We start from the raw sequence: 56,698 nt of genomic DNA, 5'->3' as shown, positions 1-56,698 counted from the left end.
GCATGCGGTTCAGCGACCGCAGCACCGTCGACTTGCCACAACCGGACGGGCCGATGAAGGCGGTGACGTTGCGCGGGGGCACCGACAAGGTCACGTCGGACACGGCATGGAACTTGCCGTAGTAGATGTTGACGTCCTTGAGATCCAGACGCTTGGCCATTACCGGCTCCCTACTGGTGTATCGATGTCGAGTGAGTGCATGACGGCTACTTCGCGGTGCCGACCTGCGAGAAGCGGCCGATGAGCTTGGCGGCGATGTTCAGGACCGCGATGACCAGGATGAGGGTCAGGGCTGCACCCCAGATGCGCATCGATCCGGCCTCGGTGGGGTTGTTCATCTCGGCGACCATGACGCCGGGCAGTGAACCCATCTCCCCGCCGAACAGGTTGAAGTTGATGAACGGCGCGTAGCCGACCAGGATCAGCAGCGGCGCGGTCTCGCCCATGACGCGGGCGAGCGCGAGCATGATGCCGGTGATGATGCCGGGCAGCGCGGTGGGAAGAACGATGCGCGCGATCGTCTTCCACTTCGGAACGCCGAGCGCGTACGACGCCTCGCGCAGGTCCTGCGGCACGATGCGCAGCATCTCCTCGGTGTTGCGCACGACGACCGGGACCATGAGCAGCACCAGCGCCAGCGACACCGCGAACGCGGACTTCGGGAACCCGAACGTGGCGATCCACAACGCGTAGATGAACAGCGCGGCGACGATCGAGGGCACACCGCTGAGGATGTCGACCATGAACGTCGTGATCCGGGCGAGCTTCGAACCGCCGGCGTACTCGACGAGATAGATCGCGACGAACACGCCGAGCGGGATGGAGATGACCGCGCACACCAGGCCCTGCATCAGCGTTCCGATGAGCGCGTGGTAGATACCGCCACCCATCGACGACGCGGTCAGGCCGCTGAACGAATGGGTGAACCACGTCGACGAGAGCAGCGCGGTCATGCCCTTCGAGATCACCGTGATCAGCACCCATGCGAGCGGCACCAGCGCGACCAAGACGGAGAGCGTCACCAGGACGGTGGCCGTGTAGTCGGCCAGCCGGCGGCGGGTACCCACACCCCGGAAGGTCGGCCCCTTGACGGGCGAGTCGAGAACGGTCGTCGACATGGGTCAGTCCTTCTTTCCGGCGACCACCATGCGGGCCGCGGCATTGACCACGAAGGTGAGCACGAACAGGACCAGACCCGCGGCGATGTAGGCACCGGCCTGGATGTCGTTGTTGAACTCGGCGTATCCGAGAGCGATCTTCGACGCGATGGTGGCGCCACCGTCGAACAGCGACCACGAGAACGCCTGCGAGGTGGTGCGCAGGATCATGTACAGCGCCATGGTCTCGCCCAGCGCACGCCCGAGGCCGAGCATCGAACCGCTGATGTACCCGGACTTGCCGAACGGGATGACGGTGGTCCGCACGACTTCCCACCGGGTGGCGCCGAGCGCGAGCGCGGCCTCGATGTGCGCGACGGGGGTCTGCACGAACACTTCGCGGCTGACCGCGGCGATGGTCGGCAGGATCATCACGGCGAGCACGATGCCTGCGGTGAAGATGGTGCCGCCGCCGACGATGGAACCGGAGCCGTCGGCGAACAGCGGGAACCAGCCGAGGTTGTCGTTGAGCCACTGCGCGAACGGGCGGATGGCCGGTGCCAGCACCAGCAGGCCCCACAGGCCGTACACGATCGACGGCACCGCGGCGAGCAGATCGATGACGTACGCGAGCGGCTTCTTGATCCGGTCCGGGCAGTACGAGGTGAGGAAGATGGCGATGCCCAGCGCCACCGGCATCGCCAGGAGCAGCGCGAACAACGACACCAGCACCGTGACCTGGAACAGGTCGAGCACGCCGAAGGCCATCTTCTCGATGTCCTGGGTGACCCATTCACGGCTGGTGAGGAAGTTGACGGTGTTGCGTTGCAGCGCCGGAACCGCGCGCCACACCAGGAACACGGCGATGGCGCCGATGATCAGCGAGATGAACACGGCCGATCCGGTGGCCAGCGACCCGAAAATCCGGTCGCCGGGCCTGCTCACCGACTTCCGGGCGCCGTTGCGGGGATCTGTAATCGTGGCCTCCGGGGTGCTGCCGTGCGGACCGCCCGCCCCCACCCCCCCGGATGGGTGGGCGGGGGTGCGAGGTGCCGAAGTGGTGGGCGCGTCACTCATCTGCGCTCGCAATCTCTGTAGGCATGAATATAGTTCCGGGCGGTCGGCGCACTGCGGCGGATCAGCCGATGGCGTTGATCGACTCGGTCAGCTTGGTCTTGAAGGAGTCGGGCAGCGGGACGTAACCCTGCTCGGACAAGCCCTCCTGGCCCTCGTTGGCGGCGCTGGTGAGGAACGACTTGACCGCCGCGGAGGTGTCGGCGTCGTACCCGCCGGAGCAGACGATCTCGTAGGTGGCGAGGACCAGCGGGTAGGCCCCGGCTTCGGTGGTGCCGTAGATCGAGGACAGGTCGAGGGTGAGGTCGCCGCCGCCGGTGCTGGCGAACGCGGCGCCCTCGATGGCCTTGCCCGCGCTCTCCTCGGAGAGTTCGACCGGGCCGGAACCGGTGTCGATCTGCGCGACGTTCAGATTGTTCTGGGTGGCGAAGGAACTTTCGACGTAGGTCACCGACCCCGGGGTGCTCGCGACGGCCTGCGCCACACCGGCGGATCCCTTCGCGCCCTCGCCGATTCCACCGGTGAAGTCGGAGCCCGCACCGGTGGTCCACGCGCCGGCCGACGCGGTCTCGAGGTACTTCTGGAAGTTGTCGGTGGTGCCCGACGAGTCGGAGCGGACGATCGCGGCGATGGGCGTATCCGGCAGCGTCGCACCGCTGTTGAGCGCGGCAATGGCCGGATCGTTCCACTTGGTGATACCGCCGTTGAAGATCTTGGCGATGGTCTCGGCGTCGAGCACCAGGTTGTCGACACCGTCGACGTTGTAGGCGACCGCGACCGGACCGAACACGAGCGGCAGGTTCCACGCCGGGTTGCCCGCGCACCGCTCGGCGGCCTGGGCGGCCTGCTCGTCCTTGATCGCGGAGTCCGAGCCGGCGAAGTCGATCTGCTTTGCGATGAACTGGGTGCGGCCGTCACCGGAGCCGGACGGGTTGTACGCGACGTTGACGTTCGCGCCCTTGGCCGAGCACACCGCGATGTACGTGGACACGAACGTGTCCATGGCGTTCTTCTGCGCGGACGAGCCGGCAGCCGACAACGTCGGCTTACCCTCGCAGCTCGCGGTCGAGGCGGACGTGTCGACGTCGACCTCGGAGGCGTTGTTGTCGCTTCCGCATGCGGCCAGAGTGAGGGCACCCGCGGCCACCACGCCGAGCAGGGCGCCACTGCGCTTGAAGTTCACCTGTTCTCCTCCGGAGTTCGCGACCGTGCAGGTACCGGTCGATTCCGGTACCGGGCCGAAGGCTCGACCCGTAGCGAAAGTTAGAGGCGGACAGTGGCCGCTCAGGGGATCGTCGGTGAACGGAAGGTGAACCGACACCGAATACATGATGGGTGTATTACATCGGTCACAGTCCGTTCACTCGGCGTGGTGACGGCAATCACGCAGTACTCGCTCACGCGGTCCGGCCGGCCTCCCGAGCGTAGGCGACATCGACGTGGAACCGGTCGAAGCCGAGCCGGCCGTAGGTGTTCAGCGCGGCGGTGTTGTCGCCCTCCACGTACAGCAGCACCGTGCCGAGGCCCCGGTCGCGCAGGTGGTGCAGACCCGCCAGCGTGAGCAGCCTGCCCAGCCCACGACCCTGCGCCTCCGGGTCGATCCCCACCACGTACACCTCGCCGAGCGCCGGTTCGGTGTCGGTGGCGGCGTGCACCTTCGTCCAATGGAAGCCGAGCAGCCGTGCGGGGTCGTCGCGGTCGAACGCGAGGAACAACCCGGCCGGGTCGAACCAGGCTTCGGCGCGGCGCTCAGCGATGTCGGGCTCGGTCCAGCGGCCCTGCTCGGGGTGCCATGCGAACGCTGCCGCGTTGACGCGCAACAGTTCCGCGTCGTCCTCGGGGCCCCGATAGGTGCGCAGCAGCAGCTCGTCCGGCACCTCGACGTCGGGCAGCTTCGGGTCGGTGAGGGATCGGCGCATCTGCAGCAGCTCCCGCACGCCGGTCAGTCCGAGCCGCGCGGCGACCGCGCGCGCCGCGGGCAGGTCGCCGTGGGCCCACACCCGGGTGTCGTCGCCACCGGCCGACAGGGCGGCCTCGACGAGTTCCGTGCCGAGCCCGCGGCCGCGGCGCCCGGGATCGACGACGACCTCGGCCATCGCGCTGTGTTCACCGTGGCCGGGCACCAGGACCGCCCAGCCGGCGACTTCACCGTCGATGCTCGCCACGACATGCCGGGCGTCGTCGTCGCGGGCGAGCGAGTGCACGCCCTGTTCCGAGACGGGTGCGGTGCCGTCGGCGGCGGTCGCGCGATCGAGGACCGCGCGCACTGCGGCAGCCACGTCGGGGGTCGGTCGAGTGTCGAATTCCATCCCGCCGAGGTTAGTCCGCGAACTCGGTGTCGGGGTCCTCGAATTCGACCGTGGCGACGCCGCCCTTACCGGACTTGCTGGTGGGCCGGACCGCCTTGTACCCGACATTGCGGACCGTGCCGATCAGGGACTCGTACTCGGGGCCGAGCTTGGCGCGAAGCCGCCGGACGTGGACGTCGACGGTGCGGGTGCCACCGAAGAAGTCGTAACCCCACACCTCCTGCAGCAGCTGCGCCCGGGTGAACACCCGGCCGGCGTGCTGCGCGAGGTATTTGAGGAGCTCGAACTCCTTGTAGGTCAGGTCGAGCGGGCGACCGCGCAACCGCGCGGTGTAGGTGCCCTCGTCGATGGTGAGCTCACCGAGCGTGATCTTGCCGGTGTTCTCGGGTGCGACCGCGCCGCCGGTACGACCGAGGAGCAACCGCAGCCGCGCGTCGAGTTCGGCCGGGCCGGTCGTGGTGAGCAGGATGTCGTCGAGACCCCACTCCGGGTTGACCGCCACGAGCCCGCCCTCGGTGAGCACGGCGACGACGGGAACCGCCGAACCGGTGCTGCCGAGCAACCGGCACAGTCCTCGGGCCGCGGCCAGATCGGTGCGGGCGTCGACGATCGCGATGTCCGCCGAACTCGCCTCCAGCAGGGAGGACACTTCGGTCGGCGCAGGCCGGACGGAATGCGCCAGTAGCGACAGGGACGGCAACACCGCATCGGGGTTGGGGTCGGAGGTCAGCAGGAGCAGTTCCACCGGGCCTCCATTCTTGGTGTCACGAGCGCTTTTTTCGCTTATGAACGACGCGCTACAGATTAACGCCCCTTTTGTTACCACCGTGTAAGCACGCAAATGAGGCTCCTCGCCGCGTCGGTCACAATGGTGGGCGTGCGCAAACTGATCCTCGGCCTCGTCGTGTTGCTCGGACTCGCCCTGCTCGTCGATTTCGGCGCTGCCGCGTGGTCCGAGTACCGGGTCTCCCGGGCCCTGCGCGACGGCGGTGCCCTGACCTCCGATCCCGCGGTGACCATCCACGGCTTCCCGTTCCTGGTGCAGGCCCGCGACGGCCACTACGAGAACGTCGAGATCCGCGCCCAGGGCGTCCACAGCGACATGCTCGGCGACATCACCATCGAGGCGAACCTGATCGGCGCGCACGCCCCGGCCGCGGAACTGCTCGACGGGTCGATCCGGTCGGTGCCGGTGGACCTGCTCTTCGGGAGGGTCCGCATCGACGCGACCGAGCTCGGAAGGCTGTACAACATCCCCGACCTGCAGATTTCCGCACCGCCGGCCAACAAGTCGGACGGCACCGGCGGATCCGGAGGTTCGGGTCCGACCACCGCGGGCGGCGTCGTGCTCACCGGCACCGTCCCGGTCGGACCGGTCTCCGCTCAGGTGAGCGTCCAGGCCGACCTGGTGCTCGACGGCGACAGCATCCGCATCGTCGCGTCAGATCTGTATTTCGGACCCGAGGGCGAGGCCGACTACACGGTGCCCGAACCGCTGAAGCCGATCGTGCTGGGCCTGTTCACCACCACGATCGAACCTCAGGATCTGCCGTTCGGCGTGTACCCGACGTCGGTGGAGGCGCGCGGCTCCCAGATCGTCATCGAGGGCGAAGCCCGCGACACGGTCATCGACCTGGAGGCGGTGCAGCGACTGTGACCGGAATCATCGTTCTGCTCGTGGTGCTCGTTGCCGCCCTCGTGGTGGGCACGCTGATGCGGTCCCGATCCGGCACCGTGCGGGCGGTCGCCGCCGAACCCGGCGCAGCGGGGGTGGACCCGTTGCTCTCCGCGCTCGGCATCGGCGCCGGCCCCGAACCGACCGTTCTGCACTTCTCCGCTCCGTGGTGCGGACCGTGCAGCGCGGTGCGCCGCGTCGTCGCGCAGGTGATCGAGAATTTCGCCGCCGCGGGCGACGACCTGCCGCTCCCCCGGGACGTCGAGGTCGATCTCGACGAAAACCCGGAGCTGGCAAGGAAACTCGGAGTACTGTCGCTGCCGACGACGTTCCTGTTCGACGCGAGCGGCGCGGAGCGGTTCCGGGTTTCGGGAGTCCCGAACGCCGCGGACCTGACTTCTGCGCTGGTGCCGCTGCGCGGCCCTGGGGATTCTCTTTCCTGAGAACTTCGCTACACTTCGTGACGTGCACTTCCGCCAAGAGCTGATGCTCACCCGACGCCGCGCAGTCGATCTGTGCCGCCTCGGTGGCTGTTGTTGTTCCTGCTGATCACCTCGGCCCCGACGTCCACCACCCTTCGGTACGTCGCTTCAGACACAACGATGTGATCGCCTCGCGGTCCACCGACCGCTTCCGGCACCTCGATCCGCCATGCGCGCCCTCGATTCCCGCAGGAGCACCCTGATGTCCGTTTCAGTTTCCCGATCCGGCACCGTCGACCGGGTCGACGTCCGCGGCCCCCGGTTCGCCGCGTGGGTCACGACCGCAGTCCTCGTCGTCGTGCTGATCGTCGCGACGTTCTCCACCCTGGCAGCAGGCGTGCTGCTCGCGGTGCAGACCGTGGTGTTCGCACTCGGTGCGGCGTTCGGGCCGCGTCGCAGCCCCTACGGCCGGCTGTTCGCGGCGCTGGTGGCGCCGCGTCTCGGTGCGCCGGCCGAGACCGAACCGGTGCCGCCGCTGCGTTTCGCGCAGCTCGTCGGTTTCGTGTTCGCCGCCGTCGGTACCGTCGGCTTCCTCTCCGGCGCCGCGGTGATCGGGTCCGTCGCGGCCGGGTTCGCACTGTTCGCCGCGCTGCTCAACGCAGCCTTCGGCCTGTGCCTCGGTTGCCGGATCTATCCCCTGGTCACGCGTCTGCGTCCCGCGTCCACCTGACCGCTCCCCACGACTTCCTCAGTGTCATCACCGAAAGGAAAATCCATGGCTCGCTCCGACGTCCTGGTCTCTGCCGACTGGGCAGAGCAGAACCTCAATGCGCCGAAGACCGTCTTCATCGAGGTCGACGAGGACACCTCCGCGTACGACGGCGGCCACATCGCCGGCGCGATCCGCCTCGACTGGCGCAAGGACCTGCAGGACGGCGTCCGCCGCGACTTCCTGAACCAGGAGCAGTTCTCCGAGCTGCTGTCCGCCAAGGGCGTCGCCAACGACGACACCGTGGTCCTGTACGGCGGCAACAACAACTGGTTCGCGGCCTACGCCTACTGGTACTTCAAGCTGTACGGCCACCAGGACGTCAAGCTCATCGACGGCGGCCGCAAGAAGTGGGAGCTCGACGGCCGTGAGCTGTCGAAGGACACCGTCACCCGCCCCGCCACCGAGTACAAGGCCTCGGCCCCGGACACCTCGATCCGCGCGTTCCGCGACGACGTGATCGCTGCGATCGGCAAGGCCAACCTGGTCGACGTGCGCTCCCCCGACGAGTACTCCGGCAAGATCCTCGCTCCGGCGCACCTCCCCCAGGAGCAGGCGCAGCAGCGCGGCCACGTCCCCGGCGCCATCAACATCCCGTGGAGCACCACCGCCAACGAGGACGGCACCTTCAAGTCCGACGAGGACCTCGCGAAGCTGTACGCGGACAAGGGTTTCGACGACTCCAAGGAGACCATCGCCTACTGCCGCATCGGCGAGCGCTCGAGCCACACCTGGTTCGTGCTGCAGGAGATCCTCGGTAAGCAGAACGTCAAGAACTACGACGGCAGCTGGGTCGAATACGGCTCGCTGGTCGGCGCACCGATCGAGTTGGGAGCGTAAGAAACATGTGTGGAGCACCCGTTCAGAGCCAGAGCCTGCCTGCCGGCGTCGACGTCGAGAAGGAGACGGTCATCACCGGCCGCGTCCTCGATGCCGACGGACAGCCCGTCGGTGGTGCCTTCGTGCGCCTGCTCGACGGCACCGGTGAATTCACCGCCGAGGTCGTCGCGTCCGCGACCGGCGACTTCCGCTTCTTCGCCGCGCCCGGCGACTGGAAGGTCCGTGCACTCTCGAGCGCCGGCAACGGCGACTCCACCGTCAGCCCGAGCGCTGCCGGTGTGCACAACGTCGACGTGACCGTCGCGAAGTAGCAGCGACCGCATCCACGCGGAGGGCCCCGTTCCGGTTCGGAACGGGGCCCTCCGCGATGTCGTCTCAGTTGCCGGCGGAATTCCGCGCCCGCTCCTCCTGGGCGAGCACGCCGATCCAGTCCACGATCTTCTCGCTCTCCCAATACCAGGGATCGTGCGGATTGTTGTTCCAGTACGCGATGTGCTGGATGAACGCGAGGAAGATGTACGGCTTCAGGACGAGCTCGACCAGGCCGCTGTTGTCCTCGACGAAACCGGCCCCCTCGGCGCGCAGTTTCTCCTGAACGACCGGCATGCCCGGGCCCACCGCCCAGTCGAGGAGTTCCCGGAGCCGGTCGGGGCCGAGGTCCGCGTCCGGCACCGGACGCGTTCGGTCCGCCACCGCCCGCAGGACGTCGAGCACGGATTCGTCGGACTCCCACCACTCGTCGTCGGAGACGATGTGCGCGGCGGCACGGGCCGCCATCGTGGACACCACCCGCTGGGCGTCGGTGATCGTCTGGAGGGGATTCGCCAGGGTGAACCGCATCTGCCCGAGAACACCGAGTGCCAGTTCGAGGACCGCGATCTCCTCGGGTGCGTCGCACGCGATGTCGTAGGGCCGGCAGGCGTGCCGGACGCGGTCCGCGAGGGCACCGTAGTCGGCGGGTTCGGACGACATGAAACCGCCGCCGGAGGGGCCCGGAGTATCGAGCGAATCGACCCCGGCCGGCCGGTAGGGGTCACCGATCAGCACGACCCCGGCGACGTCGTCGGGGCTCACGTGGGCGTCGGCGGGGCGATGGCCGAGTTCCCGGGCGACCCGCTCGACGACCTCCCCGCCCACGCTGTAGCCGACGAGCGCGAACCGCGTGCGGTCCCCGCAGCGGGTCTTCTGTTCGTCGAGGATGCGGTTCGTCGAGGCGACCCCGGCCGCCACCGAATCCTGGTAGGTCGGCACGTCCTCGAACAACCCGAGCCCGTAGGTGGCGGGATAGGGCACGTACATCCACCCCACCGAACCGGGATACCTGCTGTTCGCCTCGCCGGCGGGCACGGTGACGTTGCCGACCCAGTTGGACCACACCTGCCGCGTCTCCTCCTCGACCGGATTCCGGTCGGCGGTCGAGTCGGTGGCACCGGAGACGGCGACGATCAGCAGGTCCGGGCAGTCGAGCGCCGCGTTGTCGGGGTGGACGAGCGGCCCGGACCCGGGCAGCGACGATCCGCTGCCCGGTACCGCGGCGGCAACCGGTACGGACAGGGACAGGGCAGCGAGCACCGCTGCAGCGAGAACTGTGGTGCGAAACGGGCGCACGCGACCTCCGGAGATGCGTGAGGGCCGGCCGAGGCGACCGGATCGGACGAACAGTAATCGCTGCGGCCGTCGACCTCGTTGCACCGATCCCGACCGTCGATTTTCGTGCCCTCCGGACGCGGTCTAAGATGTGCCCGTGGTCATTTTCTTCGAGGTCCTTCTCGTCCTGGCAGCGCTGCTCATCACGTGGTTCACGCTGTACACCATCTACCGCCTGGTCGCCGACGAGTCGTGACGGCCGAACACGGTGACAACCCCGGTGTCGTTCGCGGCAGCGGGGACAAGGCCGTCGCCGACGCCATCGAGCGCGCCAAGGCGACCGCGGACCTGAACATTCCCGTCCTGCCGGGGCTCCCGCTGCCCGAGGACACCGCCAACCTGCGGTTGGGACCGGATCTGCACCCCGCGTTGCTGGCGCTGCTGCCCATGGTCGGCGTGTGGCGCGGTGAGGGCGAGGGCAACGATCCCGAGACCGGCGACTACCGGTTCGGTCAGCAGATCGTCGTCTCGCACGACGGCGGCGACTATCTGGTGTGGGAATCGCGGTCCTGGCGGCTCGACGAGAACGGCGGCTACACCGCGCCCGATCGCCGCGAGAGCGGCTTCTGGCGGGTGGCCGGCCAGGACACCGCCGGCAGCGAAGACCCCGAAACGCTCGAGCTGCTGATCAGCCACAGCTCCGGTGTCGTCGAGCTCTACTACGGAACGGCCCTGACCCAGTCGTCGTGGGAGATCGCGACGGACGTGGTGATTCGCAGCCAGTCCGGTGAGGTCGTCGGCGGTGCGAAGCGTCTCTACGGGATCATCGAAGGCGGCGACCTCGCGTACGTCGAGGAACGCGTCGCCGCGGACGGCGATCTGAAGCCGCGCCTCTCGGCGCGGTTGTCGCGGCACATGGGCTGAATCGGCAGGTAGACCGAACCACCTGTGGAACCGCGCCGCCCGTGGACGGCAAGCGGCCCCCGAGCCGTACCGGCGAGGGCGGACGCATCCACTCCCTCACGGGTCCCGGCCGGACGGACCGGGGGCTCGGGGGCCGGGTGACTACCTGGGATTCGCCAGCCGCGCGCGCGGTCGGTGAATACCGTCGTCGGCGACAGCGGCTAGCCGGCAGCCACCTCACGTGTCCGACATTCACTCATTGTCCAGACCACCTCCTTCCTCGTGTACGGACGAAGGTACGCCGGGCTCAGCGGGCGGGCAACGGATTATTTCCGGGGACGTCCTCCGAGGCCTCGAGGACCTCGACGACCCGGTCCGCGGCGGTGCCGGCGGGCAGCTGGTGGGTGACGACGACGACCGTCCGGTCGGACGCGACCAGACCGGCGTCGCGGTCCAGCAGCAGACGCTGCAGGTGGCCCCCGTCGTCGGCATCGAGATGCTCGGTCGGTTCGTCGAGCAGCAGCACCCGCGCCGGGGACAGCAGCGCCCGCGCCAGCAGCAGCCGTCGGCGCTGACCACCCGACAGCGCACGCGCACCGCCTTCGAGGATCGTGTGCAGTCCGTCCGGCAGGCCCGACACCCAGTCCGCCAGTCCCACCGACGCGAGTGCGGTGGCGGCGGCGGTCTCGTCGATGTCGCCGCGCGCCACGCGCAGGTTCTCGAGCACCGACGTCTCGAAGACGTGGGCGTCCTCGGCGAAGAACCCGACATGGTGACGCAGCTCGGCCGGGTCCAGGTCGGCGAGCGCGACACCGTCGAGAGCGACGGTCCCCGCGACCGGGGGAAGCAGGCCGGCGAGCGTCATGATCGTGCTGGTCTTGCCGCTGCCGCTGGCACCCACGATCGCCACGCGCGCGCCGGGAGGCAGGTCCACGTCGAGCGGTGCCGACGCGCGGCCGTTCGGCCATCCGCTGCGCAGGCCCGTGGCCTTCAGGTGGCCCCGGCCGACCGGGTGTGTCCCGTGGGGGACGGGCCGGGCGGCGCGGTCGAGCAGGTCGGTGACCCGGCCTGCCGCGATCCGGGCACGGGTCAGAGTCAGTGCCGCGGCGGGCAGCGTCCCGGCCGCTTCGAACGCGGCCAGCGGAAGCAACACGAGGATGCCGAGCGACATCGGGCTCATCGCGGGATCCGACGCGAACGCGGTGATGCCCACGAGCAGTGATCCGAGCACGCTCGCGCCGATCGCCAGGGGTGTGGCCGCCTCCGCGAACGCAGCGGGGGCCGCGGCACGGTCGGTCGCCGCGACCAGCGCATCGTTCTCCGCGTAGGCCCGCGCGGTGGTCGCGTCGAGCCGGCCCGCGACTCTCAGTTCGGCCGCGTGGTCGAGCACGGTGACCGCGTCCTGCGCGAACCGGGCGCGTGCTTCGGCGCCGTCGGCCTCCGCGCGGGTAGCGGCACGCGCGGACAGCCACGGGGCGAGCACCCCGGCGACCAGCAGCGCGATCGCGAGGATCGCGGCGGCGGGCGGGGAGATCAGCGCGAGCGTCACCACTGCGGCGACGGACAGCACGATCGCAACGGCGATGGGGACGAGCGCACGGACCACCACGTCGCCGAGGGCATCGACGTCGGCGCCGGTCCGGGTGAGCAGTTCGCCGCGGCGCAGGCCCGCGGACGCGGCCGGGTCGCCCGCGGCGAGTCGCCGGTAGAGCCCGGCGCGGGCGGCGGTGGTGCCGCGCAGGGCGACGTCGTGGGTTGCCAGGCGTTCGCAGTAGCGGAACAGGCCCCGCGAGATACCGAGGGCGCGGACGGCCACGACCGCGACGGTGAGGTCGAGGACCGGGGGCATCTGCCATGCGCGGATGATGAGCCACGCGGACAGCCCCGACAGGAACAGCGCGGCACCGAGGGTCGCGACCCCGGCCGCGACGGCGACGGCGACGCGGCGGGGTTCGAGTTCGAGCAGCGTCATGGCCCGGCGCAGGTCGCCCCTGCGGCGTCGACGCCGGCCATGCCGTCCTTCTCCGAGCCGACCGACTCCGGGGCGATCGCTTCGGCGTGGCGTGGTCATCCTGCGGTCACCTCCACGACGCTGTCGGCGGCGGCCAGGAGGGCGGGGCGGTGCGCGACGATCACGACCGTCGCGCCGCGGTCGGCACGTTCGCGCAGTGCCGCCAGGACCGTCGCCTCGGTGTCGCTGTCGAGGTGCGCGGTGGGTTCGTCGAGCAGCAGCACGGGACGGGGCGACGCGAGGGTGCGGGTCAGCGCGAGCCGCTGTCGCTGGCCGAGGGACAGGCCGGTTCCGCCGGCACCGACCTCGGTGTCCCACCCCCGGGGCAGTTCGTTCAGGACTTCGTCGAAACCTGTTGCTGCACAGACATTTCCGAGTTCCGGATCGGCGGCGTCGACGCCCGTGAGCGCGAGATTGCCGGCCAGGGTCCCGGGCAGCAGAACGGGCCGCTGCGGCAACCACGCGACCTGCGACCACCACGCGTCGGTGCCGCGCACTTCGTCGGCGCCGATCAGGACACGCCCGCTCGCGAGTCCGGTGAGGCCGAGGATCGCGAGCAACGCGGTGGATTTTCCGGCACCGTTCGCGCCGGTGAGCGCGGTGATCGTGCCGGGGCGGCACACGGCCGCGAGACCGTGCGGGGCGTACCCGTCGCGACCGGCGACGGAGATGCCGTCGAGCACGAGGTCGCGACCGCGAGCATCGAGCGACGCGGTGGTCGCGGTCGCGGTCGCGGCCGGAGGCGCGGCATCGAGGATCGCGAAAGCTCTTTCCGCCGCGGCCATTCCGTCCTCCGCGGCGTGGAACTTGGCGCCGACGGTGCGCAGCGGCAGATACGCCTCGGGCGCGAGTATCAACGCGACGATCCCGGCTTCGAGGGGCATCCCGCCGACGACCAGACGCAGACCGATGCCGACGGCGACGAGCGCCACCGAGAGGGTCGCGAGGAACTCGAGCACGGATCCGGACAGGAACGCGATCCGCAGCGCCGACATGGTGGCGTGGCGGTGGTCGTCGCCGAGGTCGCGGACGCGTCCCGCAGGTCCCTGTTCGCGGCCGAGTGCGCGCAGGGTCGGCAGGCCCGCGAGCAGATCCAGCAGTTGCGCGGACAGCGTGGTCATCGTGCGCAGGCTGCGGTCGGCACGACCCTTGGTGAGCAGGCCGATGAGGATCATGAACACCGGGATCAGCGGCAGCGTGACGGCGACGACGATCGCCGACGTGATGTCCTGGGTCGCGATCGCGACGAGCACGATCGGGGTGGAGACGACCGCGAGCAGCAGGGCCGGCACGTAGCCGGTGAGGTATTCGGTGAGGCCGCCGAGACCGCGGGTGAGCACGGTGGCGATCTCGTCGCGGCGCGGGTCCAGTTCCCGGGGTGGCGATGCCGCCGCGGCGGCGAGCACCTCGTGTTCGAGTTCGGCGACGACGCGACTCGCCGAACGGTGCGCGTAACGGCTGCGCACCCAGGATGTGGTGACGCGCATCGTGATCGCGGCGGCGAGGACGAGCAGGTCGGTGCGCCAGTCACCGAGGGTGCGCGCATCGGTGGTGATCACGCCCGCCAGAATCCGGCCGATCATCAACGCGGACACCACGATCGCGGCCACGTCGATCAGCGCGGCGAGGACGGACAGGACGAGATATCCGCGCGCGGACTGCGAGTATCGCCACAGCCGCGGATCGATCGGGCGACGGCGCCCCCGCGCACCGGATTCCGCGGAATCGGGCCGGTTCGCGGGGGTGACGTCGGCGGTGGTCACGACCGGCCCGCTCCGAGCGGCAGCCCGATCGATTTCGGGATGTGCTGGGTCGAAATGCGCTGGCGGAACACCCAGTACGTCCATCCCTGGTAGACCAGGACCACGGGGGTGACGATCACCGCGGCCCACGTCATGATCTTCAGGGTGTACGGGCTCGACGACGCGTTCTGGATCGTCAGCGACCACGCGTCGTTCAGCGTCGACGGCATGACGTTCGGGAACAGCGACCCGAACAGCAGAACGACGGTGCCGACGATCGCGAAGGTCGTGAACACGAACGCCCAGCCTTCACGCTCGACCCGGGTGAGCGCGACGACCGCGAGCAACGCGGCCGCGGCGGCACCCACGAGGATCCAGGTCCAGTTCTTGCCGTATGCCAGCTGCGTCCACAGCACGAACACGCCTGCGACCAGAACCGTGGGGATCGACAGGCGGTGGGCGAGCTTCACCGCGTCGCCGCGGACCTCGTCACCGGTCTTGAGCGCGAGGAACACCGCGCCGTGCAACGCGAACACGAGTGCGGTGGTGGCACCACCGAGCAGCGCGTACGGGTTGAGCAGGGCGAAGAACCCGCCGACGTACTGCTTGTCCGCGTCGATCGCGACGCCGCGGACGATGTTCGCGAACGCCACGCCCCACAGGACCGCGGGCACCCAGGAACCGACGATGATGCCGAGATCCCAGCGGCGGCGCCAGGTGGGATCGTCGATCTTGCCGCGGTATTCGATCGCGCAGACCCGCACGATGAGGGCGAGCAGGATCAGCAGCAGCGGCAGGTAGAAGCCGGAGAACAACGTGGCGTACCACTCGGGGAAGGCCGCGAACAACGCGCCGCCCGCGGTGAGCAGCCACACCTCGTTGCCGTCCCAGACCGGACCGATCGTGTTGAGCAGCACCCGGCGCCGGGTGTCGGCGACGGCGTCCCTGCCCCGGCCGAGGACGGGCATGAGCATGCCGACGCCGAAATCGAAGCCCTCGAGCACGAAGTACCCGGTGAACAGCACCGCGATGAGGACGAACCAGAGTTCTTGAAGTCCCATGATCGTGCTCTCCTAGTACGCGAAGGACAGTTGCTTGGGCCGGCCGTCGTCGTCAGGCTCGTCGTGCTCGCCCGGCGGGTGTGCGTCGTGCGGCAGAGGTCCTTCGATCGTGTAGCGGCGGATCAGCCAGAACCACACCACACCCAGCGCCGCGTACACGAGGGTGAACGCGACCAGCGAGGTGATCACCGTGGCGCTGGAGTGATCGGAGACGCCCTGGTCGACGGTCAGCCGGATCATGTCGACGCCGGTCGGGTTGGGGTGCACGACCCAGGGCTGGCGACCCATCTCGGTGAAGATCCAGCCGGCACTGTTGGCCAGGAAGGGTGTCGGGATGGCGATGAGCGCGAGCCGGCCGAACCATTTCTGATCGGGAACGCGTCCGCCGCGAGTGACCCACAGTCCGGCGAGGGCGAGCGCCAGCGAGCCGGCGCCGAGGCCGATCATGGCCCGGAACGACCAGTACGTCACGAACAGGTTGGGCCGGTAGTTGCCGGGACCGAACTGCTCCTCGTACTGCGCCTGCAGGTCCTCCACACCCTGCAGTTCGACACCGGTGAACTGCCCCTCGGCGAGGTAGGGCAGGATGAACGGAACCTCGATGAGGTGGATGACACCGTCGCAGTCGTTGTGGGTCCCGATCGTGAGGATCGAGAAGTCCGGGTCGACTTCGGTGTGGCACAGGGATTCCGCGGACGCCATCTTCATGGGCTGCTGCTGGAACATGAGCTTGGCCTGGATGTCGCCGGTGAAGATCACGGCGACGCCGGCGATCATCATCACGAGCAGGCCGAGGCGGGTACCGGGCCGGAACACCGTCCGGGCTTCGCTTTCGAAGCGCTCGGCCTCGGCCGTGTCGGTCGCCTCCTTCGCACGCCGCATGTTGCGGACCATCCACCAGCCGCCGATACCCGCGACGAACGTGCCCGCGGTGAGGAAGGCACCTGCGACGGCGTGCGGGAACGCGGCCAGGGCCGTGTTGTTGGTGAGCAGTGTCCAGATGCTGGTGAGTTCGGCACGCCCGGTGTCGGGGTTGTAGACCGCGCCGACGGGATGCTGCATGAACGAGTTCGCGGCGATGATGAAGAACGCCGAGGCGTTCACGCCGATCGCGACCAGCCAGATCGTCGCGAGATGGAGCAGTTTCGGAAGCCGGGTCCAGCCGAAGATCCACAGGCCGAGGAACGTGGATTCGAGGAAGAACGCGACGAGGCCTTCGAGGGCCAGAGGTGCGCCGAAGACGTCACCGACGAACCGGGAGTACTCGCTCCAGTTCATACCGAACTGGAATTCCTGGACGATGCCGGTGGCGACGCCCAGCGCGAAGTTGATGAGGAACAGCTTCCCGAAGAACTTCGTGAGGCGATACCAGTGGTCCTTCTTGGTGACCACCCACATCGTCTGCATGATCGCGATCATCGGCGCCAGGCCGATGGTCAGCGGGACGAGAATGAAGTGATAGACGGTGGTGATGCCGAACTGCCACCGGGACAGGTCCAACACATCCATGGCAACTCCGTGGTGACGCCCAGGAACAATCGCCGAATCCGGGTCGTGGGCAGGCACACCCGAATCCTGTGCACAACGTAGCGACCACGCGGGGCACGCGCGGACGATCCGGTGTTACTACAAAATGTAGTAGATAATTCCCGCAGGATGCGGACTCGGTGTCCACAAACACAGTCCGGGTCGGGCGGTCGACGAATCACTCACCGGAACCGCGCGGCCCGCTCCCCTACTCGACGGTGTCGACCGCCAGGTCGACGAGCTCCTCGACCTCACCGACCAGGGTCCGCCCGTTCAGCGGATGCCCGTCGAGCGTGTGCACCCGCGCCGCGAGCGCGACACTCGACACCAGCCACACACCGTCGGCGACGATCAGATCGGCCGGCCGCAACGTCTCGTACCGCGCGGTGAAATCACGCTGCTCGGCGACCTCGAACAGCGCCTGCTGCGTGGTTCCCGGCAGGATCCCGTGCGCCGGAGGCGGTGTCAGCAGCGTCCGGCCCCGGGCGATCACCACCGTCGAACGCGGACCCTCGAGCACGCATCCCTCGCTGCTGAGGAAGATCACGTCGTCCGCACCGAGCGACTCCGCGTGCCGCAGCGCCGCCATGTTCGTCGCGTACGACAGTGTCTTCGCGCCGAGAAGCTGCCAGGGCGCCTTCGCCGCCAGATCCACCGAGAAGCCGCGTTCGAGGGTCACCACGGACACACCGTCGCGCCGTGCCACGCCGACCCGCTCCGCAACCGGGGTGACCAGCAGGAACGCGGTCGGATCGCTACCCGCCTCGCGCCCTCGGGTGTACACCAGCCGCAGCGCACCCTCGCGGTCCGCACCCCAGTGCTCGACGGCCATCTCGATCGCCAGCCGCCAGTCGTCGCGATCGGGTTCGGGCAGACCCGCGGCCTCGGCGGAGGCGGCCATCCGGCCCAGATGCAGTTCGACCGTCCGTGCCCGCCCGTCCCGCACCAGCAACGTCTCGAACACGCCGTCCCCGCGCAGCACCCCGAAATCGTCGGCGTGGAGCAGTGGCGCCTCCGCGTCCCGCACCTCGCCGTCCAGCGTCACCAGCACCCGATCAGCCATGGCGCCCACAATATCCATTGGCGGTGCAGGACCGGCTTCCCCATAGACTGGTGTCGTGGCCGAGTTTCCGAACGTGACCGAAAGCCCACTTCTCGCGCTCCCCGACGCCGTTGCCGCACCTCCGGGCACACCCGATGCCGGACTGCCCTGGCACCACGGCGATCCCCTCGGTGAACAGCGCGCCGCGACGCTCGGAGTCGCGGTGATCGACCGGTCGACGCGGTTCATCGTCGCGATCTCCGGCAAGGAACGGCTCTCGTGGCTGCACACGATCTCGAGTCAGCACGTCGCGGCACTGCCCGACGGCACCTCGGCCGAGAACCTCAGCCTGGACGCCAACGGGCGCATCGAGCACCACTTCGTGCAGACCGACCTCGACGGCGTCACCTGGATCGACACCGAACCCGCGCGCGGACCGGACCTGCTGGCGTTCCTCACCAAGATGGTGTTCTGGGCCGCGGCCGAACCGCGCGACGGGAACGAAATGGCGATGCTGAGCCTGCTGGGCCCGCAGTCCGGCGACCCCCGCATCCTCGCGGCTCTCGGGCTCGACGCGCTGCCGTCCGAGCCGTACGCCGCGGTCGCGCTGCCCGGCGGCGGTTTCGTGCGACGCATGCCGTGGCCGACCGCCCATTCGTACGACCTGCTGGTACCGCGGGAGAAGCTCACCGACGTGTTCGGGGCTCTCACCGCCGCCGGCGCCCGCCCCGCAGGCACGTGGGCCTTCGAGGCCCTGCGCGTCGAGGCCGTGCGACCCCGCATCGGACTCGACACCGACGAGCGCACCATCCCGCACGAGGCGCGCTGGATCGGCGCTCCCGACCGTTTCGGCGCCGTGCACCTCGACAAGGGCTGCTATCGCGGCCAGGAGACGGTCGCCCGGGTGGAGAACCTCGGGAAGCCGCCGCGGCAGCTGGTGCTGTTGCACCTCGACGGTTCCGCCGACGGCCGCCCCGAACCCGGAGATCCGGTGACCGCGGACGGCCGGACCGTGGGCCGTCTGGGCACCGTCGTCGACCACCACGAGCTCGGACCGATCGCGCTCGCCCTGATCAAACGCAACGTTCCCGCCGGAACGGCGTTGGTCGCGGGGCCGTGCGCCGCCGCGATCGACGCCGATTCCGTGCCGGACGACAGCGGAATCCAGGCGGGCCGCCTGGCCGTCGAGCGGCTGCGCGGCCGGTGACCGCGCCGGACACCGCCCGGCTCGGCCGGGTGGACGCGGTGTGCGTGGTCCACGCGATCCGGGACAGCGGCACCCGCCGGGTTCCGCGCACGGCCATCGACAAGCGTCCGGTGACCGGCCCGGTGCACGTGCACGCTCTCGGCCTCACCGGCGACCGCCAGTGCGACACCGAGTACCACGGTGGCCGTCACAAGGCCGTCTACGTCTACGGCGAGGACGAGGCGCAGCGCTGGGCGGCCGAGCTCGGCCGGGACCTGTCCAGCGGCTGGTTCGGCGAGAACCTGCGGTTGAGCGGCATCCGGACGACGGACGCGGTGATCGGTGAGCGGTGGCGGATCGGCACCGCGGGTCTGGTGCTCGAGGTGACCGAGCCCCGCACCCCGTGCGGCACCTTCGGGGTGTGGGCGGCCGAGCCGGGCTGGGTCAAGCGCTTCACCGAGCGCGGTGACACCGGCGCGTACCTGAAGGTCGTCACCGAGGGCCCGATCGCCGAGGGCGACGAGATCCGGGTGGTGTCGGTTCCCGAGCACGGCGTCACCGTCCGGGATATGTTCACCGGGCGCGACCCGGACCGGCTCGCGCTGCTGCTCGAACAGCAGGACGATCTGTCGCCGACCGTCGTCGAGAAGGTTCGCCGGCGGCTCGCGAAACGACAGGTGCAGGGGGCGAAGTGAGCGTCGAACTGGTGGAGGTGGTGCGATCGGGGTTCCGCGAGTGCGTGCACCGCGGCTCCCTGATAGTCCTGGATCCGCGCGGCGAGGTCCTGATCTCGCTGGGTGAGGTCCACACCCCCGTCTACCCGCGATCGTCGAACAAGCCGTTGCAGGCGACCGCGCTGCTGCGGCACGGCTTCGTCCCCCGCACGACCGCCGAGCTGGCCATCGCGACGGCGTCGCACGAAGGCGAGTCCGAGCACGTCGAGCTCGTCGAGGATCTGCTCGACGAGTACGGCTTCGACGAGACCGATCTGCAGTGCCCGGCGGACCTGCCCGGCAACGAGCTGGCCCGCGCGGAGGTCCTGGCATCGGGGCGGCCGCCGCGCACGGTGTACATGAACTGCTCCGGCAAGCACGCCGCGATGCTCGCCGCGTGCGCCGCCAACGACTGGGACACGCGCAGCTACCTCGACCCCGCCCATCCGCTGCAGCAGGCCGTCGTCGACACCGTCCTGGACCTGGCCGGCGACGTCGAGGACGCCGAGCTCGGTATCGACGGCTGCGGCCTGCCGATCGTGCCGCTGCCCTTGTTCAACCTCGCGACCGCGTACTCGCGGCTCGTCACCGCCGCCCCCGACACCCCGGAGCGGGCGGTCGCCGACGCCCTGCGTGCCCACCCGTTCCTCGTCTCCGGGACCGGCAAGGACGACGATCGGCTGATGACCGCGGTCCCGGGCCTGATGTGCAAGGCCGGCGCCGACGGCATCCACGCGGGTGCGCTGCCGGACGGGACCGCCTTCGCGTTCAAGATCGACGACGGTCACGAACGTGCCCGGTTGCCGCTGACCGCGGCCCTGCTGCACCGGCTCGGCGTCGACTGGTCCGAGGAACACGCGACCCTCGCATCGCAGCCGGTGCTCGGCGGAGGTGTGCGGGTCGGCACGGTTCGCGCGATCCCGGGGGTGTTCTGACCGCCGAACCACCCGACGAACACCGTCATCGGTGCAGGTCGTGTCCGGATGAGACGCATCGGACACGGCCTCGGCGGGGTGTGTGGAGGCGGAACGAACTTTTCCACGCTAGAGTGGAGCGCAGGAAAATACTCACATCACCGGGGCCGCCAAATTCCCCAGGCCGCCCCGTCAAAGCGCGAGGGGGTTAGCCATGGGCCGCGGCCGGGCTAAGGCAAAGCAGACCAAGGTTGCACGGCAACTCAAGTACAGCTCGCCGTCCACCGACTTCGAGAGCCTCCAGCGAGAGTTGTCTGGTGGTGAACCCATCTCGCACCGGGACGAAGTCTTCGCAGACCAACGCTCCGGTTGGGACGACGACTCGGACGACGACTGGCGTCGCTGACCCAGAGTAATCCCACGCACGGACTGGGGGGAGCCGGCAACACCGGCTCCCCTTTACTGGCGTAGAACGCATCCCGGCCGGGGTGCGTTCTCCGGGTTTCCGCGCCGCGACGGCACGGATGCCCCCGGCCCGGGATCTCAGCACGCACCGAAGCACGAAGCACTGTGCCCGGGCCCGGGCACAGTGCTTCGTGCAGATCCGGTTCGAACTAGAACCGCGGGTGGTCGCCGAGCAGCACGGCGCGCGTGTCGTCCTGGTCCTGCGCCTTGCGGACCGTTCCGAGGGTCCAGCAGTCGATGTGGCGTGCCGTGAGCACTGCCAGGGCCCGGTCGACGTCCTCGGGCGCGACGATCGCGACCATGCCGACGCCCATGTTGAACGTCTTCTCCATCTCGGCGCGCTCCACGCGACCGCGCTGGGCGATCAGGCCGAACACCGGAGCGGGGCTCCACGTCGTACGGTCCAGCTCGGCGACGAGACCCTTCGGCATGACGCGCGCGAGGTTCGCGGCCAGGCCACCACCGGTGACGTGGCAGAACGTGCGGACCTCGGTTTCGGCAGCGAGCGCGAGGCAGTCCTTGGCGTAGATGCGGGTCGGCTCGAGCAGTTCCTCGCCGAGGGTGCGGCTGAACTCGTCGACGTGCGCCGTCAGGCTCATCTTGCCGATGTCGAGCAGCACCTTGCGGGCGAGCGAGTAACCGTTGGAATGCAGGCCCGAGGCACCCATGGCGATCACCACGTCGCCGGGGCGGACCCGGTCGGGGCCGAGCAGCTTGTCGGCTTCGACGACACCCACACCCGTCGCGGACAGATCGTAATCGCCGTCCGCCATGACACCGGGATGCTCGGCCGTCTCGCCGCCGAGCAGCGCGCAGCCGGCCTGGATGCAGCCCTCGGCGATACCGCCGACGATCTCCGCGACCCGCTCGGGAACGACCCGGCCCACCGCGATGTAGTCCTGGAGGAACAGCGGTTCGGCGCCGCACACGACCAGGTCGTCGACGACCATCGCGACCAGGTCGAGGCCGACGGTGTCGTGCTTGTCGAGTGCCTGGGCGACGGCGAGCTTCGTGCCGACGCCGTCGGTGGACGCGGCCAGCAACGGCTCCTTGTAGTCACCCTTGAGCGCGAACAGGCCCGCGAATCCACCGAGGCCGCCGAGCACCTCCGGTCGGGTCGCCTTCTTCGCGAGCGGCGCGAACAGTTCGACGGCTCGGTCGCCTGCCTCGATGTCCACGCCCGCCGCTGCGTAGGAAGCTCCGGGGGTTGTGTCCTCGGTCATGGGTTGTCGGCTCCAGCCTCGAGTTGTGATGAACAGGTGTGCCGGCACCGTCATCCGGGCGCGCGTGTGCACGCCGAAAGCAGCCGGCCGCGCACCTACGGTACCGGACCGGCCGGGACCGTCGGTGCGCGAGGAGAGAAAAGCTCGGGCCTCAGGGACGGCTCAACGCGTCTGCGTTGTCGTTGTCGAGGACCGTGGGGGTCGGGGAGGCGACGTCGACGACACCTTCGAGGATGTCCTTGCCGACGGCGTGCTCCTTGGGCAGCCCGATCGGGTAGTGACCGTCGAAACAGGCCGCGCACAGTCGCGATGCCGGCTGCTCGGTCGCGCCGATCATCCCGTCGATCGAGATGTAGCCGAGCGAGTCGGCGCCGATGGACCGGCGCACCATCTCGACCATCTCGTCGAAGTCGTGCCCGGCGGCGGGAGAGGCGTCGTCACGGGTGCCGCTGCCGTTGGCGATCAGCTCCGCCGGGGAGGCGAAGTCGATGCCGTAGAAGCACGGCCACTTGACCGGCGGCGACGCGATGCGCACGTGGATCTCGAGCGCCCCGGCCTCACGCAGCATCCGGATCAGGGCCCGCTGGGTGTTGCCGCGGACGATCGAATCGTCCACGACCACCAGGCGCTTGCCGCGGATGACCTCGCGCAGCGGGTTGAGCTTGAGCCGGATGCCGAGCTGGCGGATCGTCTGGCTGGGCTGGATGAACGTGCGGCCCACGTACGCGTTCTTCATCAGGCCCTGGCCGTAGGGCAGGCCCGAGCCCTGCGCGTAGCCGACCGCGGCGGGCGTGCCGGACTCGGGCACCGGGATCACCAGGTCCGCGTCGATCGGGTGTTCCTTCGCGAGGCGACGGCCGATCTCGACGCGGGTCGCGTGCACCGACCGGCCGGCGATCGTGGAGTCGGGGCGGGCGAGGTAGACGTACTCGAAGACGCAGCCCTTGGGCTCCGGGTTCGCGAACCGCGACGACCGGACACCGTCGGCGTCGATCGCGAGCAGTTCACCGGGCTCGATGTCACGGACGAACGACGCACCGACGATGTCGAGGGCGGCGGTCTCGCTGGCCACGACCCAGCCGCGGTCGAGGCGGCCCAGGCACAGCGGCCGGATGCCCCACGGATCGCGCGCCGCGTACAGGGTGTGCTCGTCCATGAACGTCAGGCAGAACGCGCCGCGCAGCTTCGGGAACAGCTCGAGCGCGGCCTGCTCGAGCGTGCCGTCGGCGACGGCGTGCGCGAGCAGCGCGCCGACGATGTCGGAGTCCGAGGTCGCTGCACCGGGCCGGGCCGGATCGATGATGCCCAGCTCACGGGCGCGTGCGGCGAGCTCCGCGGTGTTGACGAGGTTGCCGTTGTGGCCGAGTGCGACACCGGTACCGGTCGCGGTGGTGCGGAAGATCGGCTGCGCGTTCTCCCAGGTCGTCGACCCGGTGGTGGAGTAGCGGCAGTGGCCGACGGCGATGTGGCCGGGCATCGCGGCGAGCGTCTGCTCGTCGAACACCTGGCTCACCAGGCCGAGATCCTTGAATACGAGCACCTGCGAGCCGTCGGCGACGGCGATGCCGGCCGCTTCCTGCCCGCGATGCTGCAGCGCGTAGAGGCCGTAGTACGTGAGCTTCGCCACGTCTTCACCGGGCGCCCAGACTCCGAAGACGCCGCACTCCTCGCGGGGCTCGTTTTCGGGTTCGTCGGAGGCGAGAAGATTACGAGTGTGAACCGACAGATCGGCACTGGTCACCGGGGTGCTCCCTGGGGCTGGACAAGGGCGGGGCACACCCATTCTACGAGCAGGTTCCGGTAACCCCTATCGGGGATCGGTCACACGACCCGCATCAGCGGCAGCCAGTGCGCGATCTCCACGGCCCGGCTGCCGGACGCGTCGAGCTTCCCGGACGCGACCGCGTCGTCGTATCCGAGCAGGCCGGTCGCGAGCAGCAGCCACGTGCGCGGCTCCGTTTCGACGACGTTCGGGGGTGTGCCACGGGTGTGCCGCAGTCCCTCGATGCACTGCACCGCCACGAACGGCGGCACCCGCACCTCGACGCTCGAACCCGGCGCCACCTGCTCGAGCGTGCGTGCGCTGAGCCGCACCGCCGCCGCGAGGTCCGCCCGGGCAGGCGGGTCGTCGACGTCGCCGCGCAGCCACGGCTCGACCCGCAGCAGGGCGTCTCGGAGTTCGGCGGGATCGACGGGTTTGCGTGGGGCCACGGCCAGCCAGCCTATCCGCGCCGCGACGTCGCCAGACGCACCGCGGCCGCTCCCCCGGCGTTGATCGCCAGGTGCGCCAGCGCGGGCGCGAGAACGCTGCCGCTGCGACGGCGCAGCCAGTCGAATCCGAGCCCGGACAGGCCCGTCACCGCAACCGTTCCCGCAACATTGTCCCCGGCGATCATCGCCGGACGCACGTGCCACAGCCCGAACGCGGTCGCGTGGACGGCAGAACCCGCGAGCGGCGTCAGCACCCCGCGGAACAGCAGTTCCTCCGCGAGCACCGTCCCCACCGGGATGTGCAGGGTGATCCAGGTCCAGAAGTCGTCGCGCCCGGCTCCGGCCGAGACCGCGATCCGGTCGCGCACCGCGGGCACGGTCAGGGCGATCGCGTAACCACCGAGGACGGCACCCGCGGCCACCGCACCCCAGCGCAACCCGGACGGGATGCGGGCGGGATCAAGTCCCAGCTCGGCGCGGTTCATGCCCGACGCACGAGCCGCGACGACCGCGCACACCCCCAGACCTGCCGACGCCCATGTGCGCCCGTGCGCCCCGAGCGGCGCCGACGGCAGCGTCGCGCTCCACAGGACCGCTGCCGCCGCGACGGCCGGGCCCGCGACACCGAACCGGGTCACTTCTCCGGCCCCTGACTCCCGGCGAGCACCCCGAGCGCGAATCGCACCCGTTCGGTGTCGGTGGCGGTCCAGCCCTCCGGCTGGGTGACCGCGATCCACCCGTCGAGGACCTCGGTGCCGTAGTTGTGCCCGTGCCCGTCGGGCACGCCGGCCGCGTTCGTCAGATCCGCCGAGACCTGCCAGAACGTGACGAACGGGAACCAGCGCATCTGCGGCAGGCGATCCGGTCCCGGTGCTTCGGACAGCCAATCGGGCCGCGAGAACAGCAGATCCGGCGACCACCACACCACCGGATCCGACGCGTGCTGGATGTACAGCACACGCGGATTCAGCCACGGTGTCGGCGGAGTGCCGATGTCGGAGACGTCGTCGGTGAACCGCACGACCATGCCGTCGGCGTAGACCGGCTGCACCTCGGGGGTACCGGGGTCGCGACGGTCGACGAGCTGGCGCCACAGCCGGTTGGCATTCGGCGGCCCGACCCACAGGACTCCGTTCACGGTTGCACGGATTTCGGCGAGGCTGTCGAAAGCTCCCTCCCCCGACTGGGTTCCGAGGCTTTCGCCGTAGACGTACAGCTGCGGGCGCCGGTCCGGCGGCCGGGCAAGCCAGCGTTCGTGGACCCGGTCGACGAGGATCCGGCCGGCTTCGGCGGCCTTGTCGCGGTCCGCGAGGAACGAGATCCAGCTCGGCAGGAACGAGTACTGCCACGCGACCATCGCGAGGTCTCCGTTGTGGACCAGTTCCATGGCCTGGGCGGCGGTCGGGTTCACCCAGCCCGTGCCGGTCGTGGGGATGATCACGAGCACCTTGCGGTCGAACGCGCCGGTGCGTTCGAGTTCGTCGATCACCAGATCCGCCCGCTTCTCGGCGGTGTCGGCGGTGCCGAGACCGACGTAGACGCGGATCGGTTCCTTCGCGGGGGTGCCGTTGATGGCACCGAGTTCGGCGGCGTCGAGGCCGCGGGAGACGAAGTTGCGGCCCTCGAATCCGAGCGTGTCCCACGGCGCGAGCGAATCGGGGCTGCCGGACTTCTCGGGCGCGATCGGCTGCACCGCGCCGGGGCGGGTCTCGCCGTCCTGGATGCTGAACGCGGAGTTGACGAACGCGTAGGTTCCCCGGATCAGCACGCCGTCGATGAGCATGAACGTCACCAGCACGACCACCAGCACCCCGAGGGTTCGTGCCAGACCGGCAGGAAGATGACGCCGGATCAGCTGCCGCGCGATCCATCTGCCGATGTCGCGCAGACCGCGCCACGCGGAGACGAGTAGACCGGCGACCGCCAGAGCCAGCGCCAGCGTGCGCAGGTAACCGCTGGTGGTGGTGCCCTCGGCGCCCATCAGCGCCGCGAGCTGACGTTGCTGGGTCGCAGCGAGCACCAGCGCCACCACCGACGCGACGATCGCGGCGACCGGCACCGCGACCTTGATCGCCCGCAGCACCGGGATCGGTGGTGGCCACCACCGCAACCGCGACATCACGAACCGGTCGGCGAGCCAGCCCGCGACGCAGCCGACGCCGTAGCCGACCGCGGCGTTGATACCGCCGATGAGTCCCTGGAACAGCCAGTCGCGCGGCAGCAGCGACGGTGACAGCGACCAGCAGAAGAACAACGCCGCGAAGGCGATGCCGGTGAAATCCAGGCTCAGCCACCCCCACACCCGCGCGGTGAGGGGGTGCCGGTCACCGAAATCGGTGACCGCGGCGATGACCTGGCCCTGCCGGGCTTCGATCAACGCCAGCCGATCGACCTGGGTGCCGGCCATGGCTACCCGAACAAGGCGGGGAGGGTGCCCTCGTAGACCTCTCGCAGCTCGGCCAGGGTCACCGAGAACCGGCCCTGCACCTCGACGGAATCGGACCCCTCGTCGACGACACCGATCCGCACCCACGGCAGGTCGCGCGCCGAGCACATGCCCGTGAAACGGGACTCCTCGGTGCGCGGCACCGCGACCAGCACCCGGCCGGCGGATTCGGAGAACAGCGTCACGAACGGGTCCGCATCCTCGGGAAGCAGGATCCGGCAACCGGTCTCGCCCGCGAGTGCGGCCTCGACGACGGCCTGCGCGAGGCCGCCCTCGGACAGGTCGTGGGCCGCCGAGATCAGCCCGTCGCGCGAACCGGCGACGAGGATCTCCGAGATGAGCCGCTCACGCTCGAGGTCGACCTTCGGGGGCACACCACCGAGGTGATCGTGCTCCACCTGCGCCCAGATCGAACCGTCGAACTCGTCGCGGGTCTCGCCGAGCAGGATGAGCGTCTCACCGGGCTCGAGACCGATACCGGTGGGGATACGGCGGTGCACGTCGTCGATGACGCCGAGCACCGCGACCACCGGAGTCGGCAGGATGGCCGTCGAACCGGTCTGGTTGTAGAAGCTGACGTTGCCGCCGGTCACCGGGATGCCGAGCTGCGCGCATCCGTCGGCGAGGCCGCGCACCGCCTGCTGGAACTGCCACATCACGGCCGGATCCTCCGGCGAACCGAAGTTGAGGCAGTTGGACACGGCCTTGGGGGTCGCGCCCGTGGTGGCGACGTTGCGGTATGCCTCGGCGAGCGCGAGCTGCGCGCCGGCGTACGGATCGAGCTGGGTGTAGCGGCCCGATGCGTCGGTGGCCAGGGCGATGCCGCGGCCGGTCTCCTCGTCGATGCGGACAACCCCGGAGTCGGCGTTCTCGGCCAGGACGGTGTTGCCGCGCACGTACCGGTCGTACTGCTCGGTGATCCACTTGCGGCTGCACAGCGCAGGCGACGCGAGCATCTTCAGCAGCGTGGCCTTCAGTTCGTCGTCCGTCTCCGGGCGCTTCAGGCCGGCGGTGGTGTTCGCGACCAGCGCGTCCTGCGAGTCCGGGCGCTGCACGGGACGCTCGTAGACCGGGCCCTCGTGCGCGACCGTACGCGGCGGCACGTCCACGACGGTCTCGCCGTGCCACGTGATGACCAGCCGCTCACCGTCGGTGACCTCACCGATGTCGGTGGCCAGCACATCCCACTTCTTGCACACGGCCATGAACGCGTCGACGTTCTCCGGCGCGACGACCGCGCACATGCGTTCCTGCGACTCCGAGGACAGCACCTCCGCGGGGGTCATGCCCTTCGCGCGGGTCGGGACCCGGTCGAGGTAGATGTGCATGCCGCCGTCACCGGCAGCGGCGAGCTCGGACGTCGCGCAGGACAGGCCGGCACCGCCGAGGTCCTGGATGCCGACGACCAGCTTCTCGCGGTACAGGTCGAGGCAGCACTCGATGAGCACCTTCTCGGTGAACGGATCGCCGACCTGGACGCTCGGCAGCTTCTTCGGGCGTCCACCCTCGCTGTCGTCGAACGTCTCGGACGCGAGGACGGACACGCCGCCGATGCCGTCGAGGCCGGTGCGGGCACCGAACAGGATGATCCGGTTGCCGGTTCCGGAGGCGAACGCCAGATGCAGGTCCTCGACGCGCATGGCGCCCGCGCACAGCGCGTTGACGAGCGGGTTGCCCTGGTAGGAGGCATCGAACACGGTCTCGCCGCCGACGTTGGGCAGACCGAGCGAGTTGCCGTAGCCGCCGACACCGCGCACCACGCCGTCGACGACGCGACGGGTGTCAGGGTGGTCGGCGGCACCGAAGCGCAGCTGGTCCATGACCGCGATCGGACGCGCGCCCATCGCCATGATGTCGCGGACGATGCCGCCGACACCGGTCGCCGCGCCCTGGTAGGGCTCGATGTACGACGGGTGGTTGTGCGATTCGACCTTGAAGGTCACCGCCCAGCCGTCGCCGATGTCGACGACACCGGCGTTCTCGCCGATACCTGCGAGCATCGAGGAACGCATCTCGTCGGTGGTGGTCTCCCCGAAGTAGCGCAGGTGGACCTTCGACGACTTGTAGGAGCAGTGCTCGGACCACATCACGGAGTACATCGCCAGCTCGGCGTCCGTGGGACGGCGGCCCAGGATCTCCTTGATGCGGGCGTACTCGTCGTCCTTCAGTCCCAGCTCGGCGTACGGCTGAGGAAGATCGGAACTCTCGGAGGCGTGGGTGACGGTATCCACCTGCGGTGACACTGGGCGTCGGGTCCCTTCACTCTGGGATCGAAACGGCAGGCCGGGCGCGCACTGCCGCGGCCAGTCTATCGGGGGGAACCGCCGCCCGGTTCCACCGGTGCATCGCCGGTCGCGCCCCGGGTGTCCGTCCGCACCGCGGTGAGCTCTTCCAGGTCCACGGTCACGTCGTGACCGGCCGCGCTCAGCCTCACCGTCCCCGCTTGCTCGCCGTCGAATCGGTACCACCCGTTTTCGAGCGTGAACGCCGCCAGCACGGCCGGTTCGGTCAGATCGACGATCCAGTACTGCGGGATTCCGCTCTCGGCATATTCGGAGAACTTGGTGACCCGGTCGGTGCGTCCGCTGCCACCGGTCGTGACCTCGACGACGAGCCGCACGTCGGCGGCGGTCGCACGGTCCGGGTCGGCCTCGACGAGGGCCCGATCGACGACGATCACGTCCGGGCAGCGGACCGTCGGCGGCTCCCCCGGCAGCAGTACCTCGACGTCGCCGAGCACACTCAGCTCGCGGGGAAGCTGCCCGGCCAACGCGTCGACCAGCGCGAACGTCACGTGCTGATGCAGGTATCCGGGATGCGGGGACGCGACGAGTACGCCCTCGCACAGCTCGAGCCGGTACCGCTCGTACTCGGGCAGGGTCGCCCACTCGTCGACCGTCAGCAGATGGTCGGGGAACGACGGACCGCTCATCATCGATCACCACCGTTCGTCCTCGGCGGGGAGAGTGCACATCAGTTTCGCACCGGAGACCGGTTCGCGTCCGGGCTTACGCGGGGTCCATCCGGTCCGAAGGCACCAATCGGACGCAGCAGAAACCCGGCTCCGGGTCGAGACACGCCCGCCGGCTGCTGTCACCCAGTCCCTCGAGCAGCGCCGTGAGCAGATCGAGGTTCATCCCGCACACCAGATCGGTATGCCCGCCGACCAGAGCGTGGAACGGGCAGTTTCCGAGCCGGATGGTCGCGCCTTCGTCGACCGGCTCGAACCCGTGCTCGGCGAGAACCTCTGCGGCCGGCTTGCCCGCGGAATCCTCACCGATGCGCCGGCCCTGATGCGCCGCGCGTCGCGACAGCGCCGCCCGCGGCGATTCGCCGGTGCGATCGGCCTCGTCGATCGCTTCCGCGAGCAGTCGGCTTGCGAGTTCGTATCGCCGGGCCGGCAGGGTCACCTCGATCTGCCGATCGGCGCGGCGGTACAGCTTGGCGGGACGTCCCGCCCCCGGCCCGGAGCGCCCGCTCCGGCGAGCGAACTCGACGTCGAGCAGCCCGTCCTCGACGAGCCGCTCGAGATGGAAGGCGGCGGTGGTGCGGGCGATGCCGAGCGCGGCAGCCACCTCGTCGCGTCCCACCGGTTCGCGCCGGCTCACCACGTAGTCGTAGAGCCGGCTCCGAGTGGGTTCGCCGAGTACCGCGACGGCGGCGATCCCGGATTGCTGCACGCGGTCCATCCCCCGATTGTAAAACCGATTTTCGTTGACTGAATTTTGCCGCCGGTTCTAAAATCAGTGGCAGTAGGTTTTAGAAACGGACAGAGGGAGATCACCATGTCCACCACCTCATCCCCCATCGCCACCACCACGCGCGGACACCTCCACGACCCCGGTTACCAGGCTTTCCTCGCGCTACGCACAGTGTTCACCGTCGCCCCGATCCTGTTCGGGCTCGACAAGTTCACCAACCTGTTGACCGACTGGCCCGGCTACCTGGCACCGTGGATCGACGAGATCCTGCCCGGCACCGCGCAACAAGCCATGTATCTCGTGGGCATCATCGAGATCGCCGCCGGCATCCTCGTCGCCGTCGCACCGCGTATCGGTGCCTGGATCGTCGCGGCGTGGCTCGCCGGGATCATCGTCGACCTGCTGACCTACTCCGGCTACTACGACATCGCACTACGCGATTTCGGGCTGCTGGTCGCGGCCGTGGCACTCTCGCGACTCGCTGTCGCGTACCACCGCCGGCCCTGATCCGGCCCCGGGCGGACCGGATCGATCCGCCCGGGAGACGTCAGGCCGCCGGTGTCAGGAAGGCGGCCAGCGCGTCCGCGTAGGAGGCGACGTCGGCGGCACCCATCAGCTCGCGGGCCGAGTGCATCGCGAGCTGCGGGGCGCCCACGTCGACGGTGGTCAGGCCGGTACGGGATGCGGTGATCGGTCCGATCGTCGACCCGCAGGGCAGGTCCGCGCGGTGCACGTACCGCTGCAACGACACCCCCGCCCGGTCGCAGGCCAGGGCGAACGCCGCGGCTCCGGCCGCGTCCGTCGCGTACCGCAGATTCTGGTTGACCTTGAGCACCGGGCCGCCGTTCACCTCGATGCGGTGCGACGGTTCGTGCCGTTCCGCGTAGTTCGGGTGCGTCGCATGCGCCATGTCGCCGGACGCGACGATCGACCCGGCCATCGTGCGCAGAAACTCCTCGCGACCACCGCCGCGCGCGAGCACGATCCGCTCGAGCACCGTGTTCAGCAGGTCGGAGAACGCGCCGCGGTCGGACATGCTTCCGACCTCCTCGTGATCGAACAGCACGAGCATCGGGGCGGGGCCCGGATTCTCGACGACGTGCTCGGTCGCGGCCAGCAGCGCGTGCACCCCCGCGTAACAGGTCCCCTGATTGTCGAGGCGTGGCGCGCTGACGAGGTCGCCGTCCACCCCCACGAGCGAACTCGGCGCCAGATCGTGGGTCATGAGCTCCCAGCCGAGCACACTGTCCGCGGCCACCCCGGCCTGCTCGGCGAGATAGCCGATGAACGACCGCGGCTCGCTGCCCACACCCCACACGGCGTTGACGTGGCGCTGCGGATCGAGTTGCACGCCCTTGCGGTCCTCGGACAGGTGGATCGCCAGTTGCGGCACCCGCAGGATCGGGCTGTCGACGTGTACGAGCACGTCCTCGGCGGTCGCGCCGTTCCGTACCGTCAGCCGGCCGGAGATGCCGAGGTCTCGGTCCAGCCACGAGTTCAGCCACGCCCCGCCGTACGGTTCGAGACCGACGGTCCGCCACCCCGCCGACACCAGGTCCGGGTGCTGCTTGACCCGCAGATTGGGGCTGTCGGTGTGCCCGCCGACGATCCGGAACGGCCGGGTCGCACCGGACGCGTCCGGCGTGCCCTCCCCCTCCGTACTCCACGCGATGAGCGAGCCGCCGCGGATCACGTAATACCGCCCGGGCTCGGTCGGCCAGGGCTGCGTCTCGGTCAGTTCGTCGAACTCGGCGTCGGCGAGCATCGCCGCAACCGTCGCGCACACGTGGAACGGCGACGGTGACAGATCGACGAAGTTGCACAGTCCCTGGGCGTCGGCGCGGGTGAGAGAAGCCATTCCTGCATCCTCGCACCACCGCCGTGAATCCACCCGGCGTGCCCGGGCGGCCGAGGACGGGGTCGGGCCCCGGTCAGTGGCCGGAGGCCACGCAGAACAGATTGCCGTCGGGATCGGTGAGGGTCACCCAGCGGAAACCGTCCATGTCCTCGCGGTGCACCTCGGTCGCGCCCGCGGCGATCAGCCGCGCGACCTCGTCGTCGAGGTGTTCGGTGCCGAGATCGAGATGGACGCGGTTCTTGCCGGGAGTCGGGTCGGTGACCTTCTGGAAGCCGAGTTTCTGCTCCGAACCGGGCAGCCCGACGATGTAGAAGAAGCCGCCGTTGTCCTGCTCGACGCGACCGCCCGTCTGTTCGGCCCACCAGGTGGCGAGCGGTCCGGGATTCGCGCTGTCGAACGTGATCATGCCGATGCTCAGTGTCATGGGGTGACACTAACGGCGTCCACCGACACCGTCCGTGCGTTTCCTGGTCGTGGGGACCCCGAAAGAAACACCCGGGAAAGATGCGTAGTCCTACTCAAGAAACGAGCGGGACGAACCGGGCAGAATTGTCCTCGATACCGCGGCTTCGGGGGAGAATCCCGGTATCCGGCCGGGGGCCCGATCGGGGGGTCGATCCCCGGACACTCGCAACGAGGGGCTCCGCCGCTGATCGGGATCGCGGCAGAGCCCCTCGTTCGGGTTCGGAGTGGTTACTTCCGACGGACCGGCGGATTGACGAACCAGAGGTTCTCCTCGACCAGATGCTCGCTCTTCCAGCCGTCCGCGGTACGGACGACGCGGTGGTGGTAGTTGCCGCCGCAGAACGTCAGCGCGTCCATCCCGGGCAGTTGCATCGGGTTGTAGAACATCGCGGTCACGTCGGCCCGGTCGCCGTCGAGATCGATCTGGATGTTGCTGATGAAGTGCTGCGTCATGGGCACCGCGGTGAGCGCGCGGGACAGGATCGCGACGACCTCGTCGCGCGAACCCGGCGGGTACCCGACGGAGCTGTAGTCCAGATGCGCGTCGTCGGTGAAGACCGAGGCGAGTGCCTCCCAGTCCTTCGTGTCGACGGACCGCGCGTAGCGGTAGAGGAGCTCTTTGATTTCGAGTTTGTCGTGTACAGCCTGCACATCCATCAGGCGAGAATACGATTCTCGAACGGCGATGGGAACCTTCTCCGGCCGGGCCGGGCGAAGGTTCCCGTCACCGAGGGGCGCGGAGACCGGTCAGGCCGAGACGACCGCGTCCAGAACGCTGTAGAACATGCCGAGGCCGTCGTCGCTGGGGCCGGTGAGCGGCTCGGTGGCGTGCTCGGGGTGCGGCATCAGGCCGACGACGCGACCGTTCGCCGACGCGATGCCCGCGATGCCGCGCTGCGAGCCGTTGGGGTTGCCACCGGCGTAGCGGAACACGACGCGGCCCTCACCCTCGAGCTCGTCGAGGACCTCGTTCGACGCCTGGTAGCGACCCTCCCCCGACTTGAGCGGAACGAGGATCTCGGCACCGGACTCGTAGCGGGAGGTCCACGCCGTCGAGTTCGACTCGACCTTCAGCCACTGATCGCGGCAGACGAAGTGCAGGCCCTCGTTGCGGGTGAGAGCACCGGGCAGCAGGCCCGCCTCGCACAGCACCTGGAAGCCGTTGCAGATACCCAGGACCGGCATGCCGCCCTTGGCCGCCTCGACGACCTTGCCCATGACGGGTGCGAAACGCGCGATGGCGCCGCACCGCAGGTAGTCGCCGTAGGAAAAGCCGCCGGGCACGATGACCGCGTCGACACCCTGGAGATCGGCGTCGCCGTGCCACAGGCTCACGGCCTCACCGCCGGCGAGCTTGACGGCCCGGACTGCGTCGACGTCGTCGAGCGTGCCCGGGAAGGTGATGACTCCGACGCGCGCGCTCATGCGTCACCGTCGATCCGGCGCACCGTCCAGTCCTCGATCACGGTGTTGGCGAGCAGGCCCTCGGCGATCTTCTCGAGCTCGGCGTCGTCGACGCTGCCGTCGATCTCGAGCTCGAAGCGCTTCCCCTGGCGGACGTCGGACACGCCCGGGAAGCCCAGCCGCGACAGCGCCCCGACAATGGCCTGGCCCTGGGGATCGAGAATCTCGGCCTTGGGCATGACTTCGACGACGACACGAGCCACGTGCTGCTCCTCGGTAGTAGTGCTGGCGTCCGGGGACGGACACCGGACGAACAGCAGTTTACCGGGAGCACCGTGGAGGCCGGGCACCGGTCGACGGACTTCACAGATATACCCCAGGGGGGTATAAAGGAATTGTGAGGAACGAGAGGAGCACCCGATGACCACCGGAGACACCCTGCACGACATCGAACTTTCCATCGGCGGCATGACCTGCGCGTCCTGCGCGGCGCGCGTCGAGAAGAAGCTCAACCGGATGGACGGCGTCACCGCGACGGTCAACTACGCAACCGAAACCGCGAAGGTCAGCTACACCGGAGAGATCGCCCCGGAGGACCTGGTCGCGACCGTCGAGGCCACCGGCTACAGCGCAGCGCTGCCCGCGCCGCCGGCACCGCCCGGGACGGAAGCGGCGACCGAGCCCACCGAGCCCGACGAGGCGGCAGCGTGGCGGCAGCGGCTGTTCGTGTCCACGACCCTCACCGTCCCGGTCGTGCTGCTGTCGATGATCCCGGCGCTGCAGTTCGACAACTGGCAGTGGATCGCGCTGACCCTCGCCTCCCCCGTCGTGGTGTGGGGTGCGCTGCCTTTCCACCGTGCCGCTTGGACCAACCTCCGTCACGGCGCGGCCACGATGGACACCCTCATCTCGGTCGGTGTCATCGCCGCCTACCTGTGGTCGCTGTGGGCGCTGCTGTTCACGCACGCCGGCATGCCCGGGATGCGCATGGCCTTCGACCTGTTCCCGTCCGGCGACGGGGAGGCGCACATCTACCTGGAGGTCGCGGCGGCCGTCACGACCTTCATCCTCGCCGGCCGGTACTTCGAGGCCCGCGCCAAGCGGCAGTCCGGGGCGGCGCTGAGGGCCCTGCTGGACATGGGCGCCAAGGACGTCGCCGTACTGAGGAACGGCACCGAGGCGCGCATCCCCATCGGGCAGCTCGCGGTCGGCGACGTGTTCGTGGTGCGCCCCGGCGAGAAGATCGCGACCGACGGTGTCGTCACCTCCGGCACATCGGCGGTGGACGCATCGATGCTCACCGGCGAATCCGTGCCGGTGGAGGTCGCCCCCGGCGACAACGTCGTCGGCGCGACCGTCAACGCCGGCGGGCGGCTCGAGGTCCGCGCAACCCGCATCGGCGCCGACACCCAGCTCGCGCAGATGGCACGGCTGGTCACCGATGCCCAGAACGGCAAGGCCGAGGTGCAGCGTCTCGCCGACCGGGTGTCGGCGGTGTTCGTACCCATCGTGATCGGCCTGTCGCTGCTCACCCTCGCCGGCTGGTTGCTGTTCACCGACGATCCGGTCTCGTCCGCCTTCACCGCGGCGGTCGCGGTCCTGATCATCGCGTGCCCCTGCGCACTCGGCCTGGCCACCCCCACCGCACTGCTCGTCGGCACCGGACGGGGCGCCCAGCTGGGCATCCTGATCAAGGGACCGCAGATCCTCGAATCGACACGGCGCGTCGACACGATCGTGCTGGACAAGACCGGAACCGTGACGACCGGGCGCATGAGCGTCGAATCGGTGCACGTGGCCGACGGCGAAACCGAAACCGAGACACTGCATCTGGCCGGATCGCTCGAGCACGCCTCCGAGCACCCGATCGCGCGGGCCGTCGCCGAGCGTGCGGGCACGCTGTCGGATGTCGAGAGCTTCGAGAATCACGGCGGCCGGGGCGTCTCCGGAGTCGTCGACGGTCGTGCCGTCCTGGCCGGACGGCTGTCCTGGCTGCGTGACGAGTGGTCGCTGACCCCGCCCGAGTCACTGCGCCGGGCCGCGGACGATGCCGAGGCCGAGGGCCGTACCCCGGTCTGGGTCGCGTGGGACGGGACGATCCGGGCCGTCGTGGTCGTCTCCGACACCGTCAAGGACACCTCCGCGGACGCCGTCACCGAACTGCGCGCACTGGGCTTGCACCCGGTTCTGCTCACCGGCGACAACCGCCGCGCCGCCGAATCGGTCGCCGCGCAGGTCGGCATCGACGAGGTGATCGCGGAAGTGCTGCCGGGCGACAAGGTCGCGGTCGTCGAACGGCTGCAACGGGAAGGCCGGGTCGTCGCGATGGTCGGCGACGGGGTCAACGACGCCGCGGCACTCGCACAGGCCGATCTGGGCCTCGCGATGGGCACCGGCACCGACGTCGCGATCGAGGCATCCGACCTGACGCTGGTGCGCGGCGATCTGACGTCGGCGCCCGATGCGATCCGGCTGGCCCGCGCCACACTCGGCACGATCAAGGGAAATCTGTTCTGGGCGTTCGCTTACAACGTGGCGGCGTTGCCACTGGCCGCGCTCGGACTGCTCAATCCGCTCATCGCCGGCGCGGCGATGGCGTTCAGCTCGGTGTTCGTGGTGAGCAACAGCCTGCGGCTGCGCCGGTTCTCGCCACGCTAGGACCGACGAGCAGGTGGGAGATCGGGTGGGTGGAAGATCAGGTGGGAGATACTGATCCCATGCGACTGACCCACTTCGGACACTCCTGCCTGCTCGTCGAACACCGCGGCGCGAAGATCCTGTTCGACCCTGGCAACTTCTCGCACGGATTCGAGGGCATCACCGGCCTCGACGCGATCCTGGTCACCCATCAGCATCCCGACCATGCCGACGCGGCACGCCTTCCCGCCCTGCTCGACGCGAACCCCGAGGCGGCACTGTTCTCCGATCCGCAGTCGGCGGACCTGCTCGACGGCGACTGGACCGCGGTGCGCCCCGGCGACACGTTCGAGATCGGTGAGGTGACGGTGCGCGGCACCGGCGGCCGGCATGCCGTCATCCACCCGGAGCTGCCGGTCATCGACAACACCGCGTTCCTGCTCGGCGACGACGCGAACCCGGCCCGTCTGCTGCATCCCGGCGACTCGCTGTACATCCCCCACGAGCAGGTCGATGTACTCGCGCTCCCGTCCGCGGCGCCGTGGCTGAAGATCTGGGAAGCGGTGGACTACCTGCGTGCGGTGAATCCGCGGGTCGCGGTCCCGATCCACCAGGCCATCATCACCGAGCAGGCCAACGGCATCTTCTACGGCCGCTACACCGAGATGGCACCGGCGGGAACGGAATTCCGCGTTCTGCCCCACGAATCCGACACCGAGGTCTGAGACGCGAACTCAGGACACAGCCACCGTCGATCGCAGATAGCTGCCGTTGCCCGCCGCGTCCGCGAGGACCTTCCCCACCTCGCCGCGCGACACGTGCCAGCCGGTGACCGCCCCGTCCACCGTGGCCGTCGCGGTGCCGCCGGCGGGTTCGTCGGTGAGATTCACCGGCTGCACAAGGGTCCAGGCGAGGCCGCTGTCCCGTACGAGCGCGTCCTGGTTCTCGGTGTCCGCGATCTGGGGCCCGAGCAGGATCCGGAACATCAGGCCGTAGCGCAGCGGCAGTCGGCCGTGCGTCTCTCCCACCCCGTACGAGGTCTGCACGACGAGCCGCGGAACCCCGTGACGGCGCATGGCGTCGACGACGTTGCGCGTGCCCCGGGACCGCACGTCGATGGGTGTTCGCGCGGGCCCGCGCAGGCGGACCCGCACCGGGTTCTCACTGATACCGAGAGTGACCACGACCGCATCGTGGCCGCGCACGGCGGCGTCCACGTCGTCGGGGTGCATCACGTCGCCGCGCACGACGGTGACGTCGTCCGCGATGTCGCGCACCGCCTCGGGGTCCCGCACGAAAACGGTGACGTCGTGTCCCCGTTCGAGCAGCGCCGCCACCGCGGCCCGCCCGGATCCACCGGTTGCTCCGATCACCACGATCCTCATGACTCCTCCTTCGGGTTGTCTGCTGACAAGTCCACGCTAGGAAGCGGATCCGGGACGTTCCATGACCGTGGGTCCACGATCCCGGACCGTTCGTCCACGACATCTGGACGAACGGTCCGGAACGGGGAATCGTGGGCTCATGACGATCGAGCGCGCGCCGGTGACGTATCCGTGGACTCCCGTCGATCCGCTCGGCGAGGCACTGCACCTGCTCCGGATGCGCGGCAGTTTCTATTGCCGGTCGGAACTGGGTGCACCGTGGGGTCTCGAGATGCCGGCCTTCGCGGGCAGCGCCAGCTTCCACACGGTCGTCGCGGGCGACGCGTGGCTCGACGTCCCGGGTTCGCCGCCGATGCTCCTGCGCCCCGGGGATTTCGCGGTGGTGCCACACGGGTCCGGCCACGTGATTCGCAGCGAACCGTCGCCCGTGCACACGGTCCGGGTCGACACGGCCCCCCAGGAGATGTTCGGCGACCACTATTCGCTGCTGCGTCACGGCGGGGACGGCGACCGTTCCGTCCTCGTGTGCGGGATCGTCGAATTCGATCATCCGACGTCCGCTCGCCTGGTCTCGCTGTTGCCGCCGATTCTGCGAATCGAGGCTGCGGCGGCGGTTCCGGGGGCGACGGCACAGGTGCTGGCACTGATGGCGGACGAGGCCCGGCGGGTGCGGCCCGGCGGCGAGGCGGTGCTCACGCGGCTGGCCGACATCCTGGTGATCATGGCGATCCGGACCTGGGTGGACTCCGATCCCGCCGCCCGGCGGGGCTGGGTGGGGGCACTGCAGGACCCGCAGGTGGGCCGTGCGCTGGCCGCGGTGCACCGCCATCCGGAACGGGCGTGGACGCTGACCGCGCTCGCCCGGGAATCGGCGATGTCGCGCTCGGCGTTCGCCGCGCGGTTCACCGCGCTGGTGGGGGAACCGGCGATGCGCTACGTGTCCCGATGGCGGATGGAGGCGGCGGCAGCGGCGCTGCGTGACGGGGCGACGGTCGCCGAACTGGCGTCGAGATCCGGGTACGAGTCCGAGGCCGGGTTCGCGCGGGCGTTCAAGCGGGTCACCGGGGAATCACCCGGATCGGTGCGCCGTTCCGGGTGACGGATGCCCGTCACCCGGAACGCAGGAACTCGGCGACCCGGACCCCCGGAGCCCTGCGACCCGGAGCCCGGAGCCCTGCGACCCGGAGCCCGGAGCCCTGCGACCCGGAGCCCGGAGCCCTGTGGCCTCGACTCGTTTCAGCGGGACGCGGCACGACCTGCCGCGCGGCCGGAGAAGATGCAGCCGCCGAGGAAAGTGCCTTCGAGCGAGCGGTAGCCGTGCACACCGCCGCCGCCGAACCCGGCGACCTCCCCGGCGGCGAACAGGCCGTCGAACGCCGTACCGTCCGCCCGCAGCACCCGCGACGACAGGTCGGTTTCGAGGCCGCCGAGGGTCTTGCGGGTGAGCAGGTGCAGTTTCACCGCGATGAGCGGCCCGGCCTTCGGATCGAGGATGCGATGCGGCGACGCGATCCGCGCGATCTTGTCGGGCAGGTAGGCGCGTGCCGCGCGCATCGCCGCCACCTGCAGGTCCTTGGTGTACTTGTTGGCGATCTCGCGGTCGCGGGCCTCGACCACCGACCGCACCGCCGCGTAGTCGAGCGGCGCGTCGGGGGTCAGCTCGTTCATGCCCGCGACGAGATCGGCGAGGTTGTCGCGCACCACGAAGTCGACGCCGCGCTGTTTGAACGCCTCGACCGGCCCCGGCGCACCGGATCTGATGCGCTGCACCAGCAACCGGATGTCGCGACCGGTCAGGTCCGGGTTCTGTTCGGAACCGGACAGTCCGAACTCCTTCTCGATGATCTTCTGGTCGAGGACGAACCACGTGTGGTCGTGACCGGTGGTGACGATGTGCTCGAGGGTGCCGAGCGTGTCGAACCCGGGGAACAGCGGGACGGGCAGGCGTTTGCCGGTCGCGTCGAGCCACAGCGACGACGGCCCGGGCAGAATGCGGATGCCGTGGTTCGGCCACACCGGGTCGTAGTTGGTGATGCCTTCGGTGTAGTGCCACATGCGGTCTCGGTTGACGATGTTGCCACCGGCGTTCTCGGTGATCTCGAGCATGCGGCCGTCGACGTGGGCGGGGACACCGGTGAGCATGTGCTTCGGCGGGGTGCCGAGCCGCGCGGGCCAGTTCTTCTTCACGAGGTCGTAGTTGCCGCCGATGCCACCGGACGTGACGATGACGGCGCCGGCGGTGAGCTCGAAGTCGCCGACGGCGGTGCGCGAGGACGCCACTCCGCGCGCCGCGTCGGTGGGTTCGAGGACGGTACCGCGCACGCCGGTGACCGCGCCGTCGGTGACGATCAGCTCGTCGACCCGGTGCCGGTGCCGGAAGGTGACGAGTCCTCTTTCCGCCGCGGCGAGCGCCTTGCGGGCGAAGATCTCGACGAGTCCGGGCCCGGTGCCCCACGTGATGTGGAAGCGGGGCACCGAATTGCCGTGTCCGCCGGCGTCGTAGCCGCCGCGTTCGGCCCAGTTGACCATCGGGAAGATCTTCAGGCCGCGCTGCGCGAGCCAGGCGTGCTTCTCCCCGGCGGCGAACTCGACGTACGCCTGCGCCCACCGGCGCGGCCAGCGGTCCTCGATGTCGCGGTCGAATCCGGCGGTGCCCATCCAGTCCTGCAGGGCGAGGTCGTAGGAGTCCTTGATCCCCATCCGGCGCTGCTCGGGACTGTCGACGAAGAACAATCCGCCGAACGACCAGAATGCTTGTCCGCCAATGTTGTTCGAGTTCTCCTGGTCCACCAGGATCACCTTGCGCCCGGCGTCGATCAGCTCACCGGTCGCCACCAGCCCGGCGAGACCCGCCCCCACCACGATCACGTCTGCGTCCATGTCCGCAGACACTACCGGCCGGTACTTCGGGACGGGAGGGACCGAACGGCATCAGGCAACGCGCCCGAGGACCCGGGGTTCCCATCGGTGGACGACCGGTTGCGCGCCGTGGTGCAGCGCGATGTCCACCGCGTCGACGATCGCCTGCCGCGGTCCGGGTTTGCGCAGCTGCGGCCCGGAGATCGCCAGGCGCAGCGTGCCGCCGCGCCGCGCGACCCGCCCCGCGCCGATGACCATGGCGCGGCACCACCACGGTTCGGCCCGCGCGCCGTCGCCGATCCCGAACACCCGGGACCTGTCGACGGTGCTCCGATCCAGGTCGTGCACGCCGGTCGCGTCGGCCATGAGCCGGAATCCGGTCTGCGGCAGGGCGGCAATCGCACCGGGTGAGGCGACCCAGCGGGGCGGTGCGAACAGCCGGGTCCGCAGTCCCGTCTCCTCGAGTACCCGGTCCGGGGCGAGCAGCCGGAGCCGCGCCTCGTGTTCCGGGAGGGCCGAGAACTCGGCGCGGCGGCGTTTCGTCGCGGCCTGGTCGTAGCCGTGCAGCACAATCGCGTCGCCGCCTTCGCGGCGTTCGAGCAGCCATTCCTGGGTCGCCGGGTCGCGCGCCAGCCGGTAGTGGTCCTCGAGGCGCGGCGCGACGAACAGCGACAGCGGTACGCCGCGTTCGTCCATGTCGCGCGCGAACGCGTCGACGAGATCACGCGTGACGTCCCTGATCCCCGACACCGACACGATCAGCTGCACGGTCATGACTCCCAGCGTGCCGTCGGCCGGTGAATGGCGGCGGGCATCGAAGTGAAAGCTGCCGGAACACACGGCCGCGCAACTGTTGACACAAGACGGTCGATGTCCTATTCATAAGACATGAACGAGACAATGTCTCAGGACGCGGGGGGTTTCGTTCTCCGCTCCGCCGATACCTGGCGCGATCCGTTCACCGCCTATCGACGGCTGCGCGACGAGGATCCCGTGCACCACGTCGAACCCACCGGCGATCCGACGTCCGACTACTACGTGCTCAGCCGGTACGACCATGTCGCGCAGGCCGCGACCGACGCCACGAACTTCGTCTCGGGTGGCGGCCTGACGGTGACCTACGGAGAACTCGAAGCGATCGGCATGCAGGACAACCCGCCGATGGTGATGCTCGATCCACCCGCTCACACCCGGTTCCGCACACTGGTCTCCCGCGGCTTCACCCCCCGGCAGGTTCGGGAGGTCGAACCCGAGGTCCGGGCATTCGTGCGGCAGCGGCTGGCGGAACTCGAGCCGGGCCGGGAGATCGACATCGTCGGTCACCTGTTCAAACCGCTGCCGTCGATGGTGGTGGCCCACTACCTGGGCGTTCCGGACAGCGACCGTGTGCAGTTCGACCGCTGGACCGAATCGATCGTCGGAGCGAATCCCGGCGGCGGCATGGCTGCGGCGCTGCCGGTCGCCGCCGACGCCGTGACCGAGATGATGGCGTACTTCACCGGATTGATCGAGTACCGGAAATCGGCCCCCGGCGACGACACGGTCTCGCATCTGGTGGCCGCGGGCGTCGCCGACGATCCCGCCGAACCGGGCGGGTTGCTGTCGATCCTGGCGTTCGCGTTCACGATGGTCGCCGGTGGCAACGACACCACCACCGGTCTGCTCGGGGGCGCGGCGGAACTGCTGAGTTCTCACCCCGACCAGCGGCGGGAACTCGTCGAACGACCCGAACTGCTGCCCGACGCGATCGAGGAGTTCCTGCGGTTGACCTCACCGGTGCAGGGGCTGGCACGCACCACCGGCACGGACGTCGTGATCGACGGGACCGTCGTGCCCCGCGGACGGAAAGTGCTGCTGCTGTACGGCTCGGCCAACCGCGACGAGCGCCGCTGGGGCCCCGACGCGGCCGCACTCGACATCCATCGGGCGCCGCAGAGGATCCTCACCTTCAGCAGGGGCCACCACCACTGCCTCGGCGCTGCCGCGGCACGCATGCAGGCGCGGGTGGCGCTCGAGGAACTGCTGTCGACATTCCCGCACTTCGAGGTCGATGCCGCCGGAATCGAATACGCCGAAGGCAACTACGTGCGGCGACCGACCGTCGTTCCGATGCGGATGAACCACTGACATGCCCAGGAACTGGAACGACGACGAACGCACACGAGCGGCCGAGGCACGGCTGCTCGAGGTCGCGGAGCACCTGTTCACCGAGCGCGGCGTGGACAAAGTCACCATGGCCGACATCGCCGCGGCCGCCGGCTGCTCACGGGCGACGCTGTACCGCTATTTCCCTACGCGCAACGATCTTTCGAGCGCATACATCCGCACCACCACGGAGCGGATCCTTCGCGACATCATGGACGAGACCGCATCCGTCGACGCCGCGGCCGATCGGACGACCCGGGCCGTCACCGCGGCGATCCGTGCCATCCGGGACGATCCGGCACTGGGACCGTGGTTCGAGCCGGACGCGGGACTGCCCGCCAAGACGGCGGTCTCGCACACGGCGGTCGCGGCAGCGCTGGAGACGTTCCTCGCTCGCCACACAGAGGCCGAGCCCGACCGGGCGCGGCTCGCCGACACCGCCCGCTGGCTGACACGCACGATCATCGGTCTCGTCGTGATGCCCGAGGCCGGGCCCGAGGACGAGGCCGCTTACATCGAGCGGTTCGTCACACCCGTGCTGCTCACGGCGAGCTCCACCGCGCGGACGCGTGATCGCACCCGCCGGAGACGCGGCGTCCCGGTCATCAAGACCCCGCGCCCGTGACGGTCACGGCCGGGACTAGCGTCGGATCGTGACGACGCGCGAAATGACGTACCCCAAGCTGCTCTCCCCCGGCACCATCGGGCCCATCACGTTGAGTAACCGGGTGGTGCTCCCCGCAATGGACATGAACCTGAGCGAGGACGGCGAGATCGAGCAGGAGGACATCGACCATTTCGTCGCCCGCGCCGCCGGCGGCACCGGCCTGATCATCACCGGATGCTGCGCGGTGGCCTACCCCGTCGGCTGCGCGAGCACGAAGGAACCGGGCCTGTCCGAGGACCGGTTCATTCCCGGCCTGAAGGCACTCGCCGATGCGATCCACGAGACCGGCAGCAAACTGTGCGTCCAGATGACCCACCACGGCAAGGTCGCGCGCATCGACACCCTCGACGACCGGCCGCAGCTGGTGCCGAGCATGCCGAAGCCACCGAGCGACATGAGCGCGTTCGCCGACAACACCCCCGAGGAACTCACGAGGATGGCCGCCATCCAGGGCGGCAAGCAGGCGACCTACCACGAGGCCACCAAGGACGACCTCGAGTGGCTCATCCGCATGTTCGCCGAGGCCGCCGGCCGGGTGAAGAAGGCCGGTGGTGACGCTGTCGAGATCCACTGCGCCCACAACTACGTGCTCGGCGCATTCCTGAGCCGCTACTCGAACCAGCGCGACGACGAATACGGCGGATCGCTGGAGAATCGGGCCCGCCTGTCGATCGAGGTGATCCGCGCGGTCAAGGAAGAGGTCGGCGACAGCCTCGCCGTCATCGTTCGTCTGGCCGGTCAGGAATACGGCGAGACCGACGGATTGACCGTCGAGGAATCCGCCCGTGCCGCAAAGATGTTCGAGGAAGCGGGCGCGGACGCCATCCACGTCTCGGGTACCGCCCTGAACGCCTTCGCCAACTTCACCGACGGCCCGCTGCCCAACAGGATCGGCTACTACACCGAGAACGCCGCGGTCATCAAGCGCGCGGTGTCGATCCCCGTCATCACCGTCGGCCGCATGCTCCCCGAGGTCGGCGAGAAGATGATCGCCGAGGGCAACACCGACTTCGTCGCCATGGGCCGCCAGTTGCTGGCCGACCCCGAACTCGTCGACAAGCTGAAGACCGGACGCGTCGAGCAGATCCGTCCGTGCATCAACTGCTACGTATGCGTGCAGGAGAACTTCTGGGACGGCACCCCGATCTGCGCAGTCAACCCGGCGCTCGGCAACGAGGGTCTGGTGCCGTTCGTGCGCGGCGCCGAATCCAAGCGTGTCGTCGTCGTCGGTGCCGGTCCCGGTGGGCTCGAGGCCGCCCGCGTCGCCACCGAACGCGGTCACCGGGTCACCGTCCTCGAAAAGACCGACCGGCTCGGCGGCACCCTGTGGTTCTCCTCGCTGACCACCCCCGACAACGGGCGCCTGCTCCGGTGGCTCGCCGCCGAGATCGAGCGCCTGGGAATCGAGGTGCGGCTCGGCACCGAGGCCACCCCCGAGAGCATCCGCGCACTCGACCCGGACGTGGTGATCGTCGCGACCGGTGCCGTGCGTGAACGGCCCGCGATTCCCGGCGGAGACCTGCCGCACGTGCACACCGGCGACAGCATGCGTGCCCTCATGACCGGCTCGGGCGACGTGTCCGGTCAGCCGCTGTACCTGCGGGTGGCGAGCAAGCTCGGCAAGCTGGCGGGTATCACCGGCAGCGCCGAGCGGATCCGCAGCCTCAGCAGCCGCTTCCTGAAGTTCCTGCCGATGGCCAAGGACGTCGTCGTGATCGGCGGATCCCTCGTCGGACTCGAACTCGCCGAGTTCATGGCCGAGCGCGGCAGCAATGTCACGCTGCTCGCCGAAGGACAGCAGCTCGGTGTTCCGATGGCGATGCCGCGCCGCTGGGCCGCGGTCAAGCACGCCCGCGAGGTGGGCCTGACCGTGCACCGCAACGCGACGGTGCAGCGCATCACCCCGAAGACCGTCGAGTTCACCGTCGGCGGCGAAACGATGACGGCACCGGCCCGCATGGTGATCGTCGCGTCCGGCGTCTCGGCCGCCGCGCCGCTGGCCGACCGGCTCGCCGACTCCGGACTCGATGTCCGCATCGTCGGTGACGCCGGCGAGGTCGACTACATCGAGGGTGCCGTGCACACGGCGTGGAAGGTCGCCACCGACCTCTGACCCGGAAGTCCCCGGACCGAAACGGACGGCCGCCGACGCCAGGAAGCGTCGGCGGCCGTCGGTCGTCGGGCGTCAGGCGTCGGCAGCCGGATCGAGTGATCCGGCGCCGAACGTGTCGCGGTGCACCGCCTCGGTGAGGGGACGACCGCTGCGCCAGCCGAACCGCTCGAGGTCCGGGACCTCCTGGAGCCGGGTGACCGGTCCGACGCACAGCCACGCAATCGGCCGTATCGGCGCCTCGGCACCGATGAACTCGGTGAGGAACGGCTCGTCGTAGAACGACACCCAGCCGACACCGAGCCCCTCCGCAGTCGCGGCGAGCCACAGATTCTGGATCGCGAGAACCGCGGAGAACAAACCGGATTCGTCGATGGTGTGCCGGCCCAGGATGTGCTTGCCGCCCCGTTCCGGGTCGTAGGTGACGACGATGCCGGTGCGGGATTCGACGATCCCCTCGATCTTGATGGGATCGAAGGTGTCCCGGCGGTCCTCCGGGAGGGAATCGGCGAACGCCTGCCGGCACCCTGCGACGTGCTCGGCGAACGTCTCGAGGCGCTGCCGGTCCTGGACGACGACGAAGTCCCAGGGCTGGGTGTTGCCGACGCTCGGCGCGTGGTGAGCCGCGGCGAGGATGCGCCACAGCACGTCCTCGGCGACGGTTTCACCGGCGAACTCGGCGCGCACGTCGCGGCGCATGCGGATGATGTCGTACAGCGCGTTGCGCGCTTCGTTCGAGAACATGGCTTCGGGTCAGACGGGCAGCACGGCCTCGATGGCGGCGACGACTTCGGGTGCGTCCGGCTCGGTGCGCGGACGGAAGCGGTTCACAACCGAGCCGTCCGGTGCGACGACGAACTTCTCGAAGTTCCACTGGATGTCGCCGGCCTCGCCGTCGGCGTCGGCGTGCCGGGTCAGCTCCGCGTACAGCGGGTGCCGGTTCTCGCCGTTGACGTCGATCTTCTCGAGCAGCGGGAAGGTGACGCCGTAGGTGGTGGAGCAGAACTCCTGGATCTCCTCGGCTGTGCCCGGTTCCTGACCCATGAACTGGTTGCAGGGAACGCCGACGACGATCAGGCCGCGGTCCGCGTAGTCCTTCGCGAGCTGCTCGAGCGCCGTGTACTGCGGGGTCAGACCGCACTTGGACGCCACGTTGACGACGAGGAGGGCGTGGCCGTCGAATGCGGAGAGGGACGTGGGATCGCCGGCAAGGGTGTTGATCGGGATGTCCTGCAGAGATGTGGTCATGCGATCCAACGTAGTCGGCGCACCGCGAGATCGGAGTGTCGGTCCGTGAGCGCGGCAGCAGAACCGTCCACGGCAACACGCAGGCCAGGCGCTGCGCCTGGTCGTGCCTGCGGTCACGGGTGCGGGCGAACTCGTCCGGTGGTGGTCGGTGCCCGCTCTGGCCGCGCTCACCGGGTACTACGCGCTGTGGGCGAGGTATCTCGTCACCGGGCGGGTGGGGGCCGTGTTGCACCGGCCGTGGTGGGTCGTGCCGGTGCCGATTGCAGTCCTCCCGGTCGTGGTGTTCCTGTGCACGGCAGGAAGCTGTGGCGCGCCCAGAGCGAGTGGTCACCTCGGACGACGTCGAGCCCTCACTGCATCACGGGCAGGACCGGCCGATTCGACCGCCCCGACGCGGCTTCGATGAACTCGACCGGATCGGGCACCCCCACCAGCACGTCCCGCGCCCGCTCGAGTGCCGCAGCCTCCGGGGCAGGACCTCCGACCGCGTCGACCACGTCCAGCCAGTGGATCGTCGATTCCAGGATCGCCATGTCGAGAAAGGCACCGAGCGACACCGACTCCAGAATGGGATGCGCGATCACGGTGGCGCGATTCAGGCCGGTGAGCCGTCCGAACACATCGGGCAGTTCGGAGCCGAAGCGCTCGACGACGGTCGCGCGGTCCGAGTCGGCGGCGATCCGACGGACCATCTCGGCGAGCTGCGCATGCATCGGTTCGGCCGCGGCCAGGTCGGCGTTGAAGAACCGGAGCATCTCCGCCGCGCTGGTGATTCTCGCGTCGCCGCCGGCGGCGGGCTCCGCCAGCATCGCGATCATGACGTCCGGGGTGACGTGCACATAGACGTCTCGGACGGTCCAACCGGGAAGACGCGTCCCGGTTGTCCACTGCTCGTCCGTCAGCTCGGCAGCCCGCTCGGCCCACATACGCCACAGCCGGATCAACAGATCCCGGTCCTGCTCGAAGTCCGCCACCACACCCCCTCGTCGTACGGTCGCTCCGACGTTATCGTCCGCTCCTCCCTTCCGTCGCGGAACTGCCGTCCCGGCGGCGGCGCACCGATGACCACGGCACGCCGCCACCGAGTGCTACGGGCGGACTCAGGCGTTGACGCCGAAGTCGCGGGCGATTCCCGACAGGCCCGACGCGTAGCCCTGACCGACGGCACGGAACTTCCAGTCGGCGCCGTTGCGGTACAGCTCACCGAACACCATCGCGGTCTCGGTCGACGCATCCTCCGAGAGGTCGTAACGGGCCAGCTCGGAATTGTCCGCCTGGTTCACCACACGAATGTAGGCATTGCGGACCTGGCCGAACGACTGGCTGCGGTTGTCCGCGTCGTAGATCGAGACGGGGAACACGATCGAGTCGATACTCGCCGGCGCCGCGGCGAGGTCGACCTTGATGATCTCGTCGTCGCCGTCACCGTCGCCGGTGGTGTTGTCGCCGGTGTGCTCGATGGCACCGTCCGGGGACCTCAGGTTGTTGAAGAACACGAAGTGCTGGTCGGAGACGACCTTCTTGTCGGCGCCCAACGCGATCGCTGATGCGTCGAGATCGAAGTCCTGCCCGGTCGTGGTGCGCAGATCCCAGCCGAGACCGACAGCGACGGCAGTCAGCCCGGGCGCCTCCTTGGTCAGCGAGACATTGCCACCCTTGGTCAGGCTCACGCCCATGTTGGTCCTCCTGGACTCGTTGTGCAGTAACGATTCCCAGCGTGTTCGCGAGAATCGGTGAGTCGGCCACCGGCGGTGGCCCGACTCTCGGTGTGCTGTGGATCCGGCGATCCGGTGGTCGAACGCTCGATCAGAGATCGAATTCGGCCGGGCTGATCCCGACCGCGAAGCAGGCTTCCCTGACCGCGTTCTTCTCGTGGTCGTCGAAGTTGCCGTCGGCACCGCCGATGATGATGCCGATCTGGAGTACAGCGCGAGCCTGCTCCGGCCTCGACTTCAGTTTGCCGATGGTGGCGGTCGCCTCGACCTTGCCGAAGTCGAAGTCGCCCTGCAACTTGTCGCAGTACCAGTCGAACTTCTGACGCAGCTCGTCCGGCGCGAACACCTTCAGCGATTCGTTCGACATGATCAGGGCGGCTGTCTTCTGCCGCTCCGACGGGTCGATGCTTCCGTCCGCGGCAGCGATCAAGGCACACATCGCCATCGCACCGTTGGCGAACTCCTTGTTCTTGAACTGGGCGGTCTTCACCTGCAGCTGGCCGTTCAGTTCCTGCGTCTTCGCCTTGAGCTGATCCCAGAATCCCATCGGTCCTCCTGTGTCGGGGTTTCGGTCACCGCCTGCGAGGCAGCGCCCGCTCCCGGGCACTGTTGCGCAGGCAGGTGGACGCGCGGTTGCGCGGAAGATTCCACTGTCAGAACTGACGGCTGCCCCGGTTCGGGTCGGGACACCGTCCGGTGTATTTCGTGAGCCCGATTCCGCGGTGCGCCTTCTTGCTGCGCCCCACCGGACCGTCTGCCGATTCCTGCACCCACTCACCTGCTGCATCGAGGACGGGCATCCGTTCGCTGCCGGGCCGGCTGTAGCGGGTCTCGCCGTCGACGGTGAGGACACCGTCCTGAACGTCGATGTGCGCCACCGTGGCCCAGTACGAATTGCGGCCGTTGCCGACGTAGACCAGGATTTCGTCGGCATCCGGGCCGGGCAGGCCGTCGAAACCCATGCGGCCGTAGCGGATCGCGACCCGCGGCCGGCCGAACGTGTCGATCGCGCCGGCACCGTTGTCGACACTCTGGTAGACGTTCACCAGCAGATCCCCGTTCTCGCCGGGGAGAACCCGAACCTGTTCGGCGGCAGGCTTGTTGCCCTTACCGGGCCCCTTGCTGTCACCGTAGTGGTGCATGTACGGCCACTCGTCGAGGCTGCCGCGATGTTTGTTCTCTCCGCTGATGACGACGTACTTGTTCGTCTCCTCGTTCCGGCAGAAGAAGTAGACGTCGAGATCGCCTTCCCCATAACGCTTCACGTTGTCGCGGCGGTCATATCTGGCTCCGCGACCGTCCCATTCGAGACCGACGGTGAGCACCCAGTTCGGGTCGCCCTGGCTCTTGCGGAGATCGATGCGGGCGGTCTTGTCGGCCGAGTCCTTCGTCAGGGACACTCTGACCTTCTCGAAGTCGATCGGCCCCGGTGCGTGAGCCACCGGTGCCGGTGACTGCACGTCCGGGGAGCCGTCCGGGCCGGGATCGTCGACGGTGATGCCGTGCTCGGTCGCGAATTTCGCGAGTCCTTCGCTGTAGCCCTGCCCCACCGCGTCGAGCCGCCACCCGACGCCGCGCCGGTAGAAGGCCACCACCTGCAACACCGTCTCGGTACTCAACCCGGACGGAACGAATGTCGACTGCTGCCCCGGCGTGGCGATATCGACGGACAGTCCCGCAACGGCGGCGAACGTCGTGCCCTGCGATTCGGTGCTCGCCGTGACCAGCACCCGATGCACGTCTGCCGGCACCGCAGCCAGGTCCACCGAGATCACCGCATCCGACACCAGGGCCACACCGCCGGATTCCGGGTTGTTGAAGAACACGAAGTCGTCGTCGCCACGGACGCGACCGTCTGCGCCGAGGAGCACCGCAGCGATGTCGACGGCGTTGCCCGGACCCGACGCGGTGATCGCGACGGTGTACCGGTCGCCGGTGAGGTCGGTCTTCGACCCCTTCCCAAGCTGCACACTTCCTCCTCGCCGAAACAACCGTCCCGGCATCGATTCCCGTTATGACCGGTATGCCTAAAATTTACACGAGCCTCTCGGAGACGAACGTTGTCCTCGCGGGGAACCGCCCTCGCATCGTTGGGCGCACGACTGCATCGTCGCAGCTCAGGGCCCCTGGACCGGACCCGCGCGGCACAACCGGGGACAGGTTCGCCGGATCGGGCGGCAACGCCCGCCGGGTCACCGAGGATGGCGGAATCACACCCCGGGGGCGCGCCCCCACGGGTTACAGGCCGGCGACCGGGGTAGCCGGAACGGGGTGTGGGTACTCGACGGGCATGTCCACCACCTCGAGGAACCCAGACGATTCGAACCCTGACTTCACGCCGAGTCAGCGGCGCGGCGTCGTCCCCGGCCCTCCATCCGGCGCGACGGGCGGGGACGCTGCAGATCTGCATCCCGATCTCGCCCGCCGTAAGGGCATCAGGCGCACCCGCACCGGCGCACTCTGGACCGCGCTCGTGACCGGTGTGCTCATCCTGCTGTTGCTGCTGGTGTTCATCCTGCAGAACCTGGACAGCATCACCCTCGAACTGTTCGGGTGGGACTTCTCGCTCCCGCTGGGTGTGGCGTTGCTGTTCGCGGCGATCGCCGGAGCTGCGATCGTCGGGATCGCCGGTGGCCTACGGATCCTGCAGCTTCGCCACGCCGCCAACAGGCAGCGCGCGCTCAGCACCGACCCGGGGGCCCGACCCTGACGGGGCCACTACCCTTCGGATGACATCGACTTCATTCGTACTGCAATCTCCCACAGCGATTTTCAGGACCAATACGACGCCCCGAGATCCCGGACGCCGTCCCGCGGGTTCACGCCATCTCGGGAACGTGCAGGTGCGCGATGGCCAGTTCGAACTCGCAGGAATCGAGCACTTCGGCGCCCGCCTCGCGGACCACACCCTCCCGGATGCTGTCGAGACGTTCCCTGTGGCTTTCCATCGCCTCGGCGCTGTCGAACGTCAGCGACGACACCCCGCGACCGGCAGGACGATCGAGCATCAGACTGGCGCTGCAGAAGCCCTCCAGTTCCTCCATCCGAGGCAGCGCGGCCATCTTCCACAGGTCCACTCCGCGGTCCATGGCGGCCGGATCGATCTTGATCCACGTGACCCGGCAGCAGGCCCCGCGCTCGGAATGGTGGTCACGATGCATCACAGCGATCTCCCACCGCGACACCTCCGTGGTGCCGTGGAAGATCTCGGCGGCGGCGTCCCGCAGTGCCCGCACCGGTCCCTCGCTGGCGCGAAGCGAGTCCTCGTCCCGCCACGAACTGGTCGCGATACACCGACCCGAGCTGCGATCGATCAGCAGGGACATCCCCACACAGCCCTCGATGTCCGTCAGCGCGGGCATCACGGTCTCGCGTACGTGCATGATGCCGGGGTCGATGTACGAGGCGTGCGCATGAATTGTGGTCGAGCGTGCAAACACGATCTGCACCCTTCTCCTCAGGGCGGCGCCGACACAGCGTCGCCGTATTTTCCCTGTGTTCCACCTTGCTCCTCCACTGCTCGGCAGGCAATGGGCGGACGATGATGCACTGCGGCCCGGACTCCGTGAAGAGTCCGGGCCGCTGACGAGAGACGGTGTGGCTAGGCGTCGATCTTCTCGAGCTTCGGTTCCTTCTCCGGAGCCGGATGCCCGTCGTCGTCGCCGAGCATCGATTCGTCGAACGGCAGCCGGCCGCCGAGTACCTCGTCGACGCGGGCACGATCGACGGTCCGGGTCCAGGTGCCGATGAGCAGGGTCGCGATGGCGTTGCCGGAGAAGTTCGTGACGGCACGCGCTTCGGACATGAACCGGTCGACACCGACGATCAGACCCACTCCGTCGACGAGGTCGGGGCGGTGGCTCTGCAGCCCGCCCGCGAGCGTCGCGAGCCCGGCGCCGGTCACCCCGGCCGCACCCTTCGACGCGATGATCATGAACAGCAGCAGCGACAGCTGTTCGGCCAGCGCCAGCGGGCGGCCCATCGCATCGGCGACGAACAGCGCGGCCATCGTCAGGTAGATCGCGGTGCCGTCCAGGTTGAACGAGTAGCCGGTGGGCACGACGACACCGACGGTGGTGCGCTGCACGCCCAGGTGCTCCATCTTGGCGATCAGGCGCGGCAGAGCCGACTCGGACGACGACGTCGCGAAGATCAGCAGGTATTCGCGGGCCAGGTAGCGCACCAGCTTGAACACCGAGATCCCGGCGACCGCGCGCAGCAACGTGCCGAGCACACCGAACACGAACACCAGGCACGTCAGGTAGAACGCGAGCATCAGCGCGCCGAGCTGGACGACCGCGCTCAGGCCGGTCTGGGCGACGACGTTGGCGATCGCGCCGAACGCGCCGATCGGGGCGAGCCACAGGATCATCGTCAGGATCCGGAACACGAGCTTCTGCACGTGCGCGACGCCGCGCAGGATCGGTTCGCCGGACTTGCCGATCCCCTGGATCGCGAAACCCACGAGCAGCGCGACGAACAGTGTCTGGAGCACGCTGCCCGAGGTGAGCGCGGACAGCATCGACGTCGGGATGATCGAGGAGATGAACTCGGCGGTGCCGCCGGCCTCGTGGGCCTTCTCGGCGAGAGCGGCGCCGGATGCGGCGGTCGATTCGTCGAGCGTCAGGCCGCTGCCGGGGTCGAGCAGGTTGCCGACGACCAGGCCGATGCCGAGCGCGACCGTCGACATGCCGACGAAGTAGATCAGCGCGAGGCCGCCGATCCGGCCGACGCTGGCGGCCGCGCGTACCGAGCCGATGCCCAGCACGATGGTGCAGAAGATGACCGGGCTGATCATCATCTTGATCAGGTCGACGAAAGTGGTGCCGAGGATGCCGAGCGACTTGCCGACGTCCGGTGCCTGCCAGCCGACCAGCACACCGGCGACCACGGCGACGACGACGCCGATGTACAGCCAATGGGTCCGGTCCTTGCGGCGGGACACGGTGGTGCTGCTCATGGGTTGCCCTTCGATCACGGAAACGGAGTCGGTGGCAACCGGTGAGAACTCGGGATGTCGTGCTGCGGAGAGCGTCCACTCCGCACCCGGGAGGTGACCGGTATCACGTCCACCTACGAGAATGGTGGTCGTGGAACGGGCCACGGAGAAGTTTGTGTACATAGTGTTCACCGGAGGTGACAGGTGAACCTTGGCGGCACACGTCGGCCGATGAGCGTGGCGGGGCAGTTGCTGATCCTGCAACTCGTGGTGTTCACCGTGGTCGCGGTGGTGGCGGGGGTGCTGTTCGTCGTCGACGAACGCCACGATGCGGACGACGCGACGCGCGACACCGTGACGGCCGTCGCAGTGACCACCGCGCAGGTCCCCGAGGTCGCCGAGGGACTGCGCTCCCCCGATCCGACCGCGGCGCTGCAGCCCCTCGCCGAGCAGATCCGCGAGGCCACCGGTGTCGACTTCGTCGTGATCGTCGACCCGGACGGGATCCGGGTGACGCATCCACGGCCCGATCAGATCGGGTTGCCCTACAGCGGCCACACCGAGCAGGCCCGTGCCGGGCAGCCGTACAGCGAGACGTACACCGGCAGCCTGGGATCGTCGATCCGCACGATCACCCCGGTGTACGCCGGCGACGGCACGCTCGCCGGGTTCGTGTCGGTCGGAGTGACGCGGCAGCGCATCGCCGACAACTTCGTGCGGGGTCTGCCGGGCATCGTCGGGGTCGTCGGCGCGGGCGTGGCGGTCACCGCGGCCGGGGCCGTCCTCGTCGCCCGGCGGCTGCGCCGGCAGACCCTCGGGTTGAACCCGGACCAGTTGCTGCGCATGTACGAGCATCACGACGCGGTGCTGCACGCCATCGGTGAGGGCCTGCTGGTCTTCGGCACGTCGGGCGACCGGGCCCCGCGGGTCGACGTGGTCAACGACGAGGCCCGCCGGCTGCTGGGACTCGCCCCCACCGGGCCGGTGCCCTTCGACTCGCTTCCGGAGACCCTGCGGACCCTCGCGACCGGGGAGGAGGTGCGCGACGAGGTGCACCTGACCCGGGACCGGGTGCTGGTGGTGGGCAGCGACGCCGTGCGGTGGGAGGGCCGTCGTATCGGCACGGTCGTGACGTTGCGGGATCACACCGAGTTGCGGGGCGTGCTCGGTGAGCTGGATTCGGTGCGCGGGTTCGCCGAGTCGTTGCGGGCCCAGGCCCACGAGTCGGCGAACCGGTTGCACACGATCATCACGATGGTCGAGCTGGGCCGACCCGAGGAGGCGGTGGACTTCGCGACGCGCGAGCTGGCGGTGTCCCAGAACCTCATCGACCGGCTGACCGCCGATGTGGCCGAACCGGCGCTCGCGGCGCTGTTGCTCGGCAAGGTCGACGAGGCCGCCGAGCGCGGCGTCGAGCTGACCGTCACCGAGGACACCGCCCTGGGGCCGGTGCCGTCGGTGCCGTCCCGCGACCTGGTCACGCTCGTCGGTAACCTGATCGACAATGCCATCGACGCTGCCCGCACCGCAGACGATCCGTGGGTGGAAGTGACTGTCAGAAGGGAAGATTCGACGATGATCGTCGAGGTCGCGGACAGCGGGCCCGGGATGTCCGCGGACAGCCTGGCGCAGGCGATGCAGCGCGGGTATTCGACGAAATCGGCCCAGCGCGGACTCGGGCTCGCCCTGGTCGCGCAGGTCGTCGCCCGCCACGGGGGCACGCTGCGCACCGAGCCGTCTCTCGGCGCGATGATCGTCGTGGAGATTCCGCTCGGGGGCCGCTCGTGATCCGAGTTCTCATCGTCGAGGACGAACCCCTCATCGCCGGGGCGCACCGCGAATACCTCGGGCGGATGGCGGATTTCGAGGTACACGACGCCGTCCACACCGGTGCTGCCGCACTGAGGGCGGCGAACGCGGCGGCACGCAGCGGCGCACCGATCGACTTGGTGCTGCTGGACATCGGACTGCCCGACATGAGCGGCCTCGACGTCGCGTCGGCACTGAGCGCGTTGCGGCCCAGCCCGGACATCATCGCGGTCACCTCGGCCCGCGACCTCGAGGTGGTCCGCACCGCGGTGTCCCGCGGCATCGTGCTGTACCTGCTCAAACCGTTCACGTTCGCGGCACTGCGCGACAAACTCGACCACTACCTCGCCTACCGCACCGCGCTGGGTTCGGCGGAGACAGCGGTCGCGCAACACGACATCGATCGGGCGATGGCCGCGCTGCGCACGTCGAACACGAAGGCGTCGACCCCGAAGGGCGTCTCCCCCGCGACCCTGGACCGGATCGCCGGGTTCCTGCGCGAAGCCGACGGCCCCCGCACCGCCGCCGAGGTCGGCAGC

General features: G+C 69.3%; 57 protein-coding genes (1 of these 57 cut by a window edge). 21 read left to right on the top strand and 36 right to left on the bottom strand.

The window, feature by feature from the left end; translation table 11 throughout:
* From pstB to A8G15_RS23855, 6 genes are all read right to left on the bottom strand, one after another.
* Positions 1-160, bottom strand: partial view of a phosphate ABC transporter ATP-binding protein PstB gene (gene pstB, locus A8G15_RS23880; RefSeq protein ID WP_068165358.1) — the 5' portion only. The gene continues 617 nt to the left of window position 1, outside the view; the window shows 160 of its 777 coding nt (coding positions 1-160); it begins with the start codon at positions 158-160; the stop codon falls past the left edge of the window.
* A gap of 46 nt (positions 161-206) precedes the next feature.
* Positions 207-1,118, bottom strand: coding sequence for a phosphate ABC transporter permease PstA (pstA, locus tag A8G15_RS23875; protein ID WP_068165356.1), 912 nt, complete (start codon positions 1,116-1,118; stop codon positions 207-209).
* Positions 1,119-1,121: 3 nt separating this feature from the next.
* Positions 1,122-2,174 carry a phosphate ABC transporter permease subunit PstC gene (gene pstC, locus A8G15_RS23870; protein ID WP_068165354.1) on the bottom strand — a complete coding sequence of 351 codons (1,053 nt, stop codon included), beginning with the start codon at positions 2,172-2,174 and terminating at the stop codon, positions 1,122-1,124.
* A 61-nt stretch (positions 2,175-2,235) separates the two neighbouring features.
* The gene (gene pstS / locus A8G15_RS23865; RefSeq protein ID WP_068165352.1) at positions 2,236-3,354 is read right to left on the bottom strand and encodes a phosphate ABC transporter substrate-binding protein PstS; all 1,119 of its coding nucleotides are present in this window, start codon (positions 3,352-3,354) and stop codon (positions 2,236-2,238) included.
* A 214-nt stretch (positions 3,355-3,568) separates the two neighbouring features.
* Entirely contained in the window at positions 3,569-4,480 is a 912-nt protein-coding gene (gene mshD / locus A8G15_RS23860; RefSeq protein ID WP_068165350.1) for a mycothiol synthase, read from the bottom strand.
* 10 nt (positions 4,481-4,490) lie between these two features.
* Positions 4,491-5,225, bottom strand: a complete 735-nt coding sequence (locus tag A8G15_RS23855; protein WP_068165348.1) for a winged helix-turn-helix transcriptional regulator — start codon at positions 5,223-5,225, stop codon at positions 4,491-4,493.
* 132 nt (positions 5,226-5,357) lie between these two features.
* On the opposite strand from A8G15_RS23855, the gene A8G15_RS23850 reads away from it, so the two are divergent.
* The 6 genes from A8G15_RS23850 (at position 5,358) to A8G15_RS23830 (ending at position 8,497) form a co-directional block, all read left to right on the top strand.
* Complete coding sequence (locus A8G15_RS23850) at positions 5,358-6,137, top strand: LmeA family phospholipid-binding protein (protein ID WP_082900124.1); 780 nt, start codon at positions 5,358-5,360, stop codon at positions 6,135-6,137.
* Complete coding sequence (locus A8G15_RS23845) at positions 6,134-6,598, top strand: thioredoxin family protein (RefSeq protein ID WP_068165347.1); 465 nt, start codon at positions 6,134-6,136, stop codon at positions 6,596-6,598. The genes A8G15_RS23850 and A8G15_RS23845 overlap by 4 nt, the downstream gene beginning before the upstream one ends.
* 22 nt (positions 6,599-6,620) lie before the next feature.
* On the top strand, positions 6,621-6,704 hold the full coding sequence (locus A8G15_RS32555; protein WP_425415123.1) for a putative leader peptide: 84 nt from the start codon (positions 6,621-6,623) through the stop codon (positions 6,702-6,704).
* A gap of 135 nt (positions 6,705-6,839) precedes the next feature.
* Positions 6,840-7,307 (top strand): DUF4395 domain-containing protein, encoded by a 468-nt coding sequence (locus A8G15_RS23840; protein WP_068165369.1) that lies wholly within the window; start codon positions 6,840-6,842, stop codon positions 7,305-7,307.
* 45 nt (positions 7,308-7,352) lie between these two features.
* Entirely contained in the window at positions 7,353-8,186 is an 834-nt protein-coding gene (locus A8G15_RS23835; protein WP_068165345.1) for a sulfurtransferase, read from the top strand.
* Positions 8,187-8,191: 5 nt separating this feature from the next.
* Positions 8,192-8,497, top strand: a complete 306-nt coding sequence (locus tag A8G15_RS23830; RefSeq protein WP_068165343.1) for a DUF1416 domain-containing protein — start codon at positions 8,192-8,194, stop codon at positions 8,495-8,497.
* Positions 8,498-8,561: 64 nt separating this feature from the next.
* On the opposite strand, the gene A8G15_RS23825 is transcribed toward A8G15_RS23830, so the two are convergent.
* Complete coding sequence (locus A8G15_RS23825) at positions 8,562-9,794, bottom strand: cutinase family protein (protein WP_068165341.1); 1,233 nt, start codon at positions 9,792-9,794, stop codon at positions 8,562-8,564.
* Between the two features lie 231 nt (positions 9,795-10,025).
* Between A8G15_RS23825 and A8G15_RS23820 the strand changes: the two genes are divergently transcribed.
* A complete protein-coding gene (locus tag A8G15_RS23820; RefSeq protein WP_068165339.1) occupies positions 10,026-10,697 on the top strand; it encodes a heme-binding beta-barrel domain-containing protein in 672 nt (223 codons plus the stop codon).
* A 286-nt stretch (positions 10,698-10,983) separates the two neighbouring features.
* Here the strand turns inward: A8G15_RS23820 and cydC are convergent, their stop codons facing one another.
* The 5 genes from cydC to A8G15_RS23795 form a co-directional block, all read right to left on the bottom strand.
* Entirely contained in the window at positions 10,984-12,648 is a 1,665-nt protein-coding gene (cydC, locus tag A8G15_RS23815) for a thiol reductant ABC exporter subunit CydC (protein ID WP_068165337.1), read from the bottom strand.
* A gap of 95 nt (positions 12,649-12,743) precedes the next feature.
* Positions 12,744-14,450: a thiol reductant ABC exporter subunit CydD gene (cydD, locus tag A8G15_RS23810; RefSeq protein WP_068165336.1), complete on the bottom strand. Its 1,707-nt coding sequence runs from the start codon at positions 14,448-14,450 to the stop codon at positions 12,744-12,746.
* The gene (gene cydB / locus A8G15_RS23805; protein WP_068165334.1) at positions 14,447-15,490 is read right to left on the bottom strand and encodes a cytochrome d ubiquinol oxidase subunit II; all 1,044 of its coding nucleotides are present in this window, start codon (positions 15,488-15,490) and stop codon (positions 14,447-14,449) included. The genes cydD and cydB overlap by 4 nt, the downstream gene beginning before the upstream one ends.
* 12 nt (positions 15,491-15,502) lie before the next feature.
* Positions 15,503-16,999, bottom strand: coding sequence for a cytochrome ubiquinol oxidase subunit I (locus A8G15_RS23800; RefSeq protein ID WP_068165332.1), 1,497 nt, complete (start codon positions 16,997-16,999; stop codon positions 15,503-15,505).
* A gap of 226 nt (positions 17,000-17,225) precedes the next feature.
* On the bottom strand, positions 17,226-18,080 hold the full coding sequence (locus A8G15_RS23795; protein ID WP_068165329.1) for an aminodeoxychorismate lyase: 855 nt from the start codon (positions 18,078-18,080) through the stop codon (positions 17,226-17,228).
* A gap of 55 nt (positions 18,081-18,135) precedes the next feature.
* Here A8G15_RS23795 and ygfZ point away from each other — a divergent pair, with 55 nt between their 5' ends.
* From ygfZ to A8G15_RS23775, 4 genes are all read left to right on the top strand, one after another.
* A complete protein-coding gene (gene ygfZ / locus A8G15_RS23790) occupies positions 18,136-19,266 on the top strand; it encodes a CAF17-like 4Fe-4S cluster assembly/insertion protein YgfZ (protein ID WP_068165328.1) in 1,131 nt (376 codons plus the stop codon).
* A complete protein-coding gene (locus A8G15_RS23785; RefSeq protein ID WP_068165326.1) occupies positions 19,263-19,940 on the top strand; it encodes an MOSC domain-containing protein in 678 nt (225 codons plus the stop codon). Before ygfZ ends, A8G15_RS23785 begins: the two co-directional genes overlap by 4 nt.
* Positions 19,937-20,893 carry an asparaginase gene (locus A8G15_RS23780; protein WP_068165324.1) on the top strand — a complete coding sequence of 319 codons (957 nt, stop codon included), beginning with the start codon at positions 19,937-19,939 and terminating at the stop codon, positions 20,891-20,893. Before A8G15_RS23785 ends, A8G15_RS23780 begins: the two co-directional genes overlap by 4 nt.
* A gap of 193 nt (positions 20,894-21,086) precedes the next feature.
* Positions 21,087-21,278, top strand: coding sequence for a DUF3073 domain-containing protein (locus A8G15_RS23775; protein ID WP_068165323.1), 192 nt, complete (start codon positions 21,087-21,089; stop codon positions 21,276-21,278).
* Between the two features lie 208 nt (positions 21,279-21,486).
* Here A8G15_RS23775 and purM read toward each other — a convergent pair whose 3' ends face one another.
* The 8 genes from purM to A8G15_RS23735 all read right to left on the bottom strand — a co-directional run bounded on the left by purM (position 21,487) and on the right by A8G15_RS23735 (position 30,906).
* Positions 21,487-22,560 carry a phosphoribosylformylglycinamidine cyclo-ligase gene (gene purM / locus A8G15_RS23770; protein WP_068165321.1) on the bottom strand — a complete coding sequence of 358 codons (1,074 nt, stop codon included), beginning with the start codon at positions 22,558-22,560 and terminating at the stop codon, positions 21,487-21,489.
* A 151-nt stretch (positions 22,561-22,711) separates the two neighbouring features.
* A complete protein-coding gene (gene purF / locus A8G15_RS23765) occupies positions 22,712-24,301 on the bottom strand; it encodes an amidophosphoribosyltransferase (protein ID WP_068165319.1) in 1,590 nt (529 codons plus the stop codon).
* Positions 24,302-24,381: 80 nt separating this feature from the next.
* Positions 24,382-24,771, bottom strand: a complete 390-nt coding sequence (locus tag A8G15_RS23760; protein ID WP_068165317.1) for a sterol carrier family protein — start codon at positions 24,769-24,771, stop codon at positions 24,382-24,384.
* 11 nt (positions 24,772-24,782) lie between these two features.
* The gene (locus tag A8G15_RS23755; protein WP_068165315.1) at positions 24,783-25,409 is read right to left on the bottom strand and encodes a CPBP family intramembrane glutamic endopeptidase; all 627 of its coding nucleotides are present in this window, start codon (positions 25,407-25,409) and stop codon (positions 24,783-24,785) included.
* A complete protein-coding gene (locus A8G15_RS23750) occupies positions 25,406-27,178 on the bottom strand; it encodes an alpha/beta hydrolase (RefSeq protein ID WP_068165313.1) in 1,773 nt (590 codons plus the stop codon). Before A8G15_RS23750 ends, A8G15_RS23755 begins: the two co-directional genes overlap by 4 nt.
* Positions 27,179-27,180: 2 nt before the next feature.
* Positions 27,181-29,460 (bottom strand): phosphoribosylformylglycinamidine synthase subunit PurL, encoded by a 2,280-nt coding sequence (gene purL, locus A8G15_RS23745; protein WP_068165311.1) that lies wholly within the window; start codon positions 29,458-29,460, stop codon positions 27,181-27,183.
* 65 nt (positions 29,461-29,525) lie between these two features.
* Positions 29,526-30,149, bottom strand: a complete 624-nt coding sequence (locus tag A8G15_RS23740; RefSeq protein ID WP_068165308.1) for a Uma2 family endonuclease — start codon at positions 30,147-30,149, stop codon at positions 29,526-29,528.
* Between the two features lie 76 nt (positions 30,150-30,225).
* The gene (locus A8G15_RS23735; RefSeq protein ID WP_068165306.1) at positions 30,226-30,906 is read right to left on the bottom strand and encodes a helix-turn-helix transcriptional regulator; all 681 of its coding nucleotides are present in this window, start codon (positions 30,904-30,906) and stop codon (positions 30,226-30,228) included.
* 96 nt (positions 30,907-31,002) lie between these two features.
* On the opposite strand from A8G15_RS23735, the gene A8G15_RS23730 reads away from it, so the two are divergent.
* A complete protein-coding gene (locus tag A8G15_RS23730; protein WP_068165305.1) occupies positions 31,003-31,425 on the top strand; it encodes a DoxX family membrane protein in 423 nt (140 codons plus the stop codon).
* A 40-nt stretch (positions 31,426-31,465) separates the two neighbouring features.
* On the opposite strand, the gene A8G15_RS23725 is transcribed toward A8G15_RS23730, so the two are convergent.
* From A8G15_RS23725 to purS, 5 genes are all read right to left on the bottom strand, one after another.
* The gene (locus A8G15_RS23725; RefSeq protein WP_068165303.1) at positions 31,466-32,776 is read right to left on the bottom strand and encodes a M18 family aminopeptidase; all 1,311 of its coding nucleotides are present in this window, start codon (positions 32,774-32,776) and stop codon (positions 31,466-31,468) included.
* 73 nt (positions 32,777-32,849) lie between these two features.
* Positions 32,850-33,200: a VOC family protein gene (locus tag A8G15_RS23720; RefSeq protein WP_068165301.1), complete on the bottom strand. Its 351-nt coding sequence runs from the start codon at positions 33,198-33,200 to the stop codon at positions 32,850-32,852.
* Positions 33,201-33,469: 269 nt separating this feature from the next.
* Positions 33,470-33,898, bottom strand: coding sequence for a nuclear transport factor 2 family protein (locus tag A8G15_RS23715; protein WP_068165299.1), 429 nt, complete (start codon positions 33,896-33,898; stop codon positions 33,470-33,472).
* A 90-nt stretch (positions 33,899-33,988) separates the two neighbouring features.
* A complete protein-coding gene (purQ, locus tag A8G15_RS23710) occupies positions 33,989-34,666 on the bottom strand; it encodes a phosphoribosylformylglycinamidine synthase subunit PurQ (RefSeq protein ID WP_068165297.1) in 678 nt (225 codons plus the stop codon).
* The gene (purS, locus tag A8G15_RS23705) at positions 34,663-34,908 is read right to left on the bottom strand and encodes a phosphoribosylformylglycinamidine synthase subunit PurS (protein ID WP_068165296.1); all 246 of its coding nucleotides are present in this window, start codon (positions 34,906-34,908) and stop codon (positions 34,663-34,665) included. Before purS ends, purQ begins: the two co-directional genes overlap by 4 nt.
* Positions 34,909-35,065: 157 nt before the next feature.
* Between purS and A8G15_RS23700 the strand changes: the two genes are divergently transcribed.
* Positions 35,066-37,303: a heavy metal translocating P-type ATPase gene (locus A8G15_RS23700; RefSeq protein ID WP_068165294.1), complete on the top strand. Its 2,238-nt coding sequence runs from the start codon at positions 35,066-35,068 to the stop codon at positions 37,301-37,303.
* 59 nt (positions 37,304-37,362) lie between these two features.
* Positions 37,363-38,007, top strand: a complete 645-nt coding sequence (locus A8G15_RS23695; protein ID WP_068165292.1) for an MBL fold metallo-hydrolase — start codon at positions 37,363-37,365, stop codon at positions 38,005-38,007.
* 9 nt (positions 38,008-38,016) lie between these two features.
* On the opposite strand, the gene A8G15_RS23690 is transcribed toward A8G15_RS23695, so the two are convergent.
* Positions 38,017-38,667, bottom strand: a complete 651-nt coding sequence (locus A8G15_RS23690) for an NAD(P)-dependent oxidoreductase (protein WP_068165291.1) — start codon at positions 38,665-38,667, stop codon at positions 38,017-38,019.
* A gap of 139 nt (positions 38,668-38,806) precedes the next feature.
* On the opposite strand from A8G15_RS23690, the gene A8G15_RS23685 reads away from it, so the two are divergent.
* On the top strand, positions 38,807-39,766 hold the full coding sequence (locus A8G15_RS23685; RefSeq protein ID WP_068165290.1) for an AraC family transcriptional regulator: 960 nt from the start codon (positions 38,807-38,809) through the stop codon (positions 39,764-39,766).
* Positions 39,767-39,903: 137 nt separating this feature from the next.
* Here the strand turns inward: A8G15_RS23685 and A8G15_RS23680 are convergent, their stop codons facing one another.
* Together A8G15_RS23680 and A8G15_RS23675 are read right to left on the bottom strand one after the other, a co-directional pair.
* The gene (locus tag A8G15_RS23680) at positions 39,904-41,547 is read right to left on the bottom strand and encodes an FAD-binding dehydrogenase (protein ID WP_068165289.1); all 1,644 of its coding nucleotides are present in this window, start codon (positions 41,545-41,547) and stop codon (positions 39,904-39,906) included.
* Positions 41,548-41,598: 51 nt separating this feature from the next.
* Entirely contained in the window at positions 41,599-42,300 is a 702-nt protein-coding gene (locus tag A8G15_RS23675) for a DUF2334 domain-containing protein (RefSeq protein WP_068165368.1), read from the bottom strand.
* Between the two features lie 114 nt (positions 42,301-42,414).
* Here A8G15_RS23675 and A8G15_RS23670 point away from each other — a divergent pair, with 114 nt between their 5' ends.
* The 3 genes from A8G15_RS23670 to A8G15_RS23660 are packed head-to-tail and all read left to right on the top strand — an operon-like array spanning position 42,415 to position 46,451.
* On the top strand, positions 42,415-43,653 hold the full coding sequence (locus A8G15_RS23670; RefSeq protein ID WP_281180752.1) for a cytochrome P450: 1,239 nt from the start codon (positions 42,415-42,417) through the stop codon (positions 43,651-43,653).
* Position 43,654: 1 nt separating this feature from the next.
* Positions 43,655-44,296 (top strand): TetR/AcrR family transcriptional regulator, encoded by a 642-nt coding sequence (locus A8G15_RS23665; protein ID WP_068165288.1) that lies wholly within the window; start codon positions 43,655-43,657, stop codon positions 44,294-44,296.
* Between the two features lie 43 nt (positions 44,297-44,339).
* The gene (locus A8G15_RS23660; protein WP_068165287.1) at positions 44,340-46,451 is read left to right on the top strand and encodes an oxidoreductase; all 2,112 of its coding nucleotides are present in this window, start codon (positions 44,340-44,342) and stop codon (positions 46,449-46,451) included.
* A gap of 72 nt (positions 46,452-46,523) precedes the next feature.
* On the opposite strand, the gene bluB is transcribed toward A8G15_RS23660, so the two are convergent.
* The 6 genes from bluB to A8G15_RS23630 form a co-directional block, all read right to left on the bottom strand.
* Positions 46,524-47,192 carry a 5,6-dimethylbenzimidazole synthase gene (gene bluB / locus A8G15_RS23655; protein WP_068165286.1) on the bottom strand — a complete coding sequence of 223 codons (669 nt, stop codon included), beginning with the start codon at positions 47,190-47,192 and terminating at the stop codon, positions 46,524-46,526.
* A 9-nt stretch (positions 47,193-47,201) separates the two neighbouring features.
* Positions 47,202-47,696 (bottom strand): glutathione peroxidase, encoded by a 495-nt coding sequence (locus tag A8G15_RS23650; protein WP_068165285.1) that lies wholly within the window; start codon positions 47,694-47,696, stop codon positions 47,202-47,204.
* Between the two features lie 350 nt (positions 47,697-48,046).
* Positions 48,047-48,670, bottom strand: a complete 624-nt coding sequence (locus tag A8G15_RS23645; protein WP_245687972.1) for a maleylpyruvate isomerase N-terminal domain-containing protein — start codon at positions 48,668-48,670, stop codon at positions 48,047-48,049.
* 126 nt (positions 48,671-48,796) lie between these two features.
* Positions 48,797-49,372 carry a TerD family protein gene (locus A8G15_RS23640; protein WP_068165283.1) on the bottom strand — a complete coding sequence of 192 codons (576 nt, stop codon included), beginning with the start codon at positions 49,370-49,372 and terminating at the stop codon, positions 48,797-48,799.
* A 130-nt stretch (positions 49,373-49,502) separates the two neighbouring features.
* Positions 49,503-49,958, bottom strand: a complete 456-nt coding sequence (locus A8G15_RS23635) for a tellurite resistance TerB family protein (RefSeq protein WP_068165282.1) — start codon at positions 49,956-49,958, stop codon at positions 49,503-49,505.
* A 106-nt stretch (positions 49,959-50,064) separates the two neighbouring features.
* On the bottom strand, positions 50,065-51,381 hold the full coding sequence (locus A8G15_RS23630) for a TerD family protein (protein WP_245687971.1): 1,317 nt from the start codon (positions 51,379-51,381) through the stop codon (positions 50,065-50,067).
* A gap of 320 nt (positions 51,382-51,701) precedes the next feature.
* Here A8G15_RS23630 and A8G15_RS23625 point away from each other — a divergent pair, with 320 nt between their 5' ends.
* Positions 51,702-52,121, top strand: coding sequence for a lipopolysaccharide assembly protein LapA domain-containing protein (locus tag A8G15_RS23625; RefSeq protein WP_068165280.1), 420 nt, complete (start codon positions 51,702-51,704; stop codon positions 52,119-52,121).
* Positions 52,122-52,230: 109 nt separating this feature from the next.
* On the opposite strand, the gene A8G15_RS23620 is transcribed toward A8G15_RS23625, so the two are convergent.
* Together A8G15_RS23620 and A8G15_RS23615 are read right to left on the bottom strand one after the other, a co-directional pair.
* On the bottom strand, positions 52,231-52,860 hold the full coding sequence (locus A8G15_RS23620) for a hypothetical protein (protein ID WP_068165279.1): 630 nt from the start codon (positions 52,858-52,860) through the stop codon (positions 52,231-52,233).
* 152 nt (positions 52,861-53,012) lie between these two features.
* Entirely contained in the window at positions 53,013-54,371 is a 1,359-nt protein-coding gene (locus A8G15_RS23615; protein ID WP_068165278.1) for a cation:dicarboxylate symporter family transporter, read from the bottom strand.
* Positions 54,372-54,581: 210 nt separating this feature from the next.
* On the opposite strand from A8G15_RS23615, the gene A8G15_RS23610 reads away from it, so the two are divergent.
* Positions 54,582-56,138, top strand: coding sequence for a sensor histidine kinase (locus A8G15_RS23610; protein ID WP_068165277.1), 1,557 nt, complete (start codon positions 54,582-54,584; stop codon positions 56,136-56,138).
* Positions 56,135-56,698: response regulator (locus A8G15_RS23605; RefSeq protein ID WP_068165276.1), on the top strand; the 564-nt coding region annotated here is incomplete at its 3' end. The genes A8G15_RS23610 and A8G15_RS23605, both read left to right, overlap by 4 nt.

Origin of the sequence: Rhodococcus phenolicus (assembly GCF_001646785.1) — a bacterium.
GTDB classification, from domain to species: domain Bacteria; phylum Actinomycetota; class Actinomycetes; order Mycobacteriales; family Mycobacteriaceae; genus Rhodococcus; species Rhodococcus phenolicus.
The sequence above is the reverse complement of the archived record's forward strand: the minus strand, read 5'-3'. Positions and strand labels throughout refer to the sequence as shown.

Bases quoted from the DNA above. Each gene is read 5' to 3' on its own strand.
- pstA (WP_068165356.1), bottom strand. From the start codon at position 1,118: ATGTCGACGACCGTTCTCGACTCGCCCGTCAAGGGGCCGACCTTCCGG.
- pstC (WP_068165354.1), bottom strand. From the start codon at position 2,174: ATGAGTGACGCGCCCACCACTTCGGCACCTCGCACCCCCGCCCACCCA.
- mshD (WP_068165350.1), bottom strand. From the start codon at position 4,480: ATGGAATTCGACACTCGACCGACCCCCGACGTGGCTGCCGCAGTGCGC.
- A8G15_RS23840 (WP_068165369.1), top strand. From the start codon at position 6,840: ATGTCCGTTTCAGTTTCCCGATCCGGCACCGTCGACCGGGTCGACGTC.
- A8G15_RS23835 (WP_068165345.1), top strand. From the start codon at position 7,353: ATGGCTCGCTCCGACGTCCTGGTCTCTGCCGACTGGGCAGAGCAGAAC.
- A8G15_RS23830 (WP_068165343.1), top strand. From the start codon at position 8,192: ATGTGTGGAGCACCCGTTCAGAGCCAGAGCCTGCCTGCCGGCGTCGAC.
- cydC (WP_068165337.1), bottom strand. From the start codon at position 12,648: ATGACGCTGCTCGAACTCGAACCCCGCCGCGTCGCCGTCGCCGTCGCG.
- cydB (WP_068165334.1), bottom strand. From the start codon at position 15,490: ATGGGACTTCAAGAACTCTGGTTCGTCCTCATCGCGGTGCTGTTCACC.
- A8G15_RS23800 (WP_068165332.1), bottom strand. From the start codon at position 16,999: ATGGATGTGTTGGACCTGTCCCGGTGGCAGTTCGGCATCACCACCGTC.
- A8G15_RS23795 (WP_068165329.1), bottom strand. From the start codon at position 18,080: ATGGCTGATCGGGTGCTGGTGACGCTGGACGGCGAGGTGCGGGACGCG.
- A8G15_RS23775 (WP_068165323.1), top strand. From the start codon at position 21,087: ATGGGCCGCGGCCGGGCTAAGGCAAAGCAGACCAAGGTTGCACGGCAA.
- purM (WP_068165321.1), bottom strand. From the start codon at position 22,560: ATGACCGAGGACACAACCCCCGGAGCTTCCTACGCAGCGGCGGGCGTG.
- A8G15_RS23750 (WP_068165313.1), bottom strand. From the start codon at position 27,178: ATGGCCGGCACCCAGGTCGATCGGCTGGCGTTGATCGAAGCCCGGCAG.
- A8G15_RS23740 (WP_068165308.1), bottom strand. From the start codon at position 30,149: ATGAGCGGTCCGTCGTTCCCCGACCATCTGCTGACGGTCGACGAGTGG.
- A8G15_RS23735 (WP_068165306.1), bottom strand. From the start codon at position 30,906: ATGGACCGCGTGCAGCAATCCGGGATCGCCGCCGTCGCGGTACTCGGC.
- A8G15_RS23730 (WP_068165305.1), top strand. From the start codon at position 31,003: ATGTCCACCACCTCATCCCCCATCGCCACCACCACGCGCGGACACCTC.
- A8G15_RS23725 (WP_068165303.1), bottom strand. From the start codon at position 32,776: ATGGCTTCTCTCACCCGCGCCGACGCCCAGGGACTGTGCAACTTCGTC.
- A8G15_RS23720 (WP_068165301.1), bottom strand. From the start codon at position 33,200: ATGACACTGAGCATCGGCATGATCACGTTCGACAGCGCGAATCCCGGA.
- A8G15_RS23715 (WP_068165299.1), bottom strand. From the start codon at position 33,898: ATGGATGTGCAGGCTGTACACGACAAACTCGAAATCAAAGAGCTCCTC.
- purQ (WP_068165297.1), bottom strand. From the start codon at position 34,666: ATGAGCGCGCGCGTCGGAGTCATCACCTTCCCGGGCACGCTCGACGAC.
- A8G15_RS23700 (WP_068165294.1), top strand. From the start codon at position 35,066: ATGACCACCGGAGACACCCTGCACGACATCGAACTTTCCATCGGCGGC.
- A8G15_RS23695 (WP_068165292.1), top strand. From the start codon at position 37,363: ATGCGACTGACCCACTTCGGACACTCCTGCCTGCTCGTCGAACACCGC.
- A8G15_RS23690 (WP_068165291.1), bottom strand. From the start codon at position 38,667: ATGAGGATCGTGGTGATCGGAGCAACCGGTGGATCCGGGCGGGCCGCG.
- A8G15_RS23685 (WP_068165290.1), top strand. From the start codon at position 38,807: ATGACGATCGAGCGCGCGCCGGTGACGTATCCGTGGACTCCCGTCGAT.
- A8G15_RS23680 (WP_068165289.1), bottom strand. From the start codon at position 41,547: ATGGACGCAGACGTGATCGTGGTGGGGGCGGGTCTCGCCGGGCTGGTG.
- A8G15_RS23675 (WP_068165368.1), bottom strand. From the start codon at position 42,300: ATGACCGTGCAGCTGATCGTGTCGGTGTCGGGGATCAGGGACGTCACG.
- A8G15_RS23670 (WP_281180752.1), top strand. From the start codon at position 42,415: ATGAACGAGACAATGTCTCAGGACGCGGGGGGTTTCGTTCTCCGCTCC.
- A8G15_RS23665 (WP_068165288.1), top strand. From the start codon at position 43,655: ATGCCCAGGAACTGGAACGACGACGAACGCACACGAGCGGCCGAGGCA.
- A8G15_RS23660 (WP_068165287.1), top strand. From the start codon at position 44,340: ATGACGTACCCCAAGCTGCTCTCCCCCGGCACCATCGGGCCCATCACG.
- bluB (WP_068165286.1), bottom strand. From the start codon at position 47,192: ATGTTCTCGAACGAAGCGCGCAACGCGCTGTACGACATCATCCGCATG.
- A8G15_RS23650 (WP_068165285.1), bottom strand. From the start codon at position 47,696: ATGACCACATCTCTGCAGGACATCCCGATCAACACCCTTGCCGGCGAT.
- A8G15_RS23640 (WP_068165283.1), bottom strand. From the start codon at position 49,372: ATGGGCGTGAGCCTGACCAAGGGTGGCAATGTCTCGCTGACCAAGGAG.
- A8G15_RS23635 (WP_068165282.1), bottom strand. From the start codon at position 49,958: ATGGGATTCTGGGATCAGCTCAAGGCGAAGACGCAGGAACTGAACGGC.
- A8G15_RS23625 (WP_068165280.1), top strand. From the start codon at position 51,702: ATGTCCACCACCTCGAGGAACCCAGACGATTCGAACCCTGACTTCACG.
- A8G15_RS23615 (WP_068165278.1), bottom strand. From the start codon at position 54,371: ATGAGCAGCACCACCGTGTCCCGCCGCAAGGACCGGACCCATTGGCTG.
- A8G15_RS23610 (WP_068165277.1), top strand. From the start codon at position 54,582: ATGAGCGTGGCGGGGCAGTTGCTGATCCTGCAACTCGTGGTGTTCACC.